Annotated in this window: 51 protein-coding genes and 2 tRNA genes (1 of these 53 running past the window's edge); 20 read left to right on the forward strand and 33 right to left on the reverse strand. The window is 66.7% G+C overall.

The genetic code is table 11. From position 1 onward, the window contains the following. Positions 1–152: 152 nt before the first annotated feature. The 10 genes from pgaD to AB4Y98_RS10115 all read right to left on the reverse strand — a co-directional run bounded on the left by pgaD (position 153) and on the right by AB4Y98_RS10115 (position 10930). Complete coding sequence (pgaD, locus tag AB4Y98_RS10070) at positions 153–644, reverse strand: poly-beta-1,6-N-acetyl-D-glucosamine biosynthesis protein PgaD (protein WP_223495760.1); 492 nt, start codon at positions 642–644, stop codon at positions 153–155. Next, entirely contained in the window at positions 641–1888 is a 1248-nt protein-coding gene (gene pgaC, locus AB4Y98_RS10075) for a poly-beta-1,6-N-acetyl-D-glucosamine synthase (RefSeq protein WP_442244357.1), read from the reverse strand. The genes pgaD and pgaC overlap by 4 nt, the downstream gene beginning before the upstream one ends. A 7-nt stretch (positions 1889–1895) precedes the next feature. Then, positions 1896–3803, reverse strand: coding sequence for a poly-beta-1,6-N-acetyl-D-glucosamine N-deacetylase PgaB (pgaB, locus tag AB4Y98_RS10080; RefSeq protein WP_442244284.1), 1908 nt, complete (start codon positions 3801–3803; stop codon positions 1896–1898). Position 3804: 1 nt separating this feature from the next. Further along, positions 3805–5844, reverse strand: a complete 2040-nt coding sequence (gene pgaA, locus AB4Y98_RS10085; protein ID WP_442244285.1) for a poly-beta-1,6 N-acetyl-D-glucosamine export porin PgaA — start codon at positions 5842–5844, stop codon at positions 3805–3807. Between the two features lie 372 nt (positions 5845–6216). After that, positions 6217–7422: a CynX/NimT family MFS transporter gene (locus tag AB4Y98_RS10090; protein WP_223495754.1), complete on the reverse strand. Its 1206-nt coding sequence runs from the start codon at positions 7420–7422 to the stop codon at positions 6217–6219. 238 nt (positions 7423–7660) lie between these two features. After that, a tRNA-Pro gene (locus AB4Y98_RS10095) sits at positions 7661–7737 on the reverse strand. Between the two features lie 138 nt (positions 7738–7875). Then, positions 7876–7952, reverse strand: a tRNA-Pro gene (locus AB4Y98_RS10100). A gap of 56 nt (positions 7953–8008) precedes the next feature. Continuing rightward, positions 8009–8122, reverse strand: a complete 114-nt coding sequence (gene cydX, locus AB4Y98_RS10105; RefSeq protein WP_025876452.1) for a cytochrome bd-I oxidase subunit CydX — start codon at positions 8120–8122, stop codon at positions 8009–8011. Positions 8123–8176: 54 nt separating this feature from the next. After that, positions 8177–9331: a cytochrome d ubiquinol oxidase subunit II gene (gene cydB / locus AB4Y98_RS10110; RefSeq protein WP_025876453.1), complete on the reverse strand. Its 1155-nt coding sequence runs from the start codon at positions 9329–9331 to the stop codon at positions 8177–8179. Between the two features lie 15 nt (positions 9332–9346). After that, positions 9347–10930, reverse strand: coding sequence for a cytochrome ubiquinol oxidase subunit I (locus tag AB4Y98_RS10115; protein ID WP_176020181.1), 1584 nt, complete (start codon positions 10928–10930; stop codon positions 9347–9349). Between the two features lie 228 nt (positions 10931–11158). Here AB4Y98_RS10115 and cydD point away from each other — a divergent pair, with 228 nt between their 5' ends. Both cydD and cydC read left to right on the forward strand, forming a co-directional pair. After that, a complete protein-coding gene (gene cydD / locus AB4Y98_RS10120; protein WP_442244286.1) occupies positions 11159–12904 on the forward strand; it encodes a thiol reductant ABC exporter subunit CydD in 1746 nt (581 codons plus the stop codon). After that, positions 12901–14580 carry a thiol reductant ABC exporter subunit CydC gene (cydC, locus tag AB4Y98_RS10125; RefSeq protein ID WP_442244287.1) on the forward strand — a complete coding sequence of 560 codons (1680 nt, stop codon included), beginning with the start codon at positions 12901–12903 and terminating at the stop codon, positions 14578–14580. Before cydD ends, cydC begins: the two co-directional genes overlap by 4 nt. Positions 14581–14629: 49 nt before the next feature. Here the strand turns inward: cydC and AB4Y98_RS10130 are convergent, their stop codons facing one another. The 11 genes from AB4Y98_RS10130 to ccmA form a co-directional block, all read right to left on the reverse strand. Then, positions 14630–14974, reverse strand: coding sequence for a DUF1294 domain-containing protein (locus AB4Y98_RS10130; RefSeq protein WP_223495745.1), 345 nt, complete (start codon positions 14972–14974; stop codon positions 14630–14632). Continuing rightward, positions 14974–16086, reverse strand: coding sequence for a homoserine O-acetyltransferase MetX (gene metX / locus AB4Y98_RS10135; protein ID WP_442244288.1), 1113 nt, complete (start codon positions 16084–16086; stop codon positions 14974–14976). The genes AB4Y98_RS10130 and metX overlap by 1 nt, the downstream gene beginning before the upstream one ends. A gap of 155 nt (positions 16087–16241) precedes the next feature. Next, positions 16242–17234, reverse strand: coding sequence for a tetratricopeptide repeat protein (locus AB4Y98_RS10140; RefSeq protein ID WP_313249786.1), 993 nt, complete (start codon positions 17232–17234; stop codon positions 16242–16244). After that, complete coding sequence (locus AB4Y98_RS10145) at positions 17228–17686, reverse strand: cytochrome c-type biogenesis protein (RefSeq protein WP_442244289.1); 459 nt, start codon at positions 17684–17686, stop codon at positions 17228–17230. Before AB4Y98_RS10145 ends, AB4Y98_RS10140 begins: the two co-directional genes overlap by 7 nt. A 4-nt stretch (positions 17687–17690) precedes the next feature. Continuing rightward, entirely contained in the window at positions 17691–18308 is a 618-nt protein-coding gene (locus AB4Y98_RS10150; protein ID WP_025876469.1) for a DsbE family thiol:disulfide interchange protein, read from the reverse strand. A 9-nt stretch (positions 18309–18317) separates the two neighbouring features. Then, complete coding sequence (locus tag AB4Y98_RS10155) at positions 18318–20237, reverse strand: heme lyase CcmF/NrfE family subunit (protein ID WP_312787567.1); 1920 nt, start codon at positions 20235–20237, stop codon at positions 18318–18320. Then, positions 20238–20699, reverse strand: coding sequence for a cytochrome c maturation protein CcmE (ccmE, locus tag AB4Y98_RS10160; protein WP_312787566.1), 462 nt, complete (start codon positions 20697–20699; stop codon positions 20238–20240). It abuts the gene before it with no gap. After that, positions 20696–20881 (reverse strand): heme exporter protein CcmD, encoded by a 186-nt coding sequence (gene ccmD / locus AB4Y98_RS10165; RefSeq protein ID WP_312110982.1) that lies wholly within the window; start codon positions 20879–20881, stop codon positions 20696–20698. The genes ccmE and ccmD overlap by 4 nt, the downstream gene beginning before the upstream one ends. Further along, complete coding sequence (gene ccmC / locus AB4Y98_RS10170; RefSeq protein ID WP_442244290.1) at positions 20878–21642, reverse strand: heme ABC transporter permease CcmC; 765 nt, start codon at positions 21640–21642, stop codon at positions 20878–20880. Before ccmC ends, ccmD begins: the two co-directional genes overlap by 4 nt. Before the next feature lie 43 nt (positions 21643–21685). Continuing rightward, on the reverse strand, positions 21686–22381 hold the full coding sequence (gene ccmB, locus AB4Y98_RS10175; RefSeq protein ID WP_025876478.1) for a heme exporter protein CcmB: 696 nt from the start codon (positions 22379–22381) through the stop codon (positions 21686–21688). Beyond that, the gene (ccmA, locus tag AB4Y98_RS10180) at positions 22378–23097 is read right to left on the reverse strand and encodes a heme ABC exporter ATP-binding protein CcmA (protein ID WP_442244291.1); all 720 of its coding nucleotides are present in this window, start codon (positions 23095–23097) and stop codon (positions 22378–22380) included. Before ccmA ends, ccmB begins: the two co-directional genes overlap by 4 nt. Positions 23098–23197: 100 nt before the next feature. On the opposite strand from ccmA, the gene AB4Y98_RS10185 reads away from it, so the two are divergent. From AB4Y98_RS10185 to AB4Y98_RS10195, 3 genes are all read left to right on the forward strand, one after another. Further along, complete coding sequence (locus AB4Y98_RS10185; protein WP_312787613.1) at positions 23198–24346, forward strand: pyridoxal phosphate-dependent aminotransferase; 1149 nt, start codon at positions 23198–23200, stop codon at positions 24344–24346. A 14-nt stretch (positions 24347–24360) separates the two neighbouring features. Further along, entirely contained in the window at positions 24361–25167 is an 807-nt protein-coding gene (locus AB4Y98_RS10190; protein ID WP_442244292.1) for an amidohydrolase, read from the forward strand. A gap of 105 nt (positions 25168–25272) precedes the next feature. Further along, positions 25273–25710, forward strand: coding sequence for a hypothetical protein (locus AB4Y98_RS10195; RefSeq protein ID WP_025876484.1), 438 nt, complete (start codon positions 25273–25275; stop codon positions 25708–25710). Here the strand turns inward: AB4Y98_RS10195 and AB4Y98_RS10200 are convergent. Continuing rightward, positions 25697–26017 carry a hypothetical protein gene (locus AB4Y98_RS10200; RefSeq protein ID WP_442244293.1) on the reverse strand — a complete coding sequence of 107 codons (321 nt, stop codon included), beginning with the start codon at positions 26015–26017 and terminating at the stop codon, positions 25697–25699. The two genes, AB4Y98_RS10195 and AB4Y98_RS10200, sit on opposite strands and share 14 nt — an antisense overlap. A 68-nt stretch (positions 26018–26085) precedes the next feature. After that, positions 26086–27213 (reverse strand): MFS transporter, encoded by a 1128-nt coding sequence (locus AB4Y98_RS10205; protein ID WP_442244294.1) that lies wholly within the window; start codon positions 27211–27213, stop codon positions 26086–26088. A 90-nt stretch (positions 27214–27303) separates the two neighbouring features. Here AB4Y98_RS10205 and AB4Y98_RS10210 point away from each other — a divergent pair, with 90 nt between their 5' ends. Continuing rightward, complete coding sequence (locus AB4Y98_RS10210; protein WP_442244295.1) at positions 27304–28092, forward strand: AraC family transcriptional regulator; 789 nt, start codon at positions 27304–27306, stop codon at positions 28090–28092. 64 nt (positions 28093–28156) lie between these two features. Here the strand turns inward: AB4Y98_RS10210 and AB4Y98_RS10215 are convergent, their stop codons facing one another. The 4 genes from AB4Y98_RS10215 to AB4Y98_RS10230 are packed head-to-tail and all read right to left on the reverse strand — an operon-like array spanning position 28157 to position 32400. Beyond that, complete coding sequence (locus AB4Y98_RS10215) at positions 28157–28882, reverse strand: hypothetical protein (RefSeq protein WP_442244296.1); 726 nt, start codon at positions 28880–28882, stop codon at positions 28157–28159. Positions 28883–28909: 27 nt separating this feature from the next. After that, the gene (locus AB4Y98_RS10220; RefSeq protein ID WP_442244297.1) at positions 28910–30616 is read right to left on the reverse strand and encodes a pseudouridine synthase; all 1707 of its coding nucleotides are present in this window, start codon (positions 30614–30616) and stop codon (positions 28910–28912) included. Continuing rightward, positions 30609–31481 (reverse strand): SMC-Scp complex subunit ScpB, encoded by an 873-nt coding sequence (gene scpB / locus AB4Y98_RS10225; protein WP_140227409.1) that lies wholly within the window; start codon positions 31479–31481, stop codon positions 30609–30611. The genes AB4Y98_RS10220 and scpB overlap by 8 nt, the downstream gene beginning before the upstream one ends. Before the next feature lie 13 nt (positions 31482–31494). Beyond that, complete coding sequence (locus AB4Y98_RS10230) at positions 31495–32400, reverse strand: segregation and condensation protein A (RefSeq protein ID WP_140225759.1); 906 nt, start codon at positions 32398–32400, stop codon at positions 31495–31497. Positions 32401–32774: 374 nt separating this feature from the next. On the opposite strand from AB4Y98_RS10230, the gene AB4Y98_RS10235 reads away from it, so the two are divergent. The 10 genes from AB4Y98_RS10235 to AB4Y98_RS10280 all read left to right on the forward strand — a co-directional run bounded on the left by AB4Y98_RS10235 (position 32775) and on the right by AB4Y98_RS10280 (position 46613). After that, positions 32775–33074: a YciI family protein gene (locus AB4Y98_RS10235; protein WP_025876500.1), complete on the forward strand. Its 300-nt coding sequence runs from the start codon at positions 32775–32777 to the stop codon at positions 33072–33074. Then, complete coding sequence (locus AB4Y98_RS10240) at positions 33071–33346, forward strand: BolA family protein (RefSeq protein WP_025876502.1); 276 nt, start codon at positions 33071–33073, stop codon at positions 33344–33346. Before AB4Y98_RS10235 ends, AB4Y98_RS10240 begins: the two co-directional genes overlap by 4 nt. A 164-nt stretch (positions 33347–33510) precedes the next feature. After that, positions 33511–34533, forward strand: a complete 1023-nt coding sequence (locus tag AB4Y98_RS10245; protein ID WP_025876505.1) for a LacI family DNA-binding transcriptional regulator — start codon at positions 33511–33513, stop codon at positions 34531–34533. A 76-nt stretch (positions 34534–34609) separates the two neighbouring features. Beyond that, positions 34610–37666, forward strand: a complete 3057-nt coding sequence (locus AB4Y98_RS10250) for a TonB-dependent receptor (RefSeq protein WP_442244298.1) — start codon at positions 34610–34612, stop codon at positions 37664–37666. A 235-nt stretch (positions 37667–37901) separates the two neighbouring features. Continuing rightward, positions 37902–39506, forward strand: coding sequence for a glucoamylase family protein (locus AB4Y98_RS10255; RefSeq protein WP_080148417.1), 1605 nt, complete (start codon positions 37902–37904; stop codon positions 39504–39506). Between the two features lie 64 nt (positions 39507–39570). Further along, positions 39571–40851, forward strand: coding sequence for a sugar ABC transporter substrate-binding protein (locus AB4Y98_RS10260; RefSeq protein WP_363732929.1), 1281 nt, complete (start codon positions 39571–39573; stop codon positions 40849–40851). Continuing rightward, on the forward strand, positions 40848–41729 hold the full coding sequence (locus AB4Y98_RS10265) for a carbohydrate ABC transporter permease (RefSeq protein ID WP_089236186.1): 882 nt from the start codon (positions 40848–40850) through the stop codon (positions 41727–41729). The genes AB4Y98_RS10260 and AB4Y98_RS10265 overlap by 4 nt, the downstream gene beginning before the upstream one ends. After that, the gene (locus AB4Y98_RS10270; protein WP_089236185.1) at positions 41726–42562 is read left to right on the forward strand and encodes a carbohydrate ABC transporter permease; all 837 of its coding nucleotides are present in this window, start codon (positions 41726–41728) and stop codon (positions 42560–42562) included. The genes AB4Y98_RS10265 and AB4Y98_RS10270 overlap by 4 nt, the downstream gene beginning before the upstream one ends. After that, positions 42559–45726 (forward strand): discoidin domain-containing protein, encoded by a 3168-nt coding sequence (locus AB4Y98_RS10275; RefSeq protein ID WP_312108422.1) that lies wholly within the window; start codon positions 42559–42561, stop codon positions 45724–45726. Before AB4Y98_RS10270 ends, AB4Y98_RS10275 begins: the two co-directional genes overlap by 4 nt. Positions 45727–45728: 2 nt before the next feature. Beyond that, positions 45729–46613: an endonuclease/exonuclease/phosphatase family protein gene (locus AB4Y98_RS10280; protein ID WP_312785978.1), complete on the forward strand. Its 885-nt coding sequence runs from the start codon at positions 45729–45731 to the stop codon at positions 46611–46613. A 114-nt stretch (positions 46614–46727) separates the two neighbouring features. Here AB4Y98_RS10280 and AB4Y98_RS10285 read toward each other — a convergent pair whose 3' ends face one another. After that, positions 46728–49964, reverse strand: coding sequence for an Rne/Rng family ribonuclease (locus tag AB4Y98_RS10285; protein WP_442244299.1), 3237 nt, complete (start codon positions 49962–49964; stop codon positions 46728–46730). A 406-nt stretch (positions 49965–50370) separates the two neighbouring features. Between AB4Y98_RS10285 and AB4Y98_RS10290 the strand changes: the two genes are divergently transcribed. Then, positions 50371–51345 (forward strand): RluA family pseudouridine synthase, encoded by a 975-nt coding sequence (locus AB4Y98_RS10290; protein ID WP_312785980.1) that lies wholly within the window; start codon positions 50371–50373, stop codon positions 51343–51345. Between the two features lie 500 nt (positions 51346–51845). Here AB4Y98_RS10290 and zupT read toward each other — a convergent pair whose 3' ends face one another. From zupT to AB4Y98_RS10305, 3 genes are all read right to left on the reverse strand, one after another. After that, positions 51846–52655 carry a zinc transporter ZupT gene (gene zupT / locus AB4Y98_RS10295; protein ID WP_025876721.1) on the reverse strand — a complete coding sequence of 270 codons (810 nt, stop codon included), beginning with the start codon at positions 52653–52655 and terminating at the stop codon, positions 51846–51848. A gap of 97 nt (positions 52656–52752) precedes the next feature. After that, positions 52753–53169 (reverse strand): energy transducer TonB, encoded by a 417-nt coding sequence (locus tag AB4Y98_RS10300; protein WP_312787851.1) that lies wholly within the window; start codon positions 53167–53169, stop codon positions 52753–52755. Further along, on the reverse strand, positions 53166–53516 hold the full coding sequence (locus tag AB4Y98_RS10305; RefSeq protein WP_230110908.1) for a 4a-hydroxytetrahydrobiopterin dehydratase: 351 nt from the start codon (positions 53514–53516) through the stop codon (positions 53166–53168). Before AB4Y98_RS10305 ends, AB4Y98_RS10300 begins: the two co-directional genes overlap by 4 nt. A 90-nt stretch (positions 53517–53606) precedes the next feature. Here AB4Y98_RS10305 and AB4Y98_RS10310 point away from each other — a divergent pair, with 90 nt between their 5' ends. Then, positions 53607–54206: an NfuA family Fe-S biogenesis protein gene (locus tag AB4Y98_RS10310; protein WP_025876727.1), complete on the forward strand. Its 600-nt coding sequence runs from the start codon at positions 53607–53609 to the stop codon at positions 54204–54206. A gap of 10 nt (positions 54207–54216) precedes the next feature. Next, positions 54217–55971, forward strand: coding sequence for a hypothetical protein (locus AB4Y98_RS10315; protein WP_442244300.1), 1755 nt, complete (start codon positions 54217–54219; stop codon positions 55969–55971). 122 nt (positions 55972–56093) lie between these two features. Here the strand turns inward: AB4Y98_RS10315 and AB4Y98_RS10320 are convergent, their stop codons facing one another. Both AB4Y98_RS10320 and AB4Y98_RS10325 read right to left on the reverse strand, forming a co-directional pair. Then, on the reverse strand, positions 56094–56507 hold the full coding sequence (locus tag AB4Y98_RS10320) for a barstar family protein (RefSeq protein WP_223495712.1): 414 nt from the start codon (positions 56505–56507) through the stop codon (positions 56094–56096). Beyond that, positions 56504–56959, reverse strand: coding sequence for a ribonuclease domain-containing protein (locus AB4Y98_RS10325; RefSeq protein ID WP_442244301.1), 456 nt, complete (start codon positions 56957–56959; stop codon positions 56504–56506). The genes AB4Y98_RS10320 and AB4Y98_RS10325 overlap by 4 nt, the downstream gene beginning before the upstream one ends. A gap of 223 nt (positions 56960–57182) precedes the next feature. Here AB4Y98_RS10325 and AB4Y98_RS10330 point away from each other — a divergent pair, with 223 nt between their 5' ends. Beyond that, positions 57183–57671, forward strand: partial view of a superoxide dismutase gene (locus AB4Y98_RS10330; protein ID WP_089236174.1) — the 5' portion only. It continues 123 nt past the right edge of the window; the window shows 489 of its 612 coding nt (coding positions 1–489); its start codon is at positions 57183–57185; the stop codon falls past the right edge of the window.

Consider the following 57671-nt stretch of genomic DNA (forward strand, 5'->3'; position numbering starts at 1 on the left):
GGGTGTCAGCCGCATGGATGCGGCTGCCAAGMCTACAAGGACGTACTTGCGGCGTCCCCGCAATCCGACACCGCCCCGCCTCCCACSGAATGCCAGCTGTTGCTGTTGCTTCGGCCTCTGCGGGTGCCGGGCGCCGCCCGGCCGAACCCCCGTTACCTCAACAGCTGCGCGGTCATGCCCAGCGGCCGTGCATGCTCATCCATGTGCAGGGTGATGGCCTTGGCACCGAACATCTGTTCGGCAAGCTGATCGCTGGCGCCCAGCGAATGGGCGATTTCCGCACGACTTGCGTCCTCGTGCGGGCCGCGCCGTTCCTTGCCGGCGAAGCGGTAGCGGTTGTACTCGGCCCAGGCGATCAGCAGCAGCGCACAGCACGCCAGGATCACCGGCAGGGCGATGATCACGAACGGGTCGAGATGCTGCTTGCGCTCGTACAGCTGCAGCCACGCCAGCTGCCCACCGAGCAACCAGGACACCAGCGTGACCAGCGGTGCCCACAGGTAGAAGTAAAACCCCCAGAACGCCAGGGTCACAAATCCCCAGGCGGTGCGCTGCAGGCGGGGCTGCTTGAGCGGCTTCTGGATCAGCCGCGAGTCGAAGCGGTTGGACGGCGTCCTGGCGGTCGTCTGGCGATGTGCGTTCATCGTATACCTCTGTCTGGGCTGACCCAGGTGGCACGCTTGCCACGCCGCCGGAGAAGGGTCTTCGGCAGCGCCACCAGCGTGGTGAACAGGCTGATCAACCAGTACGCCATCGGGTACCAGATGACCCAGAAATAGTTGCGGCCGATATGCGTTTCGTAACGCCTGTCGATGATCAGGCTGCTGGCGAACTGCAGCAGGCAGACCAGGGCCAGGATCACGCCATGCCATTGCGGCAGCAACGTGTCGATGTACAACGACGGCGGCATCGGGATGAACTTGCCCACTGCCCACAGCAGGATGATCACCAGCATGGTGTAGGCCCACAGCACGCTGAGGATGTATTCCAGCAGCACGCCCCACATCCGCCGCTTGCGCCAGCTGAACAACGATGAGCCGTGGCGCAGCAGGACTTCCACACCGCCCTGTGCCCAGCGCAGTCGCTGCCGCCACAGGCCTTTCAGCGTTTCCGGCATCAGGATGAAGCACAGCGCATTGGGCTCGTAACGGATGTCCCAATGATCCAGCTGCAGCCGCCAGCTGATGTCGATGTCCTCGGTGACCATGTCATCGGCCCAATAGCCGATGCGGTGCAGGGCGGTGCGACGGAACGCGGCAATGACCCCGGACACGGTGAAGATGCGGCCGTACACGCGTTGGGCGCGCTTGATCATGCCGATGATCGAGGAGAACTCCGCCACCTGCAGACGGCCGAGCAGGGTGGAGCGATTGCGGATCCGCGGGTTGCCGGTTACCGCACCCACGCGCGGGCCGCTGGTCAGGTGCCAGACCATCCAGTGCATGGCGAACTCTTCCAGCATGGCATCGCCATCGATGCACACCAGGTACTCCGATCTCGCGGCCAGCGCGCCCATGCGCAACGCATTGGCCTTGCCCAGGTTGCGGTCCAGATGGACCACGCGCAGGCGCGGATGAAGCGCTGCAAGCGCGTCCAGGCGGATGCCGGTGTCGTCGGTGCTGCCATCGTTGATGGCGATCACCTCGAAGTCCGGGTAGCGCTGGGCCAGTGCCGCGCCGAGGGTGTCGTCCAGGTTCGCCGATTCGTTGTGGCACGGGATCAGCAGGCTGGCGAACGGATACTCCGCCATCGGTGGTGGGTCGTTGCGCGGCCGCGACTTCCGCTCACGGCGGAAGAAGTAGTACAGGCCCCCGGACATCCAGAAGAACGCCATCACCATGGGGTAGAAGAAGGCGAACTGGAACATGGCGTTGAGCCACGGATTCATGTCCACGTCACTTCTCCGGATACGGGAAGTTGCGCGCGGACATCGCCGCGCGTGCATCCTGGGTCGACGGCTTGTCGGCGATGAAATCGTCCGGGTACCACGCGAAATGGCGCACGCCCTGTGCCTGCAGGCGGCGGATCTGCGCGCGCAGCTGTTCGCCGCTGATCGGCCGCTGCGTGCGCCAGTCCACGGTCTGCAGCTCGAACATCGTGTGCTTCAGCTCGGGGTCGTGCGCACGCACGGCCACCACCAGCTTGTCCAGCCAACGCTGCGGGCGGCGGCTGCCTTCCATCCAGGGCATCGCCATCAGCGCGGTGCGGTCGTAGGCCTTGTTGAACAGGTCCAGGCGCTGGGCGAACCACGCCGCGCTCTGCGGCTCCAGCACCGGCTGCGCGTACAGGTTGCGCACGGTGCCCAGCTTGGGGCGCCAGCGTTGTGCGCTGTCACGCAGTTCCAGCGTGAAATCAATCAGCGCCTGGGTGCGGCCGCCGTCGCTGCCTTCCTGCGGCAGCTGGGCAAGTTCGGTATCGCGCACGTAGCCGTCATCGTGGAACAGCAGGCCTTCGAAATACGAATTGATCGCCAGGTCTTCGTAGATGTCCTTGATGATCTGTCGTGCCTGCGGCTTGGTGAAATCCAGGCGGTACATGCCATCGCGTTCCGGGCTCTGGATGCCCAGCGCCGCACGCTGCGCGGCGTCGGGCAGTTCATAGCCCAGCACCGGCAACCACGCATACACCTTCACCCCGGCACGGGTTTTCAGCTGCCAGGCGACGCGGTTGAACAGGTCCGCGCGCATCGGCAGGTGGCGGTTCGGGAAGTACAGGGCATCGGCGGTGTTGTTGCCGTCCGGATCGGCGAAGGCCTGCAGGTAGACATGGGTCGGGCCGATCCGCTTCACCCGCTCGATCAGCGCATCCAGGTTGCGCGCCTGCTGTGCAGGGTCACTGTCGTAGACCGAGTCCATATCGATCTGCAGTGCACGGGTGCCGTCCAGATTGACGTTGCGGCGCAGCTCGAAGGCCAGCGAGGTGATGTTCGGATTGCTGGTCACCAGCAGGCGTGCCAAGCCATGCAGGTCAGCCGTCACCGGCGTGCTGCGACCTTCCAGGTCGAAGGACACCGGCATGCCCAGCTGCTCGGCGATGTCGTTGCTCAACTGGTTGTAGGCCGCATACGGCCAGACGATCGCTTTCGGGCGTACACCCAGTTCCTTCTCGATGCGCTGCACGCTGCGGCCGAGATCGTCGCGCAGGCGCTTCTCGTACTCCTGCGCGCTTTCGTAGCGCTGCGCCTTGGGGTCGTAGATGCGGGTGATCACCGCCGGGGTCTGGTTGCCCTGCGGGTTGGACTGCACGCCGTGGTGCAGGTTGTCGGTATGGCTGGCCAGTTCGATCAGGCCGCTGGCCTGCATCTCGCGCAGCTGGTCCCAGGTCAGGAAGTCGTCACGGCCGAAGGGACGGTAGCCGTAGTCGATGGTGCGTCCCGGTGCCATGTCCACGTAGTCGGTGATCACCGCCACCAGCGCCGGATAGTTGTACGCGCGCAGCAGGGGATAGACGCGGCTGTACACGCTGCGCAGGCCGTCGTCGAAGGTCAGCAGCACCGGCCGCGGCGGCAGCGTTGCTTCGCCGCGCGAGGCGTTGATCAGCTGTGACAGCGAGACCGGGTGATAGCCATGCGCGGACAGCCAATCCAGGTGTGCGGCGAAGTTCTGCGTGCTGACCGCGTAGGCGTCGCCGTCGGATTTTTCCAGCACATCATCGCGCACGTCGTGGTAGCTGAGCACCAGCAGGCCGTTGTCGGCCGCGTCCAGTTCCGTGGCTGAGACGGCGCGCTGGGCTGCGGCGGGCAGGGCGAGGGCCAGCAGCGCCAGCAGCAGTACGGTTGTCAGGTTGCGAAGCATCCGTTCCATCTCATTCTCCCCAGCGCAGCGCGGCATCGAAGCCGATATGTCGTTCACGTTGGCCGTCGTAGACCGGCCGCGACCAACTCACGCCGTACTCGAGGATCCGCCCTTGATCGAACTGCCATTCGTGGCGATAGGCCACGGTCGGAATGATTGAACTGCCAAAACCTTCCTGCCAGTAGTTGCCCACCGACACCGTCAGGCGATGGCGGAAGTGGCGCTCGTAATGGCGCCACAGCTGTTGGTCGATGCGCAGGCCCACTTCCACCGAGCGATCCCGCGAGGGGTTGAAGTAGGGCGCATCGTCGCGGCTGCCACGGCTGGTGTAGACGCTGCCCAGGCCATCGATCAACAGGCGCGGGCGGGTCAACAGCCGTTGTTCGATCGCACTGTTCAGCGTATCGCGGCGGTTGCCATCGTCGTAACGGAACTGGCTGCCACCGAAGCTCCAGTGGGTGCGCTCGTTGCGCGTGTAGTCCACTGCAACCGCAACGCTGTCGGCGGTGATGCCGGCCACGCGTGCCTGCATCGAGGCTTCCGGGTCATTGCGGGCAGCGGTTACGCCGGCATGCCAGCGATCATTGAACTGCCAGCCGAAGCCGCCGCGCAGGCCGGTGTCGCCGATGCTGTCGTTGGGGCGCGTCACCGCCGCCTCGGCATCGAGGCGGTCGAAGCGGTAGCGCACGCCGGCACCGATCCACAGCGGATCGATGTCCTGGTCCTGGAAGCTGACCGAACGGCGGTCGGCGAAGGCAAACAGGCGCCAGCGGTCGTTGAGAACCGGCGAGGCCACTTCCACGCCGTAGTGCAGGTCGTCGTTGCCCAGCGGCGAGGTGCCGCCACCGCCGGAACTGCGGCCACCCTCGACCTTGGCCAGCAGCTGCCAGCCGCGATGGGCGCGCCAGTCGCGGTCCATGCGTTGCACCGCCGGCTGGCTTGGATAGCGAGCCAGCAGGTCGTCATGCAGCGGCCGCGCCAGGTCGTCGCGTTGCAGCTGCACGTAGGATTCGTACATGCCCAGGCGCGGCGCGATGTCACGCGGGTCCAGGGTATAGGCCATCTGGTGGCGCTCAAGTGCCCGCCGTGGCCAGCCGCGCAGCTGGTAGACGCTGCCCAGTGAAGTCTGCAGGCTGCCATTGCCCGGGCCGACCTCGACCAGGGCTTCCAGTTCGCGCTGGGCCGTGGGCAGGTCGCCGCTGTAGGCCCGCACCATCCCCAGGTTCAGGTCGGCCTCGTAGCGCGCCCAGTTCTGGAAGGGGGTCTTGCCGCCGCCCCAGCGCCAGGCCGGTTCGTCCTTCTGCCAGGCCTGCAGGTAGCCCACCGCCTTCTCCGCCTGCTCGGTTTCCAGATAGGCATAGGCCAGCTCCGAGCGTGACTCGAAGCGTGAGGGATCGTTCTTTGCGGCGGCCTCCAGCAAGGGAATGGCCTCTTCCGGGTTCTGGGTGGCCATCAGCGAGTCGCCTACGGCTGGCAGCACGTAATCAGGCAGTGCATGGCCTTCGCGCTGCAGCGCCCGCGCCTCGTCGCGCACCTGCGCGTGGCGGGCCAGGCGGTTGAGCAGGATCAGCCGGTCCATGCGGATCCGCAGCGGCGCTTGCGCCAGCGCGGTGCCATCGCGCTCGACGTACTGCTCCATTTCCGCCAGCGAAGCCTCGGCCTCGTCCAGCCGGGTGTCTTCGCTTTCCCCGTAGGCCAGGCTCCAGTTGACCAGTTTGGCCACGTAGTTGGCCTCCAGCCGCGCTCTCTGGTCCTGGTCGAACAGGTTGGGCCGGGCCTGGTAAAGCCTCCAGGCACGATGGGCGTTGCCGATGTCGCCCAGGGTCAGTACCTGCAGCTTGTACAGCAGGTCGTCGTTGGGCTCGCGCAGCTGCGCCCGCTCGATCGCCGCCAGCGCATCGACCCAGCGTGCCTGGTCACGGTAGTGCCCGATCTCGGCGAGCCGGTCGGCGCGCGTTATCACGGTGGGCGGCGGGGCCGCATCGGCCCAGTACGCCAGAGTGGCGCAGGCCAGACCGACGCACAGCGCCAGTGGACGGTGAACAACCATGAGACCCCCTAAGCATCCATTGCTGAACGATGTGCTGAAAAGTGTGACGCACATCACATGCCAACTATAGCTGACGCTCTGCCAAAGCGCCTACTTCCTATCCGTACCTTGTTGACGGAGAGTCCTTGGATGACCGGCCAGCCCTGTCGCAACGCGTTGTCGCGCATACACTTTCCGCTGTCCACTGGAACGGCACGGGGCAGCCTGAGGCCGCCCTGTGGGGGCGCACCACGCTGGCAGGGCCGGTTCTGGACACGAAACGGGTCAGCTTTGGACACGCTACGTCACCCGCTGCGGTGGCGGTGTGTAGATCGCGGTAGTGGGGTGTGTGGGTCCAGCTTCACGGCGGCGGGCGTCAGCCCGCCGGTCCGGTCACCACAGGTCTTCCAGCTTGCGCGGCTTGCAGGCCACCCACGAGGCGCACAGCATCAGCAGCGCGCAGCCGAACAGGAAGGCGAAGGGCAGGGTCCAGCCCTCGCTGACGGTGTGCAGCCAACCGACCAGGAACGGGCCCAGGCAGCTGAAGCTGTAGCCCACGCCCTGCATGAAGCCGGACAGGGCCGCCGAACCGGTGGGGGTGCGCGTGCGCAGATTGATCAGGGTCAGCGCCAGCGGGAACGTGGACGGCCCGACGCCCAGCAGGCAGGCCCACAGCAACGGCGCCTTCATCGGGGCGAACAGCAGGCCGGCGAAAGCGATGACGAAGGCCGAGAAGCCGATCAGCACCAGTGGGAAGGGATTCTGCAGGCGTACCGCCAGCGATGGGATCACCAGCGATGGCAGCAGGCCCAGTGCCGAAAACACCGCGACCATCACCCCGCCGAAGGCAGGCGTGGCGCCGGCTTCGACCACGATGCGCGGCAGCCAGGTGAACATCGAATAGGTCATCAGCGAGGTCATGCCGAACATCAGCGTCATGCTCCAGCCCAACGACGTACGCCAGACCCTGCCGTGCGGCTGCGCGGTGGGATCGTTGCTGTCCAGCACCGGTTTCGGTGCGCGGCGCGCCAGCAACAGCCATGGCAGCGTGGCGGCCAGCGCCAGCAGCGCCCACATGCCCAGCGACACCCGCCAGCCTGCGGCGTTGGCCACCGGCACCGCCAGCAGCGCCGGCATCATCGTGCCCAGCTGCAGCACGCTGATGTACAACGTGCTCATGGTGCCGACCTTGTTGGCGAAGTAGCGCTTCACCAGCGGCGGCACCACCACGTTGCCGATACCCATGCCCGCCAGTGCGATCACCGAGCCCAGCAGCAGGGTGCCGACATTGCCGGCGCTGGAGCGCAGCAGCAAACCGGTGGCGGCCATCAGCATGGCCAGCAGGGTGGTGCGCTCAAGGCCCAGGCGTCGTGCCAGCGCCGGGGTGGCGACGCCGAACAGTGCGAACGAAGCGGTCGGCAGCATGCCCAGCACGCCGGTCATGGTGGTGCCGAAGCCGAACTGCTGGCCCAGCACGTCCAGCAGCGGGGTGATCGAAGTGACGGCAGTACGCAGGTTGACCGCTGCCAGCAGGATTGCGGCGAACGCCAGCAGGCGACCGTGCAACAACGATGGCGAAGGGGAGGTGGGGGACGTCATGCGGTGTTCCTTGCAGGTGGCGCACGCCGCGCAGGTGGCGTGCAGCGCCCGCACCGGACGGGGCCGGTGTGGCAGGTGGGGGAGTGGCGGCCATTGTACGTGGCCGGCCGCGTCGGGTCCTCGACCCCGCTCCGGTGCGTACGTGGCTGATGGCAGCGCAGCCGGCTGTCCCGGATTCCGGATACAAAAAAACCCGGAGGACACTGATGTCTTCCAGGCTTCTTGGTGACCACCGAAGTGGTCGGGGAGACAGGATTCGAACCTGCGACCTCTACGTCCCGAACGTAGCGCTCTACCAGACTGAGCTACACCCCGAAGGGAGCCGCCTATTCTAGCCATTTCCCCCGATGGCGGCAAGGGGGAGGGCCGTTCTGCTTCGCTGCCGTGGCAGCGACTCCTGCGGGAACAAAAAAGCCTGGAAGACTTCACCAGGCTTCAATGCGACCACCGAAGTGGTCGGGGAGACAGGATTCGAACCTGCGACCTCTACGTCCCGAACGTAGCGCTCTACCAGACTGAGCTACACCCCGAAGGAGCCGCCAAGAATACGGTGTGAAGGCCGTATCGGCAACCCTTTTTTACAGTTTCAACGCACTTCCTTGTCGGCGCGGGCGCTTTCGCGCGCTTCGAACCACATCCCGTTGAGGATGGCCACGACCGAAGCCAGTCCGGCGCCGAGAATCCAAGCGAAATACCACATGGTCAATCTCCTGTGTGCGAGGGGTGTGCCGACCCTGGGCCGGCACACGGGCAATCAGTACGCGTTGGGGTTGTCGTCCATGTCCTCGACCGTCGTCTTGCCCTTCAGCACGCGGTACACCCAGGTGGTGTAGGCGAGGATGATCGGCAGGAAGATGGCCGTGGCCAGCAGCATGACCCACAGCGTGAGGTGGCTGGACGAACTGTCCCAGACGGTCAGGCTGGAGGTGGGCTGGCTGGAGGACGGCAGCAGGAACGGGAAGATCGCAAAGCCGACGGTGAGGATGATGCCGGCAATGGACGCGCCCGAGGCGATGAAGGCCAGGCCGCCACGACGCGCGCGCAGCAGCACCGCACTGGCAAGCGCACCCAGCAGGCCCAGCACCGGGAACACCAGCGTTGCCGGCATGCTGCTGTAGTTGCGCAGCCAGCCACCTGCAGCGGACCCCAGTTCGGCGGTCTTCAGCAGCGGATTGGTCGGCCCGTCGGTCACCACCTGCGAGGTGATCTGGTAGCCCGGCAGGCCGAAGGCCACCCAGGCGCCGGCAGCGGCGAACAACACGAAGCTGATGATGGCGGCGATGCTGCCGTAGCGCGCTGCACGTTCGGCCACCGGGCCGTCGGTCTTGAGCACCAGCATGGCCGCACCGTGCGACACCAGCATGGCCACGCTGATCAGGCCGGCGATGAGCGCGAACGGCGTGAGCAGGCCGAAGAACGAACCGGTGTAGGTCACGCGCAGTGTGTCATCGAAGTGGAACGGCACACCCAGCAGCACGTTGCCCACGGCGACGCCGGCAATCAGGCCCGGCAGCAGGCCACCGACGAACAGCACGCGGTCCCAGTTGTCGCGCCAGCGCTTGGACGGCAGCTTGCTGCGGTACTTGAAGCCGACCGGGCGCAGGATCAGCCCGAACAGCATCGCAAACACCGCCAGGTAGAAGCCGGAGAAGCTGACCGCATACAGCGGCGGCCATGCGGCGAAGATCGCGCCGCCACCCAGCACCAACCAGACCTGGTTGCCTTCCCAGACCGGGCCGACGGTGTTGATCACCAGCCGGCGTTCTTCATCGGTCTTTGCCACGAACGGCAGCAGCGTGCCGACGCCAAGGTCGAAACCATCCATGACGGCCCAGCCGACCAGCAGGATGCCGAGCAGCAGCCACCAGATCACGCGGAGCGTGGTGTAATCAAGTGCAATGAATTCCATCTGGATTCTCCTGCCTCAGGCCTGGCCGGGGGCAACGGCATTGGGGGAAACAGGGCGGATGTCGGCCTGCAGCGTCGGCAGGATGTCGTCCGGGCCCTTGCGGACCGCCTTCAGCATCAGCTTGATTTCGATGATCAGCAGCACCGTGTACAGGCTGGTGAACACCGCCAGCGTGGTCAGGATTTCATGCAGTGCCAGGCCCGAAGCCGCATAGAAGGTGGGCAGCACGCCGTCCACTGCCCACGGTTGGCGACCGTACTCGGCCACGAACCACCCGCATTCGATCGCGATCCACGGCGCCGGCAGGCTCCACACGGCCAGCTTCAGGAACCAGCGCTTGTCCTGGAAGTTGTTGCGGCACGAGTAGTAGAAGGCCAGCGCGAAGAAGGCGATCAGGTAGAAGCCCAGCCCGGCCATGATGCGGAAGGTCCAGAACAGCGGCGCCACGCGCGGTACGGTATCCATCGCGGCCTTGGAGATTTCCTCCGGCGTCGCGTTGAGGATGTCTTCGCGGTAACGCTTCAGCAGCAGGCCATGGCCGAGATCCTGCCAATGGCGATCAAACATTTCACGCGCTGCAAGATCGGTCTTGTCCTTCTTCACCCGTTCCAGTGCGCCATAGGCGATCTGGCCACCGCGGATGCGGTGCTCGGCACGCTCCACCAGTTCCAGGATGCCCGGAATCGGCTGGTCCAGCGAACGGGTGGCGATCAGGCCCATCAGGTATGGGATCTTGATCGCGTAGTCGTTGGTGTGGGTGTCCTGGTTGGGAATGCCGAAGGCGGTGAAGTCGGCCGGCGCACGCTCGGTCTCCCACATCGCTTCGATCGCCGCCAGCTTCATCTTCTGGTGCTCGCTGGCGGCATAGCCGCTCTCGTCACCCAGCACCACCACCGACAGCGAGGACAGCAGGCCGAAGGCCGCGGCCACCGCGAACGAACGGCGGGCCATGTCCCTGTGCTTGTTGCGCAGCAGGTACAGGGCGCTGATGGACATCACGAAGATTGCACCGGTCACGTAACCGGCACTGACGGTGTGCACGAACTTGGCCTGCGCCACCGGGTTCAGCAGCACCGCGGCGAAGTCGACCACTTCCATGCGCATGGTTTCCGGGTTGAACACCGCACCGGTCGGGTTCTGCATCCAGCCGTTGGCGATCAGGATCCACACCGCCGACAGGTTGGTGCCCAGCGCCATCAGCCAGGTCACGGTGAGGTGCTTGACCGGGCTCAGGCGCTTCCAGCCGAAGAAGAACAGGCCGATGAAGGTCGCTTCCAGGAAGAACGCCATCAGGCCTTCGATGGCCAACGGCGCACCGAAGATGTCACCCACGTAGTGGCTGTAGTACGACCAGTTCATGCCGAACTGGAACTCCATCACCAGGCCGGTGGCCACGCCGATGGCGAAGTTGATGCCGAACAGGGTGCCCCAGAACAGGGTCATCTGCCGCCAGACCTGCTTGCGGGTCATGACGTACACGCTTTCCATGATGGCCACCATGAAGGACAGGCCAAGCGTGAGCGGTACGAATAGGAAGTGGTACATCGCGGTCAGAGCGAATTGCAGCCGCGACAGTTCTACGACTGTCTGATCAATCATGGCCTGGCTACCTCGTTGGATAGTGCCGTTGCAGGTGGCGGGAAGGGTGGTCTACGGGGTGAATGATGTGACCGACTACTTCAAACAGCCTTGATCCAGATCAATGTATGAACAGGTATTCAGGAGGATCGTATGCCAACCCGATGAAGACTGCGACCGCCGGCCGCAGGGGAAGGCTGTTGCCTGCGCCTACAATGCCGTCCATCCCCCTGCTGCCTGTGAAGAGCCTTGAGCGCTGCCGAACCGACCGCTGACGCCCCTGATCGGGATGACGAATCGACCCGCCTGCGGCGTGTGCGTACCGCCTGGCTGGCCGATCTGGCCCGTGCCGCGAAGGGGCGGCAGCGGCTGGCGTCGCTGTGCATCAGCGTGTCCGGTGCGCTGTTGATCGCTCAAGCTGCCGCCATCGCCTGGCTGGTGCAGCAGGTGCTGGTCGAGCGCGTGCCGCTGGCCCAGGGCCTGCCGGTGCTGGCCGCGTTGGCGGTGATCCTTGTCGTGCGCACCCTGCTGGGCAGTGCCACCCAGGCTGCGGCGGGTGACGTTGCCGATGCCGCACGCCTGTCCCTGCGCGAGCGTGTCTTCGCGCGTCTGCTCGGGCACGGCCCATTGTGGCTGCGGCAGCGCCGTACCGGTGAACTGGGCGAGTTGATGCTGCATCACGGCGATGCGATCGAGAACTACTACAGTGGTTTCCTGCCGGTGCGCACCGAAGTGGTGGTGGTGCCGTTGTTGATCCTGGCTGCTGTGGCCTGGGTGGATTGGGTAGTTGCACTGATCCTGCTGTTCACTGCGCCACTGGTGCCGTTTTTCATGATGCTGGTGGGCTGGGGCGCCGAAGCCGCCGGGCGCGCGCAGCTGGGCGAGCTGGCGCGGATGAGTGGGCACTTCGCCGATCGCATCAAAGGCCTGGGCCTGCTGCGCCTGTATGGCCGTGGGGAGGCCGAGCTGGCCGGCATCGAGGCTGCGGCAGAAGGTGTGCGCGTGCGCACGATGAAGGTGCTGCGCATCGCTTTCCTGTCGTCCACCGTGCTGGAATTCTTTGCCTCGGTCAGCGTGGCGATGGTTGCGTTGTATCTGGGCCTGAGTTATCTGGGCCTGATGTCGCTGCATGCGTCTGTGCCGACGCTGGGGGCGGGCTTGTTCTGCCTGCTGCTGGCACCGGAGTTCTACGCACCGTTGCGGCGCCTGGCCGCGCACTATCACGACCGTGCCAATGCACTGGCCGCCGCCGCCGAGGTGGAGCGTCTGCTGCAGGTGCTGCCGGAAGACGAGACAACTACAATCGATGGCAGTGTGCCGCTGGCACCGGAGCCAGCCGAGGCCGCCCTGCCGCCACTGCAGGCGCACGGTCTGGTATTGCGTCCGTTGGGCGCTGCCCACGATGTGCTGCAGAATCTGGACCTGCAGCTGGAACCGGGCCAGCGTCTGGCCCTGGTCGGCCCCAGTGGCAGCGGCAAGAGCACGTTGCTGGAGGCGCTTGCCGGTTGGCTGCCGCCGCGTGCCGGCCGGGTGCAGCTGCGGCCGGGGCTGCAGGTGGCCTATGCCAGCCAGCGTCCCTATCTGTTCCACGGCACCATCGCCGAGAACCTGCGACTGGCCGATCCCGGTGCCAGCGACGCGCGCCTGCGCGCCGTTGCCGAAGCCGCCCAGGTGCTGCAGTTCGCACAGCGCCTGCCGCAGGGGCTGGATACGCTGATCGGCGAGCGCGGCTTTGGCTTGTCCGGTGGCGAAGCACGTCGCATCGGCCTGGCGCGCCTGCTGCTGCGCGATCCGCAGGTGCTGCTGCTGGACGAGCCGACCGCGTTTCTCGATGCCGAAACAGAAGCAGCGCTGCTGCGCAGCCTGGCCGCCTATGCGCGCGGACGCAGCGTGGTGGTGGCCACCCACAGCCCGGCGGTGATCGCCTGGGCCGACCGCTGCCTGCTGTTGCCCGAAGGGCGCCTGGTTGAGCCGGCGCAGGCGGTACGCGTATGAGCCGCTCTGCCGATTCGCTGCGCACGGTATTCCTGCGTCATCGCCCGCGCCTGCTGCTGGCAGTGCTGCTGCTGTGGACCACGATGCTGGCCGGCACCGCCCTGCTGGGCCTGTCCGGTGGCTTCCTCACTGCTGCAGCGCTGGCCGGTGCAGCGGGCCTTGGCCAGGGCTTCAACTTCTTCACTCCGTCGGCCGGCATCCGCGGCCTGACCATGGCGCGCATCGCATCGCGCTACTTCGAAAAACTGGTGGGGCATGATGCCACCCTGCGCATCGCCCGCGACCTGCGCGTGTGGTTCTTCCGTCGCGCGCTGCCACTGGCCCCGGCACGGCTGGGTGCGACCCGCACCGGCGATCTACTGGCGCGGCTGCTGGGTGACATCGGTGAAATCGATGGCCTGCTGGTGCGTGCCATCGGCCCGCTGCTGGCGCTGGGCGCGTTGACGTTGGTGGGCGTGGGCTCGGCAGCGTTGATCCTGCCATCGGCAGCGGTGCTGCTGGCGGTACTGGCGTTGCTGATCGGCATCGGCGTGCCGTGGCTGGGCGTGAGGGGACATGACAGTGAAGAGGCCGACCGCGCTGCACATCGTGCGGCGTTGCGCACGGCGGCATTCGAGGGGCTGGAAGGGGCGGCTGATCTGGCCGCGCTCAACGCTGGCAATGCCTGGCAGTTGAAGGTGCGGGTGGCGGCCAAGCAGGTGGCCTCGCGCGATCGTCGTCGACGCCTGCGGCTGATCGCTGCATCAACGCTGCATGGTGTGCTGGCCGGGCTCGGCCTGGTAGCGATGCTGGCACTGGCGCTGCATGCGGCCGAGCAACAGCGCATCGCGCCGGAAATGGCCGCCGGGCTGGTGTTCCTGACCGTGGCGATGATTGAACTGTGGGCGGGCATGGGCCTGGCCTGGCAGGCGCTGCAATCGGGCCGCATTGCGGCCGCGCGCCTGCAGGGCATCGTCGAGCAGGCACCTTCGGTGCAGGAGCCGGTGTCGCCGCAGCCGCTGGCGCCGGCGGCGACCGTGCATTGGGACGATGTGCACTTCCAGTGGCCGGGCGCCGCACGGCCGGTGCTGCGTGGCCTGCAGCTGACGCTGGCACCGGGCGAGCGCATCGCCATCCGTGGCGACAGCGGCAGCGGCAAGACCACCTTGTCGAGCCTGCTGCTGCGCCTGTGGGATCCGCAGCAAGGGCGGTTGACCTACGGTGGCCAGGACCTGCGTGATGTCGCCCAGGCCGATTGGCACCGGCACCTTGCGTGGCTGCCGCAGAACGCGCCGGTGTTTGCCGGCAGCGTGGCCGCGAACCTGCGGCTGGGCGATCCCGAGGCCAGCGACGAGGCGTTGTGGGCGGTGCTGCAACGGGTACGGCTGGGTGAATGGGCCGAGCGCAACGGCGGCCTGCAGGCGTGGGTGGGCGAGAACGGCGCAACGATGTCGGCCGGCCAAGCGCGGCGTCTGGCGCTGGCGCGCGCGCTGCTGCGCAATGCACCGATCCTGCTGGTGGATGAGCCCACCGAAGGCCTGGACGTGGATACCGCGCGCGCACTGCTGCAGGACCTGCCGGCACTGCTGGAAGGGCGCAGCCTGCTGATGATCACCCACGATGACCTGCCCGCGGGTGTGGTGGATGTGCAGTACCGGTTGGTGGACGGGGGGCTGGTCCGCGAACCGCTTCGGTAGATGCCGACCTTGGTCGGCTATCCACGCGTGGCGTGGATCTACAGGGCAGCTAGCGCGAAAACGCGCGCAGCATCACCGCGATCGAGGCCACGTTGGCCAGGACGCACAACCAGAACACCCACTGGAACGGCGCCTTGCGATGTTTGTGGCGGAACAGCGCCTGGCCGAGCAGCGCGCCGGGCCAGCCGCCGGCAAAGGCCAGCAGCTGCAGCGTGCGTTCGGGCGTCCTCTGCTGTTTTCGCTGCGCGGCGCGCTTGTCGTGTCCATACAGGCCGAACGACACCGCACTGGCCAATGCACACCATGCGCCCAGCCACAGCGGAAACACGCCGGTTGCGGTCAAGCCGATCAACGCACCGAGCGCGGCCAGTGCGAGATTGCGCCGCCACGCCACTACAGTTCGTCGAGGAAGCCGCGCACGGCCGGGCCGAAGCGCTCGAAGTCGACCAGGAACGCGTCATGACCCTGTGGCGATTCCAGGCCGATGAAGCGCGCGTCCGCGCCACCAGCGCGCAGGCCATCGGCGACCTGTTGCTGCTGCTGCACCGGAAACAGGATGTCGGTGTTGGCGCCGATCGCCAGTGCCTTGCCGACGCGGATGCTGGCCAGTCCGGCCAGCACATCGCCATCGCCATACTCGGCCAGATCGAACCAGTCCATCGAGCGGCTCAGGTACAGATAGCAGTTGGGATCGAAAAAGCGCACGAACCGGCGTGCATGGCCTTCCAGATAGCTCTCGACCTGGAATTCCAGGCCGAACGGATCATCGTCGGCCTGGTCTGAATCCAGCCGCACGCGACCGAAGCGGCCATCCCATTCCAGCGCCGAGCGGTAGGTGATCACGCCCAGCTTGCGTGCCATGCGCATGCCCGATTCCGGGTACGCCTCATTGTCGTAGTGGCCACCGTTCCAGTGCGGGTCCAGGCGGATCGCTTCGCGCTGCAGCGAACGGATGGCGATCGAGAACGGCAGGGCCTGCGCGCTGCCGGAAATGTTGATATGGCTGCGGGCGATGCCCGGGTGCAGCAGCAACACCGCCAGCGCCGTCATCCCGCCCATGGAATTGCCGATCACGCAGGCGAGTTGTCCGATGCCCAGTGCGCGCACCACGTCGATCGCCGCGCGTGCGCCGTCTTCGATGGACAGTTCCGGGAAATCCAGGCGATACAGTTCACCGTTGGCCGGATTGATCGAGGCCGGGCCGGTGGAGCCCTTGCAGCTGCCCAGCGAGTTCACACAGACCACGAACCAGCGATTGGTATCGATCGGCTTGCCGGGGCCAACCATGGCTTCCCACCAGCCTGGCGCAGGATTGGCTTCGTTGGCCGCCGCATGCGCGTCGGGCGACAGGCCGGTGACGACCAGGATCGCGTTGCTGGCGCCTGTGTCCAGCGTGCCCCAGGTTTCGTAGGCCACGCGCGCACCATGCAGGGCGCCGCCGCGTTTGCACGGAAAGGGTGAGGGCAGGGCATGGAAGCGGGTGCCGGGCGGAATGAATTCGGTCATGGGGGCATTCTAGCGGGGCGGCATGTGCAGCTGGCGACACGCTGGTTTCCATGCGCTGAGGCCCAGGTAGTACCGGCCGCTGGTCGGCAACCACGCATCCACATCGAACATCGTGACGTTGCCGGCCAGCGGCCGGCACTACCGGGGATGTCGTGTTACGGGAACCGCAGTTCGACCACACCGTCATGTGGCAGGCTGACCTTGACCGGCGTGGTTTGCAGGTCCTCCGCGCTGCGATTGGCGCTGCCGCTGCGCGAAATGCGCGCCAGTACTTCCACTTCGCGATGCGCCGACAGTGGCGCAGTCGGCATCGGGCTGTCGCCGTCGCCCAGGCCGACCGTTGCAGGGAAGCCGACCAGGGGCAGCCTGCGTGCAGCCACCGGCATCGGCGGGCCGCCCACTGCGCGTGCCAGCACGAACACCTGGGTGCTGGCCGGCCAATCACTCGCTTTCAACGATGCGGGCAGGTGCACCCGTACCTGCAGCAGCGCCGGTGCAACCGCTGTCGGAGTGTCCGACGGCTGGCCGGCCGCCTCGCGGGCGATGGCGATCTGCGCCTGCAGCGCCTGCGCGGCACCCGGCTCCAGGCGTGGCAGCAGCGTGCTCCAGAGTTCGGCGGCCTCGGCATTGCGGCCCCGCTGGCGCAGGGCAATGCCAAGCAACCAGCTTGCGCGCTCGGCCTCGGGCGACAAGGTACGTGCGCGCTGCAGCCATGCCAGCGCGGTGTCATCGAACTGCTTACCAGGATCGGCCTGGGCCCGTGCCTGCGCGGCCTCGACCAGCACGCCCGGTTCGTCCGGTGCAAGGGCTGCGGCGCGGTTGAAGGCGTCGGCCGCAGCGGCGACATTACCCAGCTCAGCCTGCGAACGGCCCAGCAGCGCCCAGCCATCGGCGCGCTGCGGGTCACGCTGCAGCGCCTGCTGCAGTGCCTCTACGCCGTCACGCAGGGTGGCGACCGAGGGTGCGGGCTGCACCTGTGCCGCGCGGGGATTGCCGACCAACAGGTACAGGCAGGCACCGGCTACGCCCAGTGTCACCACCCCCAGCACGAAGCTGCGACGGCCTTGCTGGCGCAGCGGCCACAGCACTATTGCCGCCAACAGCGCAGCGGCCACTGCGGCGACCATCGGCAACCACTGCGTCACCAGTCCTCTCCCTCGGTTGAATTCGCCGCAGCGGATGCATCCATCTGCCGGCTGCGACGACGGACGATGCCCACCACCACCAGCGCGCCAGCCCCCAGTACCAGCAGCGGACCGCCCCACAGCAGCCAGGTGCCCGGTTGCAGTGGCGGTTGATAGAGCACGAATTCGCCATAGCGGGCGACCAGGAACTGCTTGATCGCGGTGTCGTCCAGGCCCTGCTGCATCAATTGCAGCACTTCACGGCGCAGGTCCTGCGCGATCTGCGCATTGGAATCGGCCAATGACTGGTTCTGGCACTGCACGCAGCGCAACTGCGCAGCCAGGTCGTGGAAGCGCGCTTCCTCGGCGGTATCGCGGAACATCAGCGGCCGCGCATCATGCACCGGTTGTTGGGCGAGGCCGGAGTTCGGCGCGACCAGGGTCAGTGCCAGCAGCAGGGGCAGCAGCCAGCGCATGCGCTTACGGCGAGGCGTGCAGGGTGTTGCCGGCATCGCCCTGGGCCTTTTCAAGCTTTTCCAGCGCCGGAATCAACTTCTCATCGACCACCTGCTGGGTCATCGCGCCGCTGTACTTCCAGCGCACGATGCCACTGCCATCGACCAGGAAGGTCTCCGGTGCTGCCGTCACGCCCCAGTCGATGGCGGTGCGGCCTTCGATGTCGCTCAGCACGACCATGAACGGGTTGCCCAGCTGTTCCAGCCAGTGCAGCGCGTCGGTCGGTTCATCCTTCCAGTTGTAGCCGATCACGCGTACGCGCTTGCTCTCGGCGAAGCGGGTCAGCACCGGATGTTCTTCACGGCAGGCCGCGCACCAGCTGCCCCAGACGTTGAGCAGGTACGGCGCGCCACGCAGCTCCTCGCTGCGCACGATCATCTGCGGGTCATGCAGCACCGGCAGCGCGAACGCCGGCGCCGGCTTGTCGATCAGCGCCGAGGGCAGCACGTCGCGCTGCGGATCGCCCGATTTCATCACCCCGTAGATCATCAGGCCAAGCAGGCCGAAGAAGAACAGGACGCCGATCACGATGGCTACCGGCGGCAGCGGGCGGGAAGGGCGTGGGGCGGGTGACTCGGACATGGGGAACTCCTACGGACGACGAAAGCGGCGATCGGCAGCGGTGATGAATCCGCCCAGGGCCATCAACAGCGCGCCCAGCCAGATCCAGCGCACGAAGGGCTTGATGTGCACCCGTACCGCCCATGCATTGTTGCCCAGCGGCTCGCCCAATGCCACGTAGACATCACCGCTGAGTCGTGCATCGATGCCTGCTTCGGTCATCACCTGGCCGCCGCTGGCGTACTGGCGCTTCTCTGGATGCAGCAGGGCCAGCTCGCGACCGTCGCGCAGCACCCGCAGATGGCCGCGATCAGCGATGAAATTGGGGCCTTCGCGGTGGTCCACGCCCTCGAAGCGCACTTCGTGCCCAGCGACCACCACCTGCTGGCCCGGCGACAGCGCCACTTCGCGCTGCACGTTCAACGCTTCCACCAGCAGCGCGCCGGCCAGGAACACCGCGACACCGGCATGGGCGACGATCATGCCAAGCATTTCGGCAGTGAAGCGGCCATTGCCACGCAGGCGCTGCCAGACGAACCGGGCGGTGCCCAGCCCAACCCAGGCCGCAGCCGCAACGCCGATGCCGGCCTTCCAGCCATTCTGCGGCGCCTGCCACCAGGCCCAGGCGCCAAGCAGCACGGCCAGGCCCGCCCATGGCAGCAGCAATGCCAGTGCGCGCGAGGGTTGGTCGCGCTGCCACTTCACCAGCGGACCGAACGGCAGCAGCATCACCATCGGTGCCATCAACAGCAGGAACAGGCTGCCGAAGTACGGTGGACCCACCGAGATCTTGCCCAGCGACAGCGCATCGGCCAGCAGCGGGTAGAGCGTGCCGAGCAGGACCATCGCGCAGGCGCTGGCCAGCAGCAGGTTGTTGGCCAGCAGCAGGGTTTCGCGCGAGGTGGCGGTGAAGCCACGGCGCGGATCGCCGGCATCCACGGCCAGGCGTGGTGCGCGCAGCGCATACAGCAGCAGGCTGCCACCCACCAGCACCGACAGGAAGATCAGGATGAACAGCCCACGCGAGGGATCGGCGGCGAACGAATGCACGCTGGTCAGCACGCCGGAACGGACCAGGAAGGTGCCCAGCAGCGACAGCGCGAACGCCGCGATGGCCAGCAGCAGCGTCCAGCTGCCGAAAGTGCCGCGCTTTTCAGTCACTGCCTGCGAATGGATCAGTGCCGCGCCAACCAGCCACGGCATGAAGCTGGCGTTCTCGACCGGGTCCCAGAACCACCAGCCGCCCCAGCCCAGTTCGTAGTACGCCCACCAGCTGCCCAGTGCGATGCCCAGCGTGAGGAAGCCCCAGGCGACGTTGGTCCAGGGCCGCGTCCAGCGTTGCCAGCGTGCATCGACGCGGCCTTCCAGCAGCGCCGCCACGGCGAAGGCGAAGGGCACTGCGAAGCCGACGTAGCCCAGGTACAGCATCGGCGGATGGATGATCAGCCCCGGATCCTGCAGCAGCGGGTTGAGGTCACGGCCTTCCAGTGGCACCGGGTTCAAGCGCAGGAACGGATTGGAGGTGAAGATCAGGAAGGCGAGGAAGCCGACGCTGACCACGCCCATCACCGCCAGCACGCGCGCCTGTACTGGTGCCGGCAGATGGCGCGAGAACAGCGCCACCGCGCCGGTCCACAGCGCGAGCACCAGCGCCCACATCAGCAGCGAGCCTTCGTGCGCACCCCACACCGCCGAATAGCGGTAGATCAACGGCAGCAGTGAATTGGAGTTCTCGGCCACGTAACGCACCGAGAAGTCCTGCTGCACGAAGGCCGCGGTCAGTACGGCGAAGGCACCGGCCAGCAGCACCAGCTGGGCAAAGGCCGCCGGGCGGGCAATGGCCATCCATGCGTCATTGCCGCGCTGCGCACCCACCAGCGGCAGCACTGCCTGCAGCAGTGAGGCCAGCAACGCGCACAGCAGGAGGATCTGACCGAATTCGGGAAGCACTCAGCGCACCTTGGGCGCCGTGACCGGCACATCGTGCTTGCGATGCGCATCGCCCATCTTGTCGGCCACTTCCTTGGGCACGTAGTTCTCATCGTGCTTGGCCAGCACCTCGTCGGCGACGAAGGTGCCGTCCTGCAGGCGACCGCTGGCGACCACGGCGGTCCCCTCGCGGAACATGTCCGGCAGGATGCGATCGGTACTGACCGGCAGCGTCGCATCGCCGTCGGTGACCACGAAGTGGGCCTGCAACGAGCCGCTGGGTCGATCGAAGGAGCCCTTGACCACCATGCCGCCCAGACGGAAGCGCGACTGCGCATCCACGTCCCCGCGCAGCACTTCCGAAGGGGTGTACAGGTAGGCGATGTTGCGCTGCAGGGCGAAGGCCACCAGCGTGGTGGCCAGCCCGGAGGCAAGCAGCAGCAGGAGCACCCAGATCATGCGGCGTCGCTGTACCGGCGTCATCGGCTGAGCTCGGTTGCCAGCGGCGCCTGTGCCGACGCGTTGCCGCGCGCCTGCAGCCGCTGCTGGCGGCGTTGCGCCAGCTGCCGGGCGCTGCGCAGGCGCAGCCACGAGCCCAGGGCATCGCAGCCCAGCACCAGCAGGAATACCGCGAATGCGGCGATGAGGTAGGGCAGGTGGGTCATCGCCGTGCCTCCCCATCCGCGGTGCCGAAGCGCTCGTCGATCCAGGCCTTGCCGGCCTCGCGCGCGATGTTGTCGGCGCGCGCCTTGGCCAGCAGCGAGCCGACGAACCACAGTTTGGTGGCGACCACCATCCACCACAGCGGGGCGATCAGTTCCGGCCGCACGGCGTTCTCGCCGAACACGTTGATCGACTGGCGCTGGTGCAGCGCGCCCCACCAGTCCACCGAATAGCGGATGATCGGCAGCAGGCCCACGCCGACGATGGCCAGCAGGCCGGCCGCGCGTGCGGCGCTGCGGCGGTCTTCGATGGCGTGGTACAGGCCGATCACGCCCAGGTACAGGAACAGCAGGATCAGCTCGCTGGTCATGCGCGGGTCCCAGTCCCACCAGGTGCCCCAGGTGCCCTTGCCCCAGATGCTGCCGGTCAGCAGGGTGATCAGGGTGAAGCCGGCGCCCATCGGCGCACAGGCCATCGCCAGGATCTCGCAGATCTTGATGCGCCAGATCAGCGCGATGGCGGCGTAGGCGGCCATCAGCGCGAACACGAACAGGCTCATCCAGGCACTGGGTACATGGATGTAGATGATGCGGAAGGCGTCGTGCTGGTTCTGTTCCGGCGGTGCCACGAACAGGCCCTGCCACAGGCCGATCAGCAGCACCGGAACAGCCGCGGCGTAAAATACGCGGGACCAGCGTGCGGCGAAACGATCGAACGTCGGGGGCGAACCGAGTTGATGGAACCAGCGGACGATCGGATTCATGCGTGGCGGCTATCCAGCAGGGGTGGATTGGCTCTCAGCTCGGTCAACTCAGAGAAATACGGATCGCAGCAGCGGTGGCCAGCGGTGCCAGCACCAGGGCGATCACCAGACCAGCGCCCAGCATCAGCAGCGCACCGACCGGATCCTGCCCGCGGCTGGCTGCCGCCAGGCTGCCAGCACCGAAGACAAGCACCGGTACGTACAACGGCAACGACAGCAACGCCACGAGAATACCAGAGCGCCGGATGCCGACGGTCAGTGCAGCGACCACGCCACCGATCAGGCTCAACAACGGTGTTCCCAGCAGCAACGATGCCAGCAACATCGGCAGCTGGTCATGCGGCAGATGCAGCATTTCCGCCAGCAGCGGGCTCAGCAGGATCAGTGGCAGGGCGGTGGTCGCCCAATGCAGCAGTACCCGCACCAGCACCAGCCACGCCAGTGGTACCGGCGCCAGCAGCCATTGTTCAAGCGAACCGTCTTCGGCATCGGAGCGGAACAGCGAATCCAGCGCCAGCTGCCCGGCCAGCAGCACCGCCAACCACAGCACCGCACCGGCGGTGGCGGCCAGCGGCTGCGGGTCCCGGCCCTGGGCCAAGGCGAACAGCACCACCACCAGCAGGGCGAACAGCACCGGCTGCAGGGCATCGCCGCGACGCCGCCAGAGCAGGCGCAGGTCGCGCGCGATCAGGGCGCGGGCGGTCTGCCACAGGCCTGGTTCGGTGCCTGGCGCGATCATGCTTCACCTCCCAGGTCGAGCTGGCGGGTGCGTACCGGCGGGGCGGCGTAGGCACCATGAGTAGTGACCAGAGCGGCGCCACCGCTGCGCAGGTGTGCGGAAATCATCCGGTTGACGAGGTTGATGCCTTCCAGGTCGAGGTTGGCATAGGGTTCGTCGAGTAGCCACAGTGGTGCCGGCGACAACCAGATGCGGGCCAGCGCCAGCCGCCGCTTCTGTCCGGCCGACAGGTGCCGCACCAGGGTGTCTTCGTAGCCGGCCAGTCCGACGATGGCCAGCGCATTGCCCGGCATCTGCCGGGCGCGGCGGCCGTGCAGGCCGCACAGGAAATGCAGGTTCTCCAGCGTGTCCAGGTCCGGCTTCAGTGCCGGCAGGTGGCTGAGGTAGGCAACATAGCGCGCACGCTCGGCGTTGCTGGCCGGCCTGCCATCGATCAGCACCTGGCCCGCGCCCGGGCGCGCCAGGCCCGACAGCACGCGCAGCAGCGTGGTCTTGCCGGCACCGTTGCCGCCCTGCACCAGCAGCGCCTCGCCGGCATCCACGTGGAAGTCCAGCGGGCCGAACACCGGCTCGTCATTGCGGGAGAAGCTCAGGCCGCTGGCGGCCAGCAATGCAGGGGTGTTCAAGGCGCAGGAGTCTTCATGCGGGAGTGCGGCAGCAATTGTAGCGGTGAAACCGCATCGGGTAGTGCTGGCCGCTGGCCGGCAGCTCTGCAAGGGGCCGGTGTGGCGGGTCGAGGTTGCCGGCCAGCGGCCGGCACTACATCAGCACGGATTGCGTAAACTCAGGGGTCTGTCTCCCCATCCCCCCAGGCCGATGCAACCGAACACCAAGCTGCCCAAGGTCGGTACCACGATCTTTACCGTGATGTCCCAGCTCGCCGCCGAACACGGCGCGGTCAACCTCGGCCAGGGGTTCCCGGATTTCTCCGCGCCGCAGCGCCTGATCGACGAAACCACCAAGGCGATGGCCGCCGGCCTGAACCAGTACCCGCCGATGACCGGCGTGGCACCGCTGCGCCAGGCCATCGCGCAGAAGTCGCTGGACCTGTACGGCGCGACGATCGATCCGGACACCGAGATCACCGTCACCAGCGGAGCCACCGAGGCGATCTTCAACGCCATCCACGCCGTGGTGCGTGCCGGTGAGGAAGTGATCGTGCTCGACCCGGCCTACGACTGCTACGAACCGGCCATCGAACTGGCTGGCGCCACGGCAGTGCATGTGCCGCTGGACCCGCAGACCTTCGCCGTCGACTGGGATCGCGTACGTGCGGCGATCACTCCGCGCACCCGCCTGCTGATGGTCAACACCCCGCACAACCCGTCCGGCGCGATGCTGGACGAAGCGGACATGCAGGCGCTGGCCGATGTGCTGCGCGGCACGCAGATCTACCTGATCTCCGATGAGGTGTACGAGCACATCATCTACGACGGCCGCCGCCACGAATCGGCGCTGCGCTACCCGGAACTGCGCGAGCGCACCTTCGTCATCTCCAGCTTCGGCAAGACCTATCACTGCACCGGCTGGAAGATCGGCTATGCGGTGGCGCCAGCGGCGATGACCGCCGAGTTCCGCAAGGTGCACCAGTACAACACCTTCACCAGCTTCGGCCCGGCGCAGTACGGTTTCGCCGCGATGATCCGCGACGAGCCGCAGCATCATCTCGAACTGGGCGCGTTCTATGAAGCCAAGCGCGACCGCTTCCGCGAGCAGCTGGCCGGCACCCGCCTGAAGGCGCTGCCGGTGCCGGGCGGCTACTTCCAGCTGGTCGACTATTCGGCCATCAGTGACCTGCCGGACCACGAGTTCGTGAAGTGGCTGACCATCGAGAAGGGCGTCACCGCCATTCCGCTGTCGCCGTTCTACGAAACCGCGCCGGTCGGTCAGCGCCTGGTGCGCCTGTGCTTCGCCAAGAACGAGGCCACCCTGGACGCGGCGATCGAACGCCTGCGCCTGCTGTGAGCGGAGGAGACAGCATGCAGGACCTACGCATTTCCCTCGTCCAGGGCGACACCCGCTGGCACGACCCGGCGGGCAACCGTGAGTACTACGGTGCGCTGCTGGAGCCGCTGGCCGGGACCACCGATCTGGTGATCCTGCCGGAAACCTTCACCAGTGGCTTTTCAAACGAAGCCATCGCCCAGGCCGAAGGCATGGACGGCCCGACCGTGGCGTGGGTGCGCGCGCAGGCCAAAGCCTTGAATGCGGCAGTGATCGGCAGCGTGCAGCTGCGCGATGGCGAGGGCGTCTACAACCGCCTGCTGTTCGCCACCCCCGATGGTGGCCTGCAGTACTACGACAAGCGCCACCTGTTCCGTTACGGCGGCGAGCACGAGCGCTATGCCGCCGGCCGCGACCGCCTGTGCGTGGAATGGAAGGGCTGGCGGATCAATCCGCAGGTCTGCTACGACCTGCGTTTCCCGGTGTTCTGCCGCAACCGCTACAACGTCGAGCGTGCCGAACAACTGGACTTCGACCTGCAGATCTTCGTCGCCAACTGGCCTTCCGCGCGCGCCTACGCGTGGAAGACCCTGCTGCGCGCGCGCGCGATCGAGAACCTGTGTTTCGTCGCTGCGGTCAACCGCGTAGGCGTGGATGGCAACCAGCTGCATTACGCTGGCGACAGCGCGGTCATCGACTTCCTCGGCCAGCCGCAGGTGGAGATCCGCGAGCGCGAGCAGGTGGTGACCACCACCATCTCCGCCGAAGCACTGGCCTCGCATCGTGCACGCTTCCCGGCCATGCTCGATGCCGATGCCTTCCATCTGGATGTGCAGGCCTGATACGGCGGCTGAACGCTTCCCGCCCCACCGCGCGCGCCTGCATCCAACGTGCACGCGCGCGCTGCTAGATTCGCCCACATTCCGACCGATGTGGATGTTCTGCCGATGAATACCAAGCCGTTTGCCCTGCTGCTGGCGCTCGCCGCAGCGTCCCTGGCCCCGACCGCGCAGGCCGGTGGCAACCTTGACTGCCAGCTGCGCTACAACCTGTCCGGCTGGTCACTGATCTACAAGACCGCCTCGGGCAACGGCACCATCCACTGCACCAACGGTTCCAGCATGCCGGTGCGGATCCAGCTGAAGGGCGGCGGCCTGACCGTTGGCAAGTCGAAGATCACCGATGGCCGTGGCAGCTTCACCGGCGCCAGCAGCGTCGGCGAGCTGCTGGGCACCTACGCCTCGGTCGGCGCGCATGCCGGTGCGGTGAAGTCCAGCAACGCGCAGGTGATGACCAAGGGCGATATCTCGCTGGCCCTGTCCGGTACCGGCAAGGGCTGGGACCTGGGTGTGGACGGCGCGGCGTTCACCATCAGCCGGCGTTGAGTCGGGAGGGCTCCCCGGCTTCCCAGCTGATGCGGATGTAGTGCTGCTCGGCGTCGCTGGGCAGCCGTTCGACACTGAAGCGGTTCTCCAGCAGCTGCTCGACGACGCCGTCGACGAGGCGCTCGCTGGCCAGCGCCTTGTTGAAGCCGAACACGATGTAACGGCGGCCGTTTTCCGAGCCGACCTGGATCGATTTGTCCAGATCCCTGTAGTACTGCTCGATCGGTCGAATGGCGGCGTCAGCGTTTGCGCGGGCCTGTTCTGCGGTGATGTTGATCATCGGCATCTGCGTGGTTGCGGAGAACACGCACCATAGCCAGCGCTGCCACGCGGTTTCCGGCAGTGGCGCACAGTGCAGGGCGTTTGCAGCAATTCCTAGGCCAGCGCGCTCCGCGGACGCAGCAACCACAGCGCCAGCAGTGCACAGGCGATGATGGATGGCGCCAGCATCTGCAGTGCGCCGACAACGGCCATCGCCGCGCCGATCAGCAGGTAGTAGAGCAGGCCGAACAGGGCGCCGGCACTGCCCAGGCAATGTGCATAGCCGCGTAGTGCCTGCCCGAGCACGTTGGGGATGGCCAGGCCGAATCCCGCCACGACCGGCAGCATCGCCATCACGATGACCGGTTGCCCGCGCAGCAGCGCGGCCAGTACGCCACCAGCCAGTACCAGCGATGCCGCGATGCGGATGCGCGTCAACGCAGGAACGCCGGCACGCAACAGGCGGCCATTGGCCCACGCGCCCAACGCCGAACCCAGTGCCAGCACCGCACCGCTGGCGCCGAACCAGCTGGCCGGCCAGTGCAGGCGTGCGAACACGAACGGCCCCAGCGCGTACCAGCTGTACATGGCCACGTTGAAGGCCATGACCAGCAGCGCCTGCGACCAGATCCAGCGGTCGCCCAGCAGTTGCCGCAGCAGGGGCCGCAGCGCTACGGGCGCGATCTGCGCGGGGCGGCTTTCACGCAGCCCGGTCACGCAGCCGAGCATCAGCAATGCAGCGATCAGCAGCAGGCCGGCCTGCACGCCTGCATAGCCATCGGCAGCGACCAGCAGCGAGCCCAGCGCCAGCCCGATCGCCGGACTCAGCGCCAACGCCATGCCAATCCAGGAGAACGCCTGCGCCAGCGCGGACCCTTCAAGGTGGTCGCGCAGCACGGTCTGCGTCACCACCGAGGCGGCGGCGGCGCCCAGGGCGGCCAGCATCTGCGCAACCAGCACCTGGCCGAACGTGCCGGCCGCCAATCCGCCCAGTGCCGCCAGCACGAAAACGGACAGGCCACCCAGCAGGGCAGGGCGACGGCCAACGCGGTCGGCCAGCCTTCCCCACAGCAGGACGCCCAGCGCGAACCCCAGCAGGTACAGGCTCATCGCCTGGCTGGCAGCGCTGGCCGGCAGGGCGAAGCGTTGCGCCAGATCGGCCAGCGCCGGGCTGTACAGGGTCTGCGCCAGCTGCGGAAACATCAGCAGCGCAATGGTGAGGGACAGCAGGCGAGGCGACATCGGCGCGCTCCGGAAACAGGGGCGCGCATTGTCGTGGCCATGCCGATGGCGCACTCTAGTGATTACGACAGTAGATGGATGAAATCGGACATGGCGTGGCTGCAGCCCGACGCTCGCTTCGATGCCGATGCCTGGAGCGCCCCGGTGATCGGTATCGCTGCCACGCTGGCCGAGCATGACTCCGGTTGGCACCAGCACGCACGTTCGCAACTGCTGTACACGCGCGCCGGTTGCACGCGGCTGACGTTCGGCGATCGCATCAGTCTGTTGCCGCCATCGCGCGCGGCGTGGATTCCGGGTGGTCTGCTGCACCGCGCGCAGATGCGGCGGGCGGTGGACTATCGGTCGCTGTACTTCGATGCCACGCTGTCGGCGCAGTTGCCGCAGCAGCCAGCAATCATTGGTGTCGGTCCCCTGCTGCAGGCGCTGCTGGAGCCGATCGCGCAGGCGCCGTTCGCACATGACTGGCAAGCGCCGCGAGCGGGGCATCAACTGGCGCTGTGCGTGCTTGAGATTGCCGCTGCGCCGGTGGAGCCGATGGAGCTGCCATTACCGCGCGACCCGCGCATCGCCCGCTGCCTGCCGGTGGCCGAGCAGCTGCCGCCCGAACTGGGCGAGCTGGCCCAGCGCAGCGGACTGAGCGTGCGTACGATCGGGCGCCTGATGCAACGCGATACCGGCATGGGCTACCAGGCGTGGCGTCAGCAATGGCGGTTGATGCGGGCCATGGAACTGCTGCTGCTCGGCCATCGTGTCGCGCACGTGGCGCTGGAACTTGGATTCTCGGCAGAGAGTCCGTTCATCGCCTTCTTCCGCAGCATGGTCGCGACCACGCCTGCGGCGTTCCAGCGCGCCGAAAGCGCTCGAGCGGCAGGGTGAGAGTGGAGTGGTCGCGGCCGAACGCGGGGAAGCGGGCGCGTGGGCCCGGCTTCCGTCGCCGTGTCTACTGCTGGGCCATCAGCCAGGCCAATGTGCCGCGATGTGGTTCGGGCACGGTGCTGGACGCGGCATCAAGCAGCATCAGCGATGCCCAGCAGACGTCGGCAGCCGGTGCGGTGTCCATCCGCGGCAGGACCGCCATGGCCCGCGCGCGCGTGCTTTCGTCAGCCATCGAGGCGAGCAGGGCCTCGGTCGCCTCGGCAATCTGCTGTTCAGTGGCGGGGGTTGCGGGTCGCTGTTCGAGCTCGGCGAGGCTGGCCTGGTAGCTCATCTCGAACCAGAAATCGATGTCCTGCGACGGTCGCTTCTCCAGTTCGTTGAACAAGGTCCTGCCTACCTGTGCAATGTCCGACGCCGTGGTGGCGCGGGCGATCAGTGCGCATTTCTCTACCGGCATTCCGCGCAGCATTGCGGCCAGCAGCTGCGCACGCCGCTCCAGCATGGGGCGAGGCAGGCGGCCGATGCCATCCAGTGCAAGCTGTGCACCGGCGACAGCAGCCTTGTCCTTGCTGCCGGCCTGCTTGATGCGGGTGAGATAGCGCTCATCGACGATCAGCCGACGCAGCATGCGGTCGGCCGGATCGTGCAGGGCCGAAGATTTCGGCCAGGGATTCTGCGTGGCGGCGATTTCCTGCTTGAGCCGGTCGGCAGCGCGTTCGCAGCCGCCGACCGGCAACAGAACCACCAGCACGGCGCCGATGCGGGCGCCGAGGGACAACATCCGTGTCATCGCTGTGTCCTTCATTGAAGGTGGAGATCAGCCGCCGCGCGGGCCGCTGCGACGCGGGCCACCCGGACCACGGTTGCCGCCGGGGCCACCCGGGCCGCGGTTGCCACCCGGGCCGCCGGGACCACGGTTGCCGCCGGGGCCACCCGGGCCGCGATTGCCGCCCGGACCACCCGGACCACGGTTGCCGCCCGGACGTGCATTCGAATTGCCGCCCGGACGACCGTTGCCGGCCGGACGCGAGCTGCCATACGGGCTGAAGCCCGGATTGGCGTGGTCGGACGGGAAGCTGGGGGCATTGCCCGGATGGCCGTAGGGGTGCTTGTTGCCCTGGCCCTGCGAGCGGTTGCCCGCACCGGCCGGACGACCCTGGCCGCCTGCGCCACCGGCGCCACCGCGTCCTTCACCACCGTAGCCGCCACGACCCTGGCCGCCACCGGCGCCTGCGCCTGGGCCCTTCGGCTTGCCGTACGGACGGCCCTGGCCGCCTGCACCTGCGCCCGGACCACGGGCACCCGGGCCACGAGCGCCCGGACCGGCATTGCGGTGGCCGCTCGGGCCGGTGCTCACGCCATCCGGCACGTACCAGGTACGGAATGCGGCCGGGTTGCCTTCCGGCAGCGAGCGGTCGTTCTTCGGCGCGCGCTGCTTGAACGGGCGCTGCGACTGCTTGGCAGCAGCTTCACCGCTGACGGTCAGGCCGCCCTTGAAACCACCACCACCCTTGCCGCCGCGACCGCGGCCGCGGTCTTCGCGCACGTTGTCGAAGCGACGCAGTTCGCGACCTTCATCGGCGGTGTTGTGACCATTGACGTAAGCGTTGCCGCGGCCACCTTCGCGCACGCGCACGGTGGTCTTGGCGGCGCGACGCTGGCCGATCACCGGCTGCAGGGTCAGGGCCGACGGCGCGCCTTCTTCCAGCTTCAATTCGGCGCGCAGCGCTTCGACCTGGCTGCCCGGCAGTTCGACGGACTGGCCGCGGGCCAGTTCGCGCGGCAGGCTGACCTTGCCGTAGCGGGTGCGCTTGAGGCGGCTGACCTGGCAGCCCTGCGATTCCCACAGGCGGCGCACTTCGCGGTTGCGGCCTTCCTTCACCACGACGCGGAACCAGTCGTGCGAATCGGTGCCGCCGATGCGTTCGATCTCATCGAACTTGGCCGGGCCATCTTCCAGCGCGACACCACGGGTGAGGCGGTCGACGACGGCATCGGGCACCTTGTCCTCGCCTTCCGGGGCACGCACGCGCACCACGTACTCGCGCTCAACCTCGAACGAGGGGTGCATCATGGCGTTGGCCAGCTCACCGTCGGTGGTCGCCAGCAGCAGGCCGGTGGTGTTGATGTCCAGGCGGCCGACGGCGATCCAGCGGGCACCCTTCAGCGCCGGCAGGGATTCGAACACGGTCGGGCGACCTTCAGGGTCTTCACGCGTGGTCACTTCGCCTTCCGGCTTGTTGTAGACCAGCACGCGCGACGGCTCGGCCAGCGCGGTGGCGACGAAGCCGCGACCGTCGAGCTCGATCTTGTCGCCGCTCTTGACCGACATGCCGGTCTGCGCGACTTCACCGTTGACCTTGACCAGGCCTTCGGCAATGCGCTGTTCCAGCGCACGACGCGAGCCGAGGCCGGCCTGGGCCAGGACCTTGTGCAGGCGTTCTTCCAGCTTGAACTGTTCGGACGTGGCTTCGCGCTTGAGCGAAAGCTTGTTCAACGAGGGCTTGCGGGGGGTRTCACTCATCAGTTTTGCTCCGGCCGACGGTTTCGAGGTCGGCCTCTGGTTCGGAATCGGCTTGGTCAACAGCCACGGTCGTCTTCGCGACGGCGTTGTCTTCGCGTTCGTTCACTGTCACCGCGCGCTCGCCCGGCGCGGAATCGGGGTGCCCATCATCGGAGGGCGAAGGTGCTTGCTCATCGTCGGCCGCCGCAGGGAGTGCGTCGGCAGAATCGGGGGTGTCGCCAGCGGTGGTGCTGGTGTCGTCATTTGCCGCGGTGTCCGGGTCGGCGCTCACGTCCGGGCCCTCGGCGCTGGCGGCGAGCGGGGCGTCGCGATCCAGCGCCAGCTGCGGCTCCAGGTCGCCCAGGTCCTTCAGCTCGGAAAGGGGCGGTAGTTCGTCCAGGCGTTTCAGCCCGAAGTAGTCCAGGAAGCCCTTGGTGGTGCCGAACAGGGCGGGCTTGCCGGGTACGTCGCGGTGGCCGACCACGCGGATCCACTCGCGCTCTTCCAGTGCCTGGATGATGTTACTGCTGACCGCCACGCCGCGCACCTGCTCGATCTCGCCACGGGTGATCGGCTGCCGGTAGGCGATCAGTGCCAGCGTTTCCAGGGTGGCGCGGGTATAGCGAGTCTTGCGTTCGGTCCACAGCCGGCTGATCCAGCCATGTACTTCGGCGGTCACCTGGTAGCGGAAGCCCGAAGCCACCTCCACCAGTTCCACGCCACGGTCCTGGCAGCTCTCGCGCAGCCGTTCCAGCGCACGTTCGATGCTGCCCGGCGGTGCCGGCTCGTCTTCCGGGAACAGGTCCTTCAGCTGGGCCAGGGTGAGCGGCTGGCTGGAGGCCAGCAGCGCACCTTCGACAATGCGGTTGATCAGCGTTTGATCCATCGGCAGTCAGCGCTCACTCGTTTTCATTGGCGGCGTCGTTGTCGTCGAACTCGCTGCTGAACTGCAGCGGGGCATTGGTATTGCCGGCGGCCAGGGACTTCACGTAGATCGGCGCCAGCGGTTCTTCCTGCACGAGGTCCAGCAGCTGCTCCTTAGCCAGTTCCAGCACTGCCAGGAACGTGACCAGCACGCCCAGCTTGCCTTCTTCGGCGGTGAACAGGTTTTCAAAACGATAGAACTTGCCGTCTTCAAGCCGCCCCAGCACTTCACCCATGCGCTGCCGGACACTCAGCGCCTCGCGCTTGATGGCGTGGCCGGTGAACAGCTCGGCGCGCTTGAGCACGTCGTGCAGCGCCATCAGCATTTCCTTCAGGTCCACCGGCGGCGGCAGCTTCACTGCGGCGCGCTCGGGCATGAAGGCATGTGCCACGGTGGTGTCACGGTCCTGCCGGGGCAGGGCGTCGATATCCTCGGCGGCCTGCTTGAAGCGTTCGTACTCCTGCAGCCGTCGCACCAGCTCCGCACGCGGATCGGCTTCCTCGCCCTCCACGCTGGGGGGGCGGGGCAGCAGCATGCGCGACTTCACTTCCGCCAGGATCGCCGCCATCACCAGGTACTCGGCGGCAAGCTCGAAGCGCAGCTCGCGCATCACGGTGATGTATTCCACGTACTGCCGGGTGATCTCGGCCACGGGAATGTCCAGTACGTCCAGGTTCTGCCGGCGGATCAGGTACAGCAGCAGGTCCAGCGGTCCTTCAAAGGCGTCCAGGATGACTTCCAGCGCATCCGGCGGGATGTACAGGTCCTGCGGAATCTGCAGGACCGGTTGCCCATGCACCACGGCCAGCGGCATTTCCTGCTGCTGGGGGGCGGGCGGCCGGGTTGGCGTGTTCGCGTCGAGCGCGAGTTCGGAAGTCATCTAATGGAGATCAGGATTGCAACGGACCAGTCGCGGTAGCTGGCACACCGGGCAACTGCCACGGACCGCCAGGACACCAGGCGCGCCTGTCTCGGCGCGGTTCCACACATCAAACAACAGGACGCTCCGCAGGACACGGCAGCGACAGGACTACGGGGAGGTCGTCTACGGGGCCCGGTCGGGTGGACCGGTTCGAAGCAGCGGGTCGGTCGTCGGGGGCTGCGTTTGGCCGCAAAAACCGACGGGCTGCTGCATCCAGCCACGTGCAATGGTTCCTAGGGTAAGCCTTTGCCGCGCCAGTGTCCAGCCGAGGCCGGGCGCGGGGCTGGATTGGCTAGAATTGCTTCACCAGCAACGCAAGCGAGGAAATGCCGGTGTGGTATGTGATTGAAGGATATGACGGCCAGGATGTACTGGCCCAGCGGCTGCAGGCGCGGCCCGAGCACCTGGCACGGTTGACCGCGTTGCGCGATGAAGGCCGCCTGCTTCTGGCCGGGCCGTGTCCGGCGATCGACAGCGAAGACCCGGGCCCGGCAGGGTTCAGCGGCTCGGTGGTGATTGCCGGCTTCGACTCGTTGCAGCAGGCCCAGGCCTGGGCCGATGCCGATCCCTATGTTGCCGCAGGCGTCTATGTGCGGGTGCAGGTGCGACCGTTCCGCAAGGTGCTGCCGTGAACGCGGAACGGATCGAGCAGATTCGTGACGCGCTGCAGCACGCGCTGGCCCCCAGCGTGCTTGAGATCGAAGACGACAGCCATCGCCATGCAGGCCATGCCGGAGCGCGCGATGGTCGCGGCCATTTCAACGTGCACGTGGTCAGTGAGCGCTTCGCGGGAATGGCCCCGCTGGCGCGCCATCGCGCGGTCTACGCCGCCTTGGGCACGTTGATGGAAACCGACATCCACGCGTTGTCCATCCGCGCGCATACCCCGTCAGAACAGGGCTGAGGCCTTGTCCCGCGCTGTCCTGGCAGGTCCGTTGATGGGCCTGCCAGGGACAGGTTTCCGTGTCCGTTTGGGGACATTCGTCTAACGGACTGTTTACAAGCGCAGATGGAAACGCTTACATTCCGCGCCAATGCTGGTAGGTCCAAGCCGTGGAGGGCGGCTTCGTGAACAAGGCAGCCATAACAATCAAAGACGTCGCCCGTGAAGCCAAGGTCTCTGTGGCCACCGTTTCGCGCGCGCTCAACGGGCATGAAAATGTCGCCGAACCGGTCCGCCAGCTTGTGCTGGAGGTGGCCGCACGGCTGCGTTACACCCCGCACGCCGCCGCCCGCAGCCTGAGCAGCCGCCGCACCAATACGGTGGGCGTGGTGCTTCCGGACCTGTACGGCGAATTCTTCTCCGAACTGATGCGTGGCATCGACAACGTCGCCCGCAGCCGGCGCCAGCACCTGCTGGTGTCGAGCTATCACGGCGACCAGGAGCAGCAGGGCGCAGCCCTGCGTGCCATGCGCGGCCGGGTCGACGGTCTGCTGGTGCTCTCGCCCTATGCCGAGAGCCCCGGGTTCCTGACCGACAACCTGCCGCAGGCATTGCCGACGGTACTCATCAACACCTACCTGCCTGGGCAGGACCATCCGGTGTTGAGCATCGATGACCATGCAGGGGCGATGGCGATGACCCGCCACCTGCTCGATGCTGGCCATCGGCGCATTGCATTCATTTCTGGCCCGGACCTCAACTTCGACGCGCGCGAGCGCCTGCGCGGCTTCCGTGACGCGCTGGCGGCGTTTGGCAGCGGCGCTGAAGGCATCGAGCTGCCCGGTGATTTCGACGAAGCTTCCGGCCATCGCGCCGGTCAGGAGTTGCTGGCAGCCGGCACGCTGCCCGATGCCGTATTCGCCGCCAACGACATGATGGCCCTGGGTTGCCTGTATGCCTTCGCGCAGGCAGGTGTCCATGTCCCGACCGATGTCGCCCTGGCCGGCTTCGATGACATTCCGCTTGCGCGTTTCGTTCACCCGTCGCTGACCACCATGCAGGTCAGCATTGCCGAACTGGGCGATCGGGCGATGTCGCGTTTGTTGCAGTTGATGGACGGCACCTCCACGGAAGGGGCAGGGGACAAGCAGACCCTGGTCCCGCGCCTGATTGTTCGCGATTCCACCACTCCGCCATCCGGCCATTGAAGCCAGAGGCGTTCCTTCTTTTTTGATTGATCGCAGGTGCCGCGCAAGCGGTCACCGCCACCCGGAGATTGAGTTGATGATGCATTCCACTATCCGCACGCCGGCGCGCCGGCTGCTGAGCACCGCACTGGTCAGCTGCCTGATGCTGGCCGCCGCCCCGAACGTCATGGCCCAGTCGGCCAACGCCAGCCTGCGCGGCCAGGTGTCCGGCGCCCAGGCCGGTGCCGAAGTCACCGCCACCAACGTCGCCACCGGCACCGTCCGTCGCGGCACCGTGCGTGCCGACGGCAGCTACTCGCTGATGGGCCTGGATCCGGGCACCTACAACGTGGTCGCCAACGGCCAGACCCAGAAGGTCACCGTCACCGTCGCCTCGACCGCGACGCTGAACTTCAGCGAGGCGGCTGCCGGTGGTACCGGCTCGACCGCCGCCACCAACCTGGACACCGTCAACGTCGTCGCGCCGACCCTGCTGCAGGAAGTGCGTACCTCCGAAGTCGGCAAGACCGTCAGCCTGCAGCAGATCCAGACCACCCCGCAGGTGTCGCGCAACTTCCTGGAGTTCGCCGACGCGGTGCCGGGCCTGATCTTCACCCGTGATGCCAAGGGCAACACCTCGCTGCGCGGCGGTGCCACCAATTCCGACGGTACCAACGTCTACATCGACGGCGTGGGCCAGAAGAGCTACGTCAAGGGCGGCGGCGTGGCCGGCCAGTCCGGCAGCGCCGGCAACCCGTTCCCGCAGTTGGCCATCGGCGAATACAAGGTCATCAGCGGCAACTACAAGGCCGAGTACGGCCAGGTGTCGAGCGCCGCAGTGACCGCTGCCACCAAGTCCGGTACCAATGAATTCAAGGGTGAGGCGTTCTACCGCTACACCGACGAGGACATGCGCGCCAAGACGCCGGCCGAGCGCCAGGGCGGCAAGGACAAGATGGTCTCGGCCGAGAAGGAATACGGCTTCGCCCTGGGCGGCCCGATCATCCAGGACAAGGCCCACTTCTTCGTGACCTACGAAGCCAAGCGCTTCGACCTGCCGGTCACCATCGCGCCGGACGGCGCGGTTACCGGTGCTGCCGGCCTCCTGCCGCCCGCAGGCGCCGCCGGCCTGGGCCCGGCCAGCCAGCCGTTCCAGCAGGATCTGATCTTCGGCAAGATCGACTTCGAGCCGACCGACAACGATCGCATCGAGCTGACCTTCCAGGACCGCGACGAAACCCAGTCGCAGTTCAGTGGCCAGACCTCGCCGGAAGCCGGTCGTGAAGTGGTCAACACCGACCGTCGTTACGCCCTGCGCTGGAACCACAGCGGCGAGCGTTACTACAACGAAATGATGGTCACCCATGAAGATTCGTTCAACAACCCGACCCCGCTGACCCTGGCCAACGGCATCACCTACACCGCACCGGACGGCACCGAAGACCGCACCGTGGTGAAGATCGGTGGCGCATCGGCACTGGATTCGCAGGTGAAGGGCCAGAAGGGCTGGTCGATCGAAGACAACCTGACCCTGGACGGCATCCAGTGGGCCGGCGACCACACCATCAAGATGGGCGTGAAGTACAAGGCGATCGACCTGTACGCCTCCGATGCGGCGCAGATCAACCCGACCTTCACCTACAGCCTGGGCGATCCGGACTTCCCCGATTCCATCCCGTACAAGGCGCAGTTCGTCAAGCCGGTGACCGGCGTGGACGGCGTGTCCGGTGAAGTGCGTTCGAAGTCCAAGCAGTACGGTGTGTTCATCCAGGACGACTGGCAGGTCAACGACCACCTGCAGATCAACCTCGGCCTGCGCTGGGACTACGAAAAGACCCCGTCCTACCTGGACTTCGTCACCCCGCAGGCCGTGGTCGACGCGATCTATTCGCAGGATCCGCGTGCTGCCGCCGGCCAGACCTACGCCGATTCGCTGGCGCTGGGCGGCCTGGACATCAGCGACTACATCAGCAACGGCCACAACCGCAAGGCATTCAAGGATGCCTGGCAGCCGCGCCTGGGCTTCTCGTATGACATCAACGCCGACGAGCAGCACGTGATCCACGGTGGTGCCGGCCGTTCGTACGACCGCGACCTGTTCGACAACCTGCAGCTGGAAACCACCAAGCTGGCCCTGCCGCAGCCGACCATCTACTTCCGCAACCCGACCACCGGCACCTGCATCAACGGCCAGGCCGCCTGCTATGACTGGAACCCGAACCTGCTCAACGGCATCGGCAACCTGCAGAGCCTGGTCGGTGCGACCAGCAATGCCGGCCTGGAAGTGGATCTGCTGAACAACAAGCTGAAGGCTCCGTACTCCGATCAGTTCAGCCTGGGCATGAGCAACCAGATCGGTGACTGGCTGACCGACGCCACCATCGCCCGTACCCTGAGCTACGACGGCTTCGCCTTCACCCTGGGCAACCGCTACCCGACCGGCCAGTTCTTCGATGACCCGCGCCTGTGCGGTGGCACCGAGCCGGGCCTGAGCCAGGCCTGGAGCTGCAACGTGCCGGGCTTCGGCAGCCTGATCATCGGCCAGCAGGGCATCAAGACCCGTGCGACCCAGATCCTGCTGTCGGCGCAGAAGCCGTTCACCCAGGAAAGCGGCTGGGGTACCTCGATCGCCTACACCTGGACGACCGCGCGCCACAACCGCGACATCAACGAGAAGTACGCCTTCGACCGCGGCCTGATCGAGGATTACCCGACCATCCGTTCCAACGGCGCGCCGCGCCACCGCCTGGTGGTCACCGGTTCGTACGCGGGCTTCTGGGGCATCACCTTCGGTGGCAAGATCACCCTGGCTACCCCGACCGCCGTCAATGACTGGTACCCGGTGCCGCAGGCCAGTGGCTACAACCTGCCGACGCCGCAGGCGGCTGTGCCCAACGCCAATGGCAAGTTCCTGGTGGGTGGCAAGATCTTCGGCTACCGTTCGGTCGACCTGCAGGCGACGAAGACGTTCAAGCTGGCGGGCGATACCGAGCTGTACGCGCGTATCGACATCATCAACGTGTTCAACTTCGACAACTTCTCCACCTACAACTACGTCAAGACCAACGGCAAGCTGCAGGCCAGCTACAACGAGACCGGCGACATCATCGGTACTCCGCGTCAGGTCAAGGCCGAAGTGGGCTTCCGCTTCTGATCACAGGCAGTTGATGCAACATCGTGCCGCCGGTTCGCCGGCGGCACCGGCAATGGCCGGTCCCCGGGCCGGTCCATTGCCCACGCCATTGCCAGACAGGGGGCAATGGCGTGGGCAATGACCGCGGTGTCATCGACCACGTTTCCGTGGTTTTTTAAGACCGCACTTTGTAAACGATTTCAGGTCATTGGACGTTATGCTCTTTCATCGATCAGCCCACCGGAGGAACCGCGCCATGCAGGCACGCCACCTGATGACCGCCGCTGCGATGACCCTGGCCATCGCCGCCTGCAAACCGGCCCAGCAGGAGCCTGCCAAGCCGCGCCCGCCGGTGATCCTGATCGAGGCCGACGCACCGCCGCGGCCGATGAAGCCGGAGCTGCCGCCGCTGTTCGATGACATCGAGCGCCGCACCTTCCAGTTCTTCTGGGATACCACCAACGAGATCAACGGCCTTACCCCGGACCGCTATCCGTCGCGACCGTTCGCCAGCATCGCCTCTGTCGGCTTCGCCCTGACCGCTTATCCGATCGGCATCGAGAACGGCTGGGTCAGCCGCAACCAGGCGATCGACCGCACCCTGACCACCCTGAAGTTCTTCCGCGACGTGCCGATGGGCCCGCAGCGCACCGGCAAGGCCGGCTACAAGGGTTTCTATTACCACTTCCTGGACATGCAGGAAGGGCGCCGCTACGACAGCTGGGTGGAACTGTCCTCGGTGGACACCGCGCTGCTGATGATGGGCGTGCTGTTCGCGCAGTCGTACTACGACGGCGACGATCCGCGCGAGAAGGAAATCCGGCAGATCGCCGACACCCTGTACAAGCAGGTCGACTGGCCGTGGCTGCAGCAGCGTGCGCCGCTGATCTCGATGGGCTGGTTCCCCGAGAACGGCTTCATCGACCATGACTGGATGGGCTACAACGAGGCGATGATGGTCTACATCCTCGCCCTGGGTTCGCCCAGCCATCCGGTCAGCCCGGATGCGTGGACAGTGTGGACGCGGACCTACGACAACGACTGGGGCGTCTACCAGGGCCAGGAATACCTGTCCTTCGGCCCGCTGTTCGGCCACCAGTACAGCCATGTCTGGATCGATTTCCGCGACATCCAGGATGCCTACATGCGCGAGCGTGGCAGCACCTACTTCCTCAACAGCCGTTCGGCCGCGCTGGCCCAGCGTGAGTACGCCATCGCCAATCCGATGAACTGGAAGGAGTACGGCGAGAACGTGTGGGGCCTGACCGCCAGTGATGGTCCGCAGAACACCACCCAGGAATACCGCGGTGAGCAGCGCCAGTTCCGCCATTACTCGTCGCGCGGCGCAGGCCTGCGCGAGAATTTCGATGACGGCACGATCGCGCCAACCGCAGCGATCTCCTCGGTCGTGTTCGCGCCCGAGGAAGTGATCCCGGCCACGTTGGAGATGCACAAGCGCTACGGCGACTACATCTACTCCAGCTATGGCTTCCTGGATTCGTTCAATCCCAGTTTCAACTACGACATCCCGATCAAGACCGGGCGCGTGGTGCCTGACCGCGGCTGGGTCGCCAGCGACTACATCGCCATCGACCAGGGCCCGATCCTGACCATGATCGCCAACTACCGCAACGACTTCGTCTGGGATGTGATGAAGAAGAACCCGTACATCCGCAAGGGTCTGGAACGGGCGGGCTTCAGCGGTGGCTGGCTGGCACCGGAAGGTTCCTTCCAGCCGCTAGAGCTGCAGAAGGATGAAAAGGCCGCAGCAGCACGTGCGGTCGGTATCGCTGAATCACGTGCGGCCGCCGCGCAGGAACAGAAAAACAATGCCAACCGCAACACCGGCCAGGGGAAGTAACAAGGTGCACGACTGGAAACACCGCCTGCGACGCTGGGCATTGCCTGCACTGGCCGCGCTGGTCATGGCCGGCTGCGCCCGCCCCGAGCAGGGCACCACCACCGTGCGCTTCTGGGCGATGGGTCGCGAGGCTGAGGTGGTCAGCGAGCTGATCCACGAATTCGAAGCGGAGAACCCCGGCATCAAGGTCGATGTGCAGAACATCCCGTGGACGGCCGCGCACGAGAAGCTGCTGACCGCGTTCGCCGCCGACGGCCTGCCCGACGTGTGCCAGCTCGGCAACACCTGGGTACCCGAATTCGCTGAGCTCAACGCGCTGACGCCGCTGCAGCCGTTCGTGCAGCGCTCGACCGTGGTGGATCCGAAGGACTACTTCCAGGGCATCTGGGATACCAACGTGATCCACGACGAGCTGGTCGGTGTGCCGTGGTACGTCGATACCCGCCTGATCTATTACCGCAAGGACCTGCTGGCCAAGGCCGGCTTCGACCATCCGCCGCGCACCTGGGCCGAATGGGACGAGCAGATGGCCGCGATCAAGCGCATGCAGGGCCCGAACCGCTATGCGGTGCTGATGCCGATCAACGAGTTCGAGCAGCAGCTGTCGCTGGCCCTGCAGCAGCCCGATCCGCTGCTGCGCGACGACGACACCCGTGGCAATTTCTCCAGCCCCGGCTTCCGCCGCACGCTGGGGTTCTACGCCAACATGTTCGAGCAGGGCTGGGCGCCGAAAATGTCCGAGACGCAGATCTCCAACGTCTGGGATGAATTCTTCCGCGGCTTCAACGTGTTCTACATTTCCGGCCCCTGGAACATCCGCGAGTTCAAGAAGCTGCAGCCGAAGGAACTGGAAGGGAAGTGGGGCACGGCCGCGCTGCCGGGTCCGGACGGTCCGGGCGCGGGCATCGCCGGTGGTACCAGCCTGGTGATCTTCCGCAAGTCGCAGCAGAAGGAAGCGTCCTGGAAGCTGATCGAGTTCCTGTCGCGGCCGGCAATCCAGGCGCGCTTCCACTCGATCATCGGCGACCTGCCGCCGCGCCGCAGCACCTGGAACGCGCCGTCGCTGGCCAACGATCCGCTTGCTGCCGCGTTCCGTGACCAGCTGGAGCGGGTCAAGCCCACCCCGAAGGTGCTCGAATGGGAGCGCATCGTGCAGGAAATGCGCATCGTCACCGAACAGGTGGTGCGCGGTGGCCTGCCGCAGGACAAGGCCGTGGCCGAGCTGGACCAGCGCGTGGACAAGGTGCTGGCCAAGCGGCGCTGGATGCATGAACAACAACGCCTGCAGCGCAGCGCACCCGCCTCGGGTTCGACCAGTGCAGTCGCGGCCGGGAGCCCGCAATGAAACGTTCTTCCCTTGCCGGCTGGATCTTCGCCGGCCCCTCGCTGATCGTGCTCGGTGTGTTCTTCGGCCTGCCGGTGGCTTCGGCGCTGGCGCTGAGCGTGACCGACTTCGACCTGTATGCGCTGGCCGACAGCAGCAACCTGCGCTTCGTGGGTCTTGGCAACTACATCGACCTGCTGCAGACCCCGATGTTCTGGAAGTCGCTGTGGAACACCACCTATTTCGTGGTGATCGGCGTGCCGTTGTCGATCGGCGTATCGCTGGGCGCGGCGATGCTGCTCAATGCCCCGGCCGCGCGCTTCAAGGCGCTGTTCCGCACCGCGCTGTTCGCCCCGGTGGTGACCACGCTGGTGGCGGTGGCGGTGATCTGGCGCTACCTGTTCCACACCAGCTATGGCCTGGTGAACTACGGCCTGGGCCATCTTGGCATCAGCCCGATCGACTGGCTGGGCGATCCCAACTGGGCGATGCCGACCATCATGCTGTTCGCGGTGTGGAAGAACTTCGGCTACAACATGGTGATCTTCCTGGCCGGCCTGCAGGCGATCCCGCATGACCTGTACGAAGCCGCGCGCATTGATGGTGCCTCACGCTGGAAACAGTTCCTGCACATCACCCTGCCGATGCTCGGACCGGTGCTGCTGGTGGTCGGGGTGATCACTGTCTCCGGCTACTTCCAGCTGTTCGCCGAACCGTACGTGATGACCCGCGGCGACCCACTGCAGAGCACCGTCAGTGTGCTGTATTTCATGTTCGAGGAAGGCTTCAAGTGGTGGAACCTGGGACGCGCCTCGGCTGTGGCGTTCCTGCTGTTCCTGATCATCCTGGCGGTGACCACCGTGATGCTGCGCTTTGGCCGCAAGAGGCAGTTGGTATGAGTCGTGAAATCGGCCAGTCACGCTGGCACCCGTGGATGATCAACGGCGCGCTGCTGGTGCTGGCCCTGGTCAGCCTGGCACCGTTGCTGTGGATGCTGTCGGTCTCGTTCATGCCGCAGGGTGAGGCCACCCACTTCCCGCCGCCGCTGCTGCCGTCCAGCATCACCACGCACAACTACACGGAGCTGTTCGCGCGTACCGGCATGGGCGGCAACTTCGCCAACAGCCTGTTGGTGTCGCTGGCGATCACCCTCGGTTCGCTGCTGCTCAACACGATGGCCGGCTACGCCTTCGCCAAGCTCAACTTCGTCGGTCGTGAGCGCCTGTTCCAGGTGCTGATGGCGGCGCTGGTGATCCCGGCACAGGTGGCGATGCTGCCGCTGTTCCTGCTGATGAAGCAGCTGGGCCTGGTCAACAGTTTCGGCGGCGTGATCGTGCCGGCGCTGGCCAGCGTGTTCGGCATCTTCCTGGTGCGCCAGTACGCCCGCTCCATTCCCGATGAGCTGCTGGAAGCGGCGCGCATCGACGGGGCAGGGGAGCTGCGCATCTTCTTCCAGATCGTGCTGCCGATGCTCAAGCCGGTGCTGGTGACGCTGGCGATCTTCACCTTCATGGGCGCCTGGAACGATTTCATGTGGCCGCTGATCGTGTTGACCGACCAGGAGCACTACACTTTGCCGGTGGCGTTGGCCACCCTCTCGCGCGAACACATCATGGACGTGGAAATGATGATGGCCGGCGCAGTGGTCACCGTGGTTCCGGTGCTGGCGCTGTTCCTGGTGCTGCAGCGGTACTACATCCAAGGATTGTTGCTGGGGAGCGTGAAGGGATGAAGCGTGCGATCGCCGTTGGACTGGGCCTGTTGTGGTCTTCCCTGGCGATCGCCGCACCACCGGCGCTCCCCGCGCCGAAGGTGCTGGATGATTTCGACGACATCAGCGCCTGGAAGCTGGTGTTGTCGGACCAGGTCAGCGGCTCGCTGCGGCCGGTCAGTGGTGCCGGCGGTGGCCGCGCGCTGTGCCTGGATTACGACTTCCATGAGGTCTCCGGTTACGTCGGCATCCGTCGTCCACTGAACATCGAGTACCCGGCCAACTATCGTTTCGGCTTCCAGCTGCGCGGTGATTCGCCGTCCAATGACCTGCAGTTCAAGCTGATCGACGCCAGCGGCGACAACGTGTGGTGGGTCAACCGTCCCGGCTACGCCTTCCCCAAGGCGTGGACGCCGGTGGAGTATCGCCGCCGTCAGATCGACAAGGCCTGGGGGCCATCGCCAGAGAAGGACATGGCGCGCAGCGCGTCGATGGAATTCACGATCTACAGCAAGGTCGGCGGCCGCGGTACCGTGTGCTTCGACAAGCTGACCCTGCAGGGCCTGCCCGCGCAGGATGATTCCGCGCTGCGGCCCTCGGTGATCGCCGATACCGCAACCGCGCTGCAGGACCGGATGATCGACGGCAAGTCCGATACCTTCTGGATCAGCGGTGGGGTCAAGCAGCAGACCATCAGCCTGGACCTGCACAAGAGCCGCGAGATCGGCGGTGCGGTGATCGACTGGCTGCCCAGCCTGGAAGCGAACCGTTATACCGTTCGCACCTCCGAGGATGGCCGTGACTGGCGTACCGTGCGCGAAGTGACCGCCGGTGCCGGAGGCCGCGACTGGCTGGCACTGCCCGACACCGATGCGCGCTACGTGCGTTTCGACCTGCAGGGCGGGCCGAACTGGCGCTACGGCATCCGTGACATCACCCTGAAGCCGCTGGCATTCGCCGCGACCCCCAATGCCTTCCTGTCCTCCGTGGCGGCCGACCTGCCGCGTGGCGCATTGCCGCGCGCTTACGTTGGCGAGCAGCCGTACTGGACCCTTCTTGGCCTGGACGGTGGCCAGGAACAGGCATTGATCAGCGAGGACGGCGCACTGGAGCCGGCCAAGGGCAGCTTCAGCATCGAGCCATTCATCCGCCTCGACGGCAAGCTGCTGGATTGGGCCGACGTTGCCATCACCCAGTCGCTGCAGGATCGCTACCTGCCGATCGCCACGGTCGACTGGGTGCACGAAAAAGCAGGCCTTTCAGTGACCAGCTTCGTGCAGGGCACGCCCGAACGCGCGCAGCTGATCGGGCGCTACCGGTTGAGCAATCCGGACAAGGTCGCGCACGAATACACCCTGGCGCTGGCGATCCGCCCGTGGCAGGTCAATCCGCCTACCCAGTTCCTCAACACGGTAGGCGGCTTCAGCCGCATCGACAGCCTGGACGTGGGCGAGCAGCTGGTGCGCATCAATGGCGAACCGCGGCTGTATCCCCTGCAGGTACCGGATGCGCGCTTTGCCAGCAGCTTCGATGGCAAGCTGGATGCGATGCACCTGGCCAGCGGCAAGCTGCCCGGCACTACTGCGGTGAAGGACCCGACCGGCATGGCGTCCGGCGCACTGCTGTACACGATCAAGCTCGAACCCGGGCAGAGCCGCGAGGTGGCGATCGTGCTGCCGCAGACCGGCAGCTGGGCGCCGCAGGCGCTGGACGTGGCCAAGGCACAGCAGCAGGTCGCGACGATGTGGCGCGACAAGCTGGGCGTGGTGACCCTGCAGGTGCCCGCCGCCGGCCAACCGCTGGTGGAAACCCTGCGCACCGCGGTGGCGCACATGCTGATCTCGCGGGTCGGCCCGCGCCTGCAGCCGGGTACGCGCTCCTATGCGCGCAGCTGGATCCGCGATGGCGCGATGATCTCCGAAGGCCTGCTGCGGATGGGTCGCAGCGATGCCGTGCGTGACTACGTGACCTGGTATGCGCCCTATCAGTTTGAAAACGGCAAGGTGCCGTGCTGTGTCGATGCGCGTGGCAGCGACCCGGTGCCGGAGAACGACAGCCACGGCGAACTGATCTACAACATCGCCGAATATGGCCGTTACACCGGCGACACCGCTTTCCTCGAGCAGATGTGGCCGCACGTGCTGGGCGCCTACAGCTACATGGAACAACTGCGGGGCAGCGAGCGCACCGAGGAGAACCGCGCGCGCAATCCTGCCTTCTACGGGATGATGCCGGCCTCGATCAGCCACGAGGGCTATTCGGCCAAGCCGATGCATTCGTACTGGGACAACTTCTGGGCGTTGCGTGGTTACAAGGACGCTGCGCAGCTGGCGGCGCAGCTGGGCAAGGTCGAGGCGATGCAGATCAGCGAATCGCGCGATCAGTTCCGTGATGACCTGCAGGCCTCGCTGCTGTCGGCCATGCAGCAGCACCGCATTGATTACCTGCCTGGCTCGGCCGAGCTGGGTGACTTCGACGCCACCTCCACCACGATCGCGTTGGCGCCGGGCGGCGAGCAGGGGCGGTTGCCGCAGCAGGCGCTGGACGCGACCTTCCAGCGTTACTGGAACGAATTCGTCGCGCGCCGCGACGGCAAGCGCGAATGGAAGGACTACACGCCGTATGAATGGCGCAACGTCGCTGCGTTCGTGCGCCTGGGATGGCGCGATCGTGCCTGGCAGGCCACCGAGTTCTTCTTCAAGGATCGCGCACCGCAGGCCTGGAACCAGTGGGCCGAGGTCGTCTCGCGCACGCCGCGCAAGCCGTTCTTCGTGGGTGACCTGCCGCACGCCTGGGTGGCCTCGGACTTCGTTCGCTCGGCGCTGGACATGTTCGCCTACAACCGCGATGCAGATGAGGCACTGGTGCTGGCCGCTGGTATCCCGGTGTCGTGGCTGCAGGGCGAGGGCATTGCCGTGCAGGGCCTGCGCACGCCGCAGGGGCAGCTCAACTATCGCCTGCAGCGCAGCGACAAACAGCTAGTGCTGGACGTGCAGCCCGGCCTGGTACCGCCGGCCGGTGGCGTGGTGCTGCCATGGCCGTATGCAGGCGAGCCGGGCCAGGCGACGGTCAACGGCGAGGTGGCGGAATGGGTCAACAACGAACTGCATGTGCACCAGTTGCCGGCACGCATCGAGATCGATGTGCCCAGCGCGGTGCGCCGCGCCGAACGCAAGGAAAAGTAAGCATGCGAGGTCCGCTCGGAATCGGTCGCGGTTTCTGCGCGCTGGGGCTGGCGATCGCGCTGGCCCTGCCCGGGTTGGCGGCAGCCGCCTTGCCGGCCAGCGCCGCCGATGTGGCCACTGCGGTCGGCGAGCCCGGCATGAGCATGGTGACATTCAACCTGCACCACGACCGCGAGGACTGGCCCAGCCGCCGCCGGACGATCGTGGCTGAGCTCAAGCGCCTGCAGCCCGATGCCATCGCGTTGCAGGAGGTGATCCAGAAGCGCAACGTGCGCAACCAGGCGCAGTGGCTGGCCAGCCAGCTCGGTTACCGGTACGTATTCGTGTCCACCGATCCGGTGGGTGCACCCAAGCGGTATGGCAATGCGCTGCTGACCCGGCGCCCGATACTGGCCCGTGGCGAGCACCTGCTGCTGCCGCTGGATGACTACCGCACCGTGGCCCATCTGCGCATCGACGTGGACGGCAAGCCGGTCAATGTCTATGCCACCCATCTCAACGAGCGCAGTGACGACACCGGCCAGCGCATCCGCCGCAGTCAGGTCGAAGATCTGCTGCGTTTCATTGCCGGCAGTTCTGCAGGTGCACCGGTGGTGATTGCCGGCGACTTCAATGCACTGGTCGATGCAGGCGATCTGAGCGAGCTGCGCAGTCACTACGGCGACAGCTACGGCAGCGTGCACGTCAACACCGACCTGGCCGGTGTCAGTACGCTCAACCGTCATTACTACCAGGCGCCGTCGCGGATCGACCACATCTTCTTCCAGCAGGACGAGATGGTCGCGCGCGAAGCGAAGATCCTGTTCGACCAGCCCGATGACGGCGGCCGTTGGGCGTCGGATCACTACGGGGTGTGGACCCGGCTGCAGTTCGCGCCGAAACCCTGATAACGGCATGGCGTGGCGGCGCATCTGCGTTCGCTACGTCATTTGGTACGTCACAAACAGAAACGGCGGGGATCATCGATCCCCGCCGTTTCGTTGTTGCCGATCAAGGATCGATCAGGCGGCTGGCGGCGTGCGCTTGCCGGCGTCCTCGTCTTCTTCCGAAGCCTGCGCGTCGGCGGCCTGTGCGGCAGCGTCGGCATGGCCATCGGCGATCGGGTCAACCGCTGCCGACACGACCGGATCGGCGACCGGTGCAGCGGTTTCCACCGGTGCGGCTTCGACAGCCACCGGGGTTGCCGGCTGCTCGACCACCGGGGCGACTTCAACCTCGGTCTTCGGTTCGACCACCGGAGCAGCTTCAACCACCGGCGCAACGTCAGCCACCACCGGCTTCGGCTCGGCTACCGGTGCGGCTTCGACCACCGCGGTCGGTTCAGCGACCGGGGCTGCTTCGATCGCAGCAGCGGTCTCGACCACCGGCGGCTTCGCCTCGATCACCGGAGCCGCTTCAGGTGCGGGCTGCACGGGCGTCGCCGCGTCGATGGCATCCAGCATGCTGGTCTGCACCGGCGACGGGGTCGGTTCGATCTTGGCGACGGCTTCCACCGGAGCCGGAGTCTGCACTGCGGCGGCCACTGGAGCGGCTGCCTCGACCACGGCACTGCTTACGGCAGCGACCGGCGCAACCGCGGCGGCCACTGCAACCGGCGCACGTGCTGGCTTGCCGGCATCAGCGGCGGCCGGCTCGACTTCGTCATCGAAATCGAATTCCGGCTGCGAACGCGACGGCTGCGCGGCGGCTGCCGGTGCGCCGACCGAAGCCGGGGCGGTCTGCTCGACGGAATCGCCGTCGTTGTCCTCGCCCTCGGCATCATCGCCGTCGTCCAGGTCATCACCCAGTACGTCACCGCCCGCAGCGTTCTCGGCGCCACCACGACGACGACGACGACCACCGCGACGGCCACGGCGGCGGCGGGTTGCGCCTTCGCCGGTCTGATCGCCTGCGGCATCGGCCGCAGCATCCTCGGCAGCCCCGGTCGCAACCACGACCTCTGCATCGGTCGTTGCGGCGGTGTCCACGGCCGCGACAGCGTCGGCCACGTTTTCAGTGGCAACGGCCGGTGCCAGTGCCTTTTCTTCCTGCACTGCAACCGTGGCCGCAACCGCAGTCGTGGCAGCCACGGCAGCAGCAGCGGTCACGCCATCGGCCGGGGCTTCGGCAGCGGCACGCTGGGGCTTCTCGGCCGGCTTGTCACCGTCCTGCGGGCGCGGCTGCTTCGGCTGCTTCAGCTTCGGCTGCTGCTGGCCCTGACCCTGGGCCTGTTCGTTGCGCGGCTTGTTCTGCTGCTGCGGCTGCTGGACATCCTTCGGCTTGCCCTGCTGCTGCGGCTGCTGCTGGCCATTGCCATTGGCCTGGTTGCCGCCGTTGCGGCCATCCTTGCGCTGCTCACCGCGGTCCTTGCGGTTGCCGCCGTCCTTCTGCTGCTGCGCATTGCCATTGCCGCCGTTGCCACGGCTGTCCTCGCGACGGTCCTTGCGGTCCTTGTTGCGATCCTTGTTGCGGTCACGGCGGCCGCCATCCTGCTGCTGGCGCGCGGCCGGTGCCGGTGCGGGAGCGGGAGCGGGCTCGCCACCAAAGATGCGCTTCAGCCAACCAACCACACCACCGCTGGCGGCGGCAGCCGGAGCCACTGCGGCCACCGGCGCGGGTGCCGGCGCTGCGGCCGGTTCCACTTCGTCCCGCACCGGGGCGGGGGAGTTGTGCTTGACCTGGGTCACCATCGGCGGCGGGATGTTCAGCTGGCCCTTGGTCAGTGCGTGTACCGGCAGCTTGCGCGGGGTACCGCGCTGGTAGCTCGGCTTGCCGCTTTCCTCGCCCAGTTCGTTGTCGCGCAGGCGGGTGACGGTGTAATGCGGGGTGTGCAGCTGCTCGTCGGCAACGATCACGATCGGCGCCTCGTGGCGCTTCTCGATTTCGCCCAGTGCGCCGCGCTTTTCGTTCAGCAGGTAATTGGCGATCTCCACCGGCGCCTGTACCAGCACCTGCCCGGTGTTCTCCTTCATCGCATGCTCTTCAGCGACGCGGATGATCGACAGCGACAGCGACTCGACGCTGCGCATGCGGCCATGGCCGTCGCAACGCGGGCAGACGATCTGGCTGGATTCGCCCAGGCTCGGACGCAGACGCTGGCGGCTCATTTCCAGCAGGCCGAAGCGCGAGATGCGGCCGACCTGCACGCGTGCACGGTCGTACTTGAGCGCGTTGGCCAGGCGGTTCTCGACTTCGCGCTGGTGCTTGTTGGAAGCCATGTCGATGAAGTCGATCACCACCAGGCCGCCGAGGTCGCGCAGGCGCAGCTGGCGGGCCACTTCCTCGGCCGCTTCCAGGTTGGTCTGGAACGCGGTGTCCTCGATGTCGCTGCCCTTGGTGGCGCGCGAGGAGTTGACGTCGACGGCAGTCAGCGCTTCGGTCTGGTCAACCACGATCGAACCGCCCGACGGCAGGCGCACGTTGCGCTCGTAGGCGCCTTCGATCTGCGATTCGATCTGGAAGCGGTTGAACAGCGGGATGTCGTCCTTGTAATGCTTGAGCTTGCGCAGGGTCTGCGGCATCACCTGCTGCATGAACTCCTTGGCGTGCTCGTACATCTCCTCGGTGTCCACCAGGATCTCGCCGATGTCGGCGCGCAGGTAGTCACGCAGGGCGCGCACGATCAGGCGCGATTCCTGGTAGATCAGGAACGGGGCCGGCTTGCTCAGGGCGGCTTCGGCGATGGCGCGCCAGACGTTCAGCAGGTAATCCAGATCCCACTGCAGCTCTTCCGCATCGCGGCCGACGCCGGCGGTACGGATGATGACGCCCATTTCGTCGGGGATGTTCAGCTTGTCCAGGGCGTCCTTCAAGGCCGCCCGGTCTTCACCCTCGATGCGACGGGAAACTCCGCCGGCACTGGGGGAATTGGGCATCAGCACCATGTAACGGCCGGCCAGGGAGATGAACGTGGTCAGGGCAGCGCCCTTGTTGCCACGTTCTTCCTTGTCCACCTGGACGACGATTTCCTGGCCTTCCCTCAGCAGCTCGCGGATGCCGGCCTTGTTGTGGTCGACGCCGGCCTGGAAGTAATCGCGGGAGATTTCCTTCAGCGGCAGGAAGCCGTGGCGGCCGCCACCGTATTCAACGAAGGCCGCTTCCAGCGAGGGCTCGATGCGGAAGATCCGGCCCTTGTAGATGTTGGACTTCTTCTGTTCCTTGGACGGCTGCTCGATGTCGATGTCATACAACGACTGGCCATCCACGATGGCAACACGCAGCTCTTCAGCCTGCGTGGCGTTGATCAGCATTCGCTTCATTGTTGCGTTCCTCGCAAGCGGCTACCGCGCGGAACGCCATGGAGTTTCGCCTCTGGACACGGCTCGCCGCCCATTCGCGCAAGCGCGGGGAGGGCGGCTTGGGTTTCCAGCGCTACGACACCACGGCAGGCCGCGGGAGCGCTTCAATTTTCTGGTTTTGGGTGTTGCAGGGCCGGAGGCAGCTGTCAGCCAGGCTGGAGCGCCGCACGGGACATGTTCAGCGCGACTGCGTGTCAGGCAATCGGCGATGGCCGGGAACGCCGGTGAGCCGCTAACATGGCCGCCCCGCGGGCGGTGGTCGCGCACTGTGCCGGATTCGTCGGAAGCGGGGCTTCTGGCCCTGAGTAACTTCCAACGAAATCAATCCCTTATCTCGCCCCCCGAGTGTAACAGAATAAACAGGCTGATGACTGCACAAGACCCTACCAAGCCGGCCGGCGAAAAGCCTTCCGTGCGCATGATCACCGTTCCGGCCGACCGCGCCGGCCAGCGCCTGGACAATTTCCTGCTCGGCCAGCTCAAGGGTGCCCCGCGCAGCCTGGTCTACAAGCTGGTCCGCAGCGGGCAGGTACGCGTCAACGGCGGCCGCGCCAAGGCCGAGCGCAAGCTGGAAGCTGGCGACGAAGTGCGGATCCCGCCGGTTCGTCTCAGCGATGAAGGAGACAAGGCGGGACCACCGGAGGCGTTCATGCGTCGGCTGGAGCAGGCCATCGTCTTCGAAGATGCCCGCCTTCTGGCGCTGAACAAGCCGACCGGCGTCGCCAGCCATGGCGGCAGCGGCATCAGCTTCGGCGCCATCGAGACCCTGCGCGCTCTGCGCCCCGGCCAGACCCTGGAGTTGGTCCATCGGCTGGACCGTGACACCTCGGGCCTGTTGATCGTGGCCAAGAAGCGTTCGGCACTGAGCGAGCTGCAGGCACTGCTGCGTGAAGACCACGGCGCCGGCATCCGCAAGCGCTACCTGACCCTGTTGGCCGGGCGCATGCCGGACGGGGTGATGACGGTCGACGCGCCGTTGCACGTGGGCCTGCGCCAGGGCGGCGAGCGCCATGTGCAGGTCAATGCGATCGGCAAGGAATCGATCAGCCATTTCCGGGTGCTGGAGCGCAAGGGCGGCCATTCCTATTGCGAGGTGCGCATCGAAACCGGCCGCACCCACCAGATCCGCGTGCACGCCCAGCATCTCGGGCATCCGGTTGCCGGTGACGACAAGTACGGCGATCCTGCGGTCAACAAGCGGCTTCGTGAGCAGATCGGACTGAAGCGCCTGTTCCTGCATGCCGCGTCGCTGGAGTTCGCGCTGGACGACGGCAAGAGCCCGTATGTGCTGAACGCGCCGCTGGCCGATGAGCTGGTCGAGGCGCTGGACAGGCTGAAGTAGCCCCTGCGGGGCTGACCGGCCAACGGGCGCAGCCCCCTCGCGGCTGGCGTCCAAAGCGGGATCCCGGTTTTGGTCGGTCCGGATGGGTTGGCGGGGGACGCCGTGAACCCATCCCTGGGGGCTTGGCCGCGGCATCCATGCCGCGGACACCCCCGCCAACCCATCCGGACCGCCCTTCGACAGATCGCGCGCGCCAACCACGGAACATCAAAAGAAAAGCAGACCCGGTCCGCGCGGCGGCCCGGGTAGAGTCGAGCCACGCTTGACTCACGCGCGCAGCGCGGGCTTCGCTTTTACTTCTTTCATCGCGCGGCTGGCACGCACGTCGCCTGTCAGGGGCCGGGCGAGGTGGGGTTCCGGGGTGTAAGCGCCATGGATGGCGCGCCCAAGCCCCCATGGATGGGTTTACGGCGTCCCCCGCAACCCCACCTCGCCCGGCCCAACCGCAGCATCTCGCTCTGCCAGCCGCGAGGGGGCTCAGCCCGTTGGCCGGAAACCCTTCACCACTTGAACAGCACCAGGCTGATCGCCAGCGTGCCCATGCCCGCCACCAGGCCATACACGGTCTCGTGGCCCTTGGCGTAGCGCTTGGCTGCCGGCAGCAGCTCGTCCAGCGCCAGGAACACCATCACACCGGCAATCAGGCCGAACACCCAACCAAACGTGGCGTGGGACAGCGAGCCGGACAGCAGGACATAGCCGATCGCCGCGCCCACAGGCTCGGCCAGGCCTGACAGCAGGCTGGCGGCGAACGCGTAGAACTTGTTCTGCGTGGCGAAGTACACCGGCACCGCAATGGCGATGCCCTCGGGAATGTTGTGTATGGCGATGGCGAAGGCCAGCGGCATGCCCACCGACGGGCTCTCCAGCGTCGCGAAGAACGTCGCCAGCCCCTCCGGAAAGTTGTGCGCGGTGATCGCCACCGACGTCAGCAGGGCGACCCGCTTCAGGTATTCGCGGCTGTTCTCGCGGAAGGCCGGGTCCTGCTTGTCCAGGCTGTCATGCGGGTTGGGAATGAAGTGGTCGATCAGCACGATCACCACCACGCCGAGCAGGAAGGCGAGGGTGCCGTAAGTGAAGCCGGTGCGTTCACCATAGGCCAGCGCGAACGAGGCGATGGATTTGTTGAGGATCTCCGACAGCGAGACGTACACCATCGCGCCGCCGGCAAAGGCCAGGCCGAAGGCCAGCAGGCGCGGATTGGGGCGACGCGAGAACAGCACCAGCAGGCTGCCGATGGCGGTGGCAAGGCCCGCAGCGAGGGTGACCGCCAGGGCGATCCAGATGTTTTCGGGGGGAATCTGCAGCATGTACCGACGCGTTCCTTGTCATCAAGCAATCGCCCCGGCACGGGCCGGGGCGGCAAAGGCGAGGCGGGCGTCGGCTGGCCTCGTCACCGGCAGGCGATCAGCCGCCGCGGCGCAGGCTTTCTTCGATGGCGAAGCACTGGTCCGGCTTCGGCTGCGGCGGGTTGAAGCTGACCGGCACCTGGATCGTGGCCGGCACGGCCTCCCCATTGCGGGTGGCGGCCTTGAACTGCCAGCCCTGCACGGCGGTCTTGGCCAGATCGTCCAGCTGCGGGTTGCCGGCGCCGGTCAGCAGGGTGACCTCGCTGGGTTTGCCGTCGGTGCCGATCACCACCTTGAAGGTGCTGGTGCCGCCCACGCCGGTGCAGGCCAGTTCCAGCGGATACTGCGGCGGCGGGGTCTTCACCGCAGCCACTTCGGTGGGGGCCGCGGCCGGCGCTGCCGGGGGCTCGGAGGAGCCGCAGCCGGCCAGGCTGGTCACGGCAAGCAGGGACAGGCTCAGCAATCGCACGTTCATTTCGGTTGCTCCGTCAGGGCTGAAGTCTTCGCTGCGCAGATGAAGTCGTTCTCGCTCAGGCCGCCCACGTCGTGGGTGGAATAGCGGACGACGGCACGGTCGTAATGGACACCGAGGTCCGGGTGATGGTCCTCACCGTGGGCGATCCAGGCTAGCGCGTTCACGAAGGCCATGGTGGCGTAGTAATCCTTGAAGCGGAACGTGCGCACCAGCGCCTGGCCGGCCTCGGCCAGCTCCCAGCCGGGAACCTGCGGCAGCAATTCTGCCAGGCGGGCCTCGCCCAGCTTGTGGTCGCTGCCTTTGCGCGGCACGCAACGGGCCTGTGCCAGCGGAATCAGGTCGGCCATGGGTTCCTCCACCTCGTGTTGACTGAACAATGCGCCGGCCGGTGTATAAAACGAATGAGCGGCTGACGCTTACTTGGCTAGAATAGCCTGATGATCCAGATCTCCGACACTGCCCAGACCCATTTCCGCAAGCTGATCGAACGCGAGGGCGTGCCCGGCATGGGCGTGCGCTTGAGTGCGGTCGATCCTGGCACCCCGCGTGCTGATGCCCGGCTGGAGTTCGCCGAGCCGACCGACCTGCTCGGCGACGAGTGGGCGGTGGACTGCGATGGCTTCACGCTCTATGTCGACGCAAGCAGCGTTGGCTGGCTCGATGGAGCAGAAATTGACATCGTGCCCGGCACGGCCGGTACCCAGCAGCTGACGATCAAGGCGCCGCGGATCAAGGGCGAAGCGCCCGGCGATGCCGCCTCGCTGGTCGAGCGCGTGCATTGGGTGGTGGAAAACGAAGTCAATCCGCAGCTCGCTTCGCACGGTGGCAAGGTCGCCGTGCAGGAAGTCTCGGCCGACGGCGTGGTGCTGCTGCGCTTCGGCGGTGGCTGCCAGGGCTGCGGCATGGCCGACGTCACCCTCAAGCAGGGCATCGAGAAGACCTTGATGGGCCGTGTGCCGGGGGTGACCGCCGTGCGTGATGCTACCGATCACGACAGCGGCCACGCTCCGTATATTCCGCGCGGCAACGCCGCCTGATCGCCAACGCGTGCCTCTGCCCAGAGCCGAGCAACTCATCGACCTGCTGCTGGCGCGCCAGCAGCGACCGCCCATCCTCGAGAAGAACACTGGCCTGCCGTACGGCTGGGCGATCTGGCTGCGGACGCTGACGCCGCTGCCGCGTCCGTTGCACGCGCGCGAAGTGATCGCGGTGCTGCTGCCGCGACCGCTGCCAGGCCCCCCGGGGCAATTGCCGGCGCTGGGGCCATGGGCGTCCCTGCGCCGCCTGTTCTGGCAGGACTGGGATCCGGCGCCTCGCGACCAGCGTTGGATGCGCTGGACCTCGGCGCTGCTCAGCGCGCTGCTGCATCTGTTGTTCTTCCTGCTGCTGCTGTGGGTGGCGGTGATCCGCACGTCTTCGCCGGACGAGCAGGGCAGCGAGGGTGAGCGCGTGCAGATTGAATTCGTCGGCCGTGCTGCACAGGAAGGCGGCGGCGACCAGCCCGGTGCCGAGGCAGCTGCCGCCGCAGAGGCCGGTGCCGCAGCCGCAGGCCAGGATGCCGGAGCGGCGACAGCGCCCCGGCCGCAACCGTCTGCACCTGCGCCGTCTTCTACTGCCGCTGCCACGGCACCGACCGCCAGCGTGCCGCCGCCGCCCGAGGTGGAGCCGGCGCCGGTGGCCGCACCGCCGCCCTCACCGGTACAGGCCACCGAAGTTGCAGAGGCGACCGCCGAATTCGTGGTGCCGCCGGTCGCACTGCCGCGCACCGAGGTCAGCATCGTGCCTCGCGACACCATTCCGACGGTGCGCGAGCGCAGCGTGCTGCCGGTACAGGCTGCGCCGATAGCAACGCCGGTACGCACGCCCGACGTGGCAGTGCAGGCTCCGCGCGTGCGCGATGTGCAGGTGCAGGAGCGCGAAATCAGCACGGTCGAAGCGCCGGTGGCGCCGCAGCCGATGCGGACCACCGACATCCAGGTACGCGTACCGCAACGCGACGTACAGGTGCGCGAGCGCGAAGTGCAGGCCGTGACCGATCCGCAGGTGCGCATGGCCACCGTCGCAGGGCGCGAGCCCACGGTGCGTGCGCCTGCCGGGCGCGAGGTGCAGGTGCGCGAACGGGAGGTTGCTGCCGCTCCGCAACCTGCCGCGTCGACTGCGTCAGGCAGCGCGACCACGCCGACGCCGGCACCCGCCGGCAGTTCGGCCCAGAACAGCGCCAGCGTGGCGCGCCCTGCGACGACCAGTACCGTCGCCGCACAGGCGGGCGCCCGTCCGGCACCAACCCCGGGCAACTGGGCAACGCCCGCACGCGGTGACGACTGGGGCGCTTCCAGCCGCAATCGCGACGGCGCCAACCAGGGCGCCGCGCAAACCAGTGCGGGCAAGGGCGACGGTCTGTTCAACGCTGACGGCAGCGTACGCGTGGCCGGCCAGGACGGGGCCGGCAAGGCCGAGCGCGGCGCACCCGGTGGGGCCAACGACGGCTGGAGCAAGGAGCGCATCGCCGAGTCCGGCAAATGGTTGAAGCGGCCGCCGTACGACTACACGCCTACCTCGTTCGACAAGTATTGGGTGCCGCAGGAATCGCTGCTCGCCGAATGGGTGCGCAAGGGCGTCAAGGCAATGGAGATTCCGTTGCCGGGTACCAGCACGAAGATTTCCTGCGTGATCTCGATCCTGCAGGCCGGTGGCGGCTGTGGCCTCACCGATCCGAACATGCAGGACCAGCCCGCAGTGGCGCGTCCGCCGCCGGATATCCCGTTCAAGAAAGAGCTGCAGGAAGATAACGGCAGCCGGTAGGGTGCCGCATCCACGCATGGCGTGGATCTACTGTGCATCCAGCTGCGCCGGGTAGATCCACGCCATGCGTGGATGATCCATGCGCTTCACGTGCATGCCGACCAAGGTCGGCCTCTACCAGGTCATTCGCTCTGCGACAGGAACACCCAGAACGGGACGTCGCGACCTACCCAGTCACGGCTGGCTTCATCCAGGATGTCCAGCAGCGTGTCGAACTCCTTGCCTGCACCGGCGCGCAGGGCATCGACATCGGCCAGGAACAGCGCATAGCCATGGGCAGGCAACCACTGCAGGTCGCGCAGGTTGTCGGCCAGTGCATCCCAGTTGCCGCCGAAGCCGGCAGGGAAATCAAGCTGGGCGGCCAGCCGCGCCAGCAGGGTGCGCTTGTCGCTCACGCCATCCAGGTCGATCCGGATCACCTTCAGGTCGGCATCGCGCATCGCTGCCGACAGTGCGCTGATATCGGAGCTGTCGATCGCGTAGACGCCGGCATTGTTGATGTCATGCAGGCCGAGGCCGAAATCATCGTGGCTCATGGGCGTTCTCCGGAGGCCGGTACGGTGAAGCTGCGGAACGATTCGTAGTGATCATCGGTGTAGTACCAGGCATCGGGCGGGTTGCCACCGGTGACGATGCGCCGCGCGCCGCGGTTGCCTGCACCGGGCGTGTCGACGGTGTACTCGCGGTAGTAGCCACGCGGGCGCTGTGGCAGCTGTTGTTCGCGGTTGCCGAAGGTGCTGCCATCCTGCCGATGCGGGAACGGGCCGCCGCGCTGGATCAGCGCGATGGTCTGGCGGGCCTCGGCCGGAAGGAAGGCGGGCAGGCTGCTGTCGCTGCTGCTGTTGCGCAGCGCCGGTGCGTTGGTTGCCGGAGTGCCCTGCAGGTCGGGCGCGAACTGCGGCGGCGGCGGCCGCTGCAGAAAATGATTGACGACCAGGCCGAGCAGCAGCAGGACGATGGCAGTGATCAACAGCCGGGGGTTGCGCATGGGCAGGAGCAGGCGAGGGTGGTGCGCCCACTGTAGCGCCTGCGCGCTGCACCCTGCATGAGGGCACGCGCCGCGTCACCGCTGCGTAACAATTGCCGGCATGCTCACCTGCAGGACGCAATTTCCTTTACATCCCCCTTGGTAATCTGGCGGTCTGTCCCCATCATTCACCGCGCACCGCCCGACGATGCCGTCGGGTGCCCTCGCTATCAGGAGATGCATCATGGCCTACACCCTGCCCAAGCTGCCCTACGCCTACGACGCGCTGGAACCGCATATCGATGCGGCGACGATGGAAATCCATCACACCAAGCATCACCAGACCTACATCAACAACGTCAACGCTGCGCTGGAAGGCACCGAGTACGCCGACCTGCCGGTCGAAGAACTGGTGAAGAAGCTGAAGTCGCTGCCGGAGAACCTGCAGGGTCCGGTGCGCAACAACGGTGGCGGCCACGCCAACCACTCGCTGTTCTGGACCGTGATGGCCCCGAACGCCGGTGGCAACCCGGTGGGCGATGTGGCCAAGGCGATCGACAAGGACCTGGGCGGTTTCGACAAGTTCAAGGATGCCTTCACCAAGGCCGCGCTGACCCGTTTCGGCAGTGGCTGGGCGTGGCTGAGCGTGACCCCGGACAAGAAGGTCGTGGTCGAAAGCAGCGGCAACCAGGACAGCCCGTTGATGGAAGGCAACACCCCCATCCTCGGTCTG

This window comes from Stenotrophomonas sp. 2YAF26 (genome assembly GCF_052114625.1).
Lineage (GTDB): Bacteria > Pseudomonadota > Gammaproteobacteria > Xanthomonadales > Xanthomonadaceae > Stenotrophomonas > Stenotrophomonas indicatrix.

Coding starts and splice junctions, on each gene's coding strand:
- pgaD (WP_223495760.1), bottom strand. CDS start 644: ATGAACGCACATCGCCAGACGACCGCCAGGACGCCGTCCAACCGCTTC.
- pgaC (WP_442244357.1), bottom strand. CDS start 1,888: ATGAATCCGTGGCTCAACGCCATGTTCCAGTTCGCCTTCTTCTACCCC.
- pgaB (WP_442244284.1), bottom strand. CDS start 3,803: ATGGAACGGATGCTTCGCAACCTGACAACCGTACTGCTGCTGGCGCTG.
- pgaA (WP_442244285.1), bottom strand. CDS start 5,844: ATGGTTGTTCACCGTCCACTGGCGCTGTGCGTCGGTCTGGCCTGCGCC.
- AB4Y98_RS10090 (WP_223495754.1), bottom strand. CDS start 7,422: ATGACGTCCCCCACCTCCCCTTCGCCATCGTTGTTGCACGGTCGCCTG.
- cydX (WP_025876452.1), bottom strand. CDS start 8,122: ATGTGGTATTTCGCTTGGATTCTCGGCGCCGGACTGGCTTCGGTCGTG.
- cydB (WP_025876453.1), bottom strand. CDS start 9,331: ATGGAATTCATTGCACTTGATTACACCACGCTCCGCGTGATCTGGTGG.
- AB4Y98_RS10115 (WP_176020181.1), bottom strand. CDS start 10,930: ATGATTGATCAGACAGTCGTAGAACTGTCGCGGCTGCAATTCGCTCTG.
- cydC (WP_442244287.1), top strand. CDS start 12,901: ATGAGCCGCTCTGCCGATTCGCTGCGCACGGTATTCCTGCGTCATCGC.
- metX (WP_442244288.1), bottom strand. CDS start 16,086: ATGACCGAATTCATTCCGCCCGGCACCCGCTTCCATGCCCTGCCCTCA.
- AB4Y98_RS10145 (WP_442244289.1), bottom strand. CDS start 17,686: ATGCGCTGGCTGCTGCCCCTGCTGCTGGCACTGACCCTGGTCGCGCCG.
- AB4Y98_RS10150 (WP_025876469.1), bottom strand. CDS start 18,308: ATGTCCGAGTCACCCGCCCCACGCCCTTCCCGCCCGCTGCCGCCGGTA.
- ccmE (WP_312787566.1), bottom strand. CDS start 20,699: ATGACGCCGGTACAGCGACGCCGCATGATCTGGGTGCTCCTGCTGCTG.
- ccmD (WP_312110982.1), bottom strand. CDS start 20,881: ATGACCCACCTGCCCTACCTCATCGCCGCATTCGCGGTATTCCTGCTG.
- ccmC (WP_442244290.1), bottom strand. CDS start 21,642: ATGAATCCGATCGTCCGCTGGTTCCATCAACTCGGTTCGCCCCCGACG.
- ccmB (WP_025876478.1), bottom strand. CDS start 22,381: ATGATCGCGCCAGGCACCGAACCAGGCCTGTGGCAGACCGCCCGCGCC.
- AB4Y98_RS10185 (WP_312787613.1), top strand. CDS start 23,198: ATGCAACCGAACACCAAGCTGCCCAAGGTCGGTACCACGATCTTTACC.
- AB4Y98_RS10190 (WP_442244292.1), top strand. CDS start 24,361: ATGCAGGACCTACGCATTTCCCTCGTCCAGGGCGACACCCGCTGGCAC.
- AB4Y98_RS10195 (WP_025876484.1), top strand. CDS start 25,273: ATGAATACCAAGCCGTTTGCCCTGCTGCTGGCGCTCGCCGCAGCGTCC.
- AB4Y98_RS10205 (WP_442244294.1), bottom strand. CDS start 27,213: ATGTCGCCTCGCCTGCTGTCCCTCACCATTGCGCTGCTGATGTTTCCG.
- AB4Y98_RS10210 (WP_442244295.1), top strand. CDS start 27,304: ATGGCGTGGCTGCAGCCCGACGCTCGCTTCGATGCCGATGCCTGGAGC.
- AB4Y98_RS10215 (WP_442244296.1), bottom strand. CDS start 28,882: ATGACACGGATGTTGTCCCTCGGCGCCCGCATCGGCGCCGTGCTGGTG.
- scpB (WP_140227409.1), bottom strand. CDS start 31,481: ATGGATCAAACGCTGATCAACCGCATTGTCGAAGGTGCGCTGCTGGCC.
- AB4Y98_RS10230 (WP_140225759.1), bottom strand. CDS start 32,400: ATGACTTCCGAACTCGCGCTCGACGCGAACACGCCAACCCGGCCGCCC.
- AB4Y98_RS10250 (WP_442244298.1), top strand. CDS start 34,610: ATGATGCATTCCACTATCCGCACGCCGGCGCGCCGGCTGCTGAGCACC.
- AB4Y98_RS10255 (WP_080148417.1), top strand. CDS start 37,902: ATGCAGGCACGCCACCTGATGACCGCCGCTGCGATGACCCTGGCCATC.
- AB4Y98_RS10260 (WP_363732929.1), top strand. CDS start 39,571: ATGGCCGGCTGCGCCCGCCCCGAGCAGGGCACCACCACCGTGCGCTTC.
- AB4Y98_RS10265 (WP_089236186.1), top strand. CDS start 40,848: ATGAAACGTTCTTCCCTTGCCGGCTGGATCTTCGCCGGCCCCTCGCTG.
- AB4Y98_RS10270 (WP_089236185.1), top strand. CDS start 41,726: ATGAGTCGTGAAATCGGCCAGTCACGCTGGCACCCGTGGATGATCAAC.
- AB4Y98_RS10275 (WP_312108422.1), top strand. CDS start 42,559: ATGAAGCGTGCGATCGCCGTTGGACTGGGCCTGTTGTGGTCTTCCCTG.
- AB4Y98_RS10280 (WP_312785978.1), top strand. CDS start 45,729: ATGCGAGGTCCGCTCGGAATCGGTCGCGGTTTCTGCGCGCTGGGGCTG.
- AB4Y98_RS10285 (WP_442244299.1), bottom strand. CDS start 49,964: ATGAAGCGAATGCTGATCAACGCCACGCAGGCTGAAGAGCTGCGTGTT.
- AB4Y98_RS10290 (WP_312785980.1), top strand. CDS start 50,371: ATGACTGCACAAGACCCTACCAAGCCGGCCGGCGAAAAGCCTTCCGTG.
- zupT (WP_025876721.1), bottom strand. CDS start 52,655: ATGCTGCAGATTCCCCCCGAAAACATCTGGATCGCCCTGGCGGTCACC.
- AB4Y98_RS10300 (WP_312787851.1), bottom strand. CDS start 53,169: ATGAACGTGCGATTGCTGAGCCTGTCCCTGCTTGCCGTGACCAGCCTG.
- AB4Y98_RS10305 (WP_230110908.1), bottom strand. CDS start 53,516: ATGGCCGACCTGATTCCGCTGGCACAGGCCCGTTGCGTGCCGCGCAAA.
- AB4Y98_RS10310 (WP_025876727.1), top strand. CDS start 53,607: ATGATCCAGATCTCCGACACTGCCCAGACCCATTTCCGCAAGCTGATC.
- AB4Y98_RS10320 (WP_223495712.1), bottom strand. CDS start 56,507: ATGAGCCACGATGATTTCGGCCTCGGCCTGCATGACATCAACAATGCC.
- AB4Y98_RS10325 (WP_442244301.1), bottom strand. CDS start 56,959: ATGCGCAACCCCCGGCTGTTGATCACTGCCATCGTCCTGCTGCTGCTC.